Origin of the sequence: Paracoccus sp. S4493 (assembly GCF_000967735.1) — a bacterium.
Taxonomy (GTDB): Bacteria; Pseudomonadota; Alphaproteobacteria; order Rhodobacterales; family Rhodobacteraceae; genus Paracoccus; species Paracoccus marcusii.
The window spans coordinates 1-55,520 of the sequence record NZ_JXYF01000064.1 but is presented as its reverse complement, the minus strand read 5'-3'; the positions used below and the strand labels follow the sequence as shown (position 1 = coordinate 55,520).

The following is a 55,520-nucleotide window of genomic DNA, read 5'->3' as shown; positions in this document are numbered from 1 at the left end:
ACCGACAATCCGGTCGTGGCCAGCCTGACCGGCGGATCGGCGGTGCAGGCCTTGGGACCGACGCGCGGCGAGTGGGTGCAGGTGCAGACGGCCGAAGGTCAGCAGGGATTCGTCTCGGCCCAGTTCCTGACGTCCGACGCCCCATGAGGCGCGTGCTGATCACCGGCTGTTCGTCGGGCATCGGCCTGGACGCCGCGCGCCACCTGCAGGCGCAGGGCTGGCAGGTCGTGGCCACCTGCCGCACCCCGACGGACATCGCCGCCCGGCAGGCCGAAGGGATGGAGTGCCTGCCCCTGGACCTTGCGTCCGAGGACAGCGTCGCCGCCTGCGCCGAGGCCGCGCTGGCCGGCGGTCCGATCGACGCGCTGGTCAACAACGCGGCGTTCGCCCTGCCCGGCGCGGTCGAGGACATGCCCCGCGGCGCCCTGCGCGCCATCTTCGAGGTCAATTTGCTTGGCACGCATGACCTGACCACCCGGTTTATCCCGCATTTCCGCGACCGCGGTGCGGGGCGGATCGTCACCATCAGTTCGGTCCTGGGGCTGGTCGGCATCCCGTGGCGCGGCCCCTATGTGGCCACGAAATTCGCGCTGGAGGGGCTGACCGACGTGCTGCGCCTCGAGATGCACGGCACCGGCATCCACGTCACCCTGATCGAGCCGGGGCCCATCACCAGCCGCATCCGCGAAAACGCCATCCCGCATTTCGAGCGGTGGGTGAACTGGCAGGCCAGCCCGCGCGCCGACCAGTACCGCGCCAGCCTGCTCAAGCGGCTCTATGAGCCCTCGGGCAAGGACCGGTTCGAGCTGCCGCCGCGCGCGGTCAGCGCCCGCATCCTGACCGCACTGACGGCGGCGAATCCCGCCCCGCGCTACTATGTCACGGCGCCGACGCGCATTTCCGGGGTCGCGCGTCGGGTTCTGCCGACCCGCGCTCTGGACTGGTTTGCGCGGCGCAACTAGGTTGGCGGCCGAAAGGCGGTGTCCCCCATGCCCGATCAATCCCTGTTCCTTGTCACGATCCTGTCCGTCGGGGTCGTCATCGCGATCCTGCTGACGGGGATCGGCGGCTTTGCCAAAGGCGGCGATTTCAACCGCAAGCATGGCAACCGCATGATGCGCTGGCGGCTGTATGCCCAGGCCGCCGCGCTGGTCATCCTGATGCTGTTTCTGTGGCTGAGGTCTATTTGATGGTCGTTCTGAACAAGATCTATACCCGCACCGGCGACAAGGGCGACACCGCCCTGTCCGACGGCAGCCGCGTGGCCAAGCACGACCCCCGCGTCGAAGCGTACGGCACCGTCGACGAACTGAACGCGACCCTGGGCCTGTGCCGCCAGCATGCGACGGGCGATCTGGCCGAACGCATCGCCGTGATCCAGAACGACCTGTTCGACCTGGGCGCCGACCTGTCGCGCCCGAACATGGCCGCGGACGATCAGGCGGGCTATCCGGTCCTGCGCATCATCGACGCCCAGATCGACCGCCTCGAGGCCGAGATCGACGCGATGAACACCAACATCGCGCCGCTGCGCAGCTTCATCCTGCCCGGTGGCAGCGCGCTGGCCGCGCATCTGCACCTGTCGCGGACGGTCGCGCGCCGGGCGGAACGCCGCGCCACCGAACTGCTGGCGGGGGGCGACGTGAACGCCAGCGCCATCCGCTATCTGAACCGGCTGTCGGACTGGCTGTTCGTCGCGGGCCGCGTGGCCAACAACGACGGCACTGATGATATCCTGTGGGTGCCGGGCGCCAGCCGCTGACGGGGGCGTCGCCGCAAACGCTGCGTCCTGTGACGCTTTTGCCCTGTCCTTGCCGGATTTCCCTGTCTAACAATCCTGCGACAGATGACGCAAACAAAGGGAGAGAGGCCGATGAAAGTCCTCGTGCCAGTCAAGCGCGTGATCGACTATAACGTGAAGGCCCGCGTGAAGGCGGACGGATCGGGTGTCGATCTGGCAAACGTGAAGATGTCGATGAACCCCTTCGACGAGATCGCCGTCGAAGAAGCCATCCGCCTGAAGGAAAAGGGCGCGGCCACCGAGATCGTGGCCGTCAGCATCGGCGTCAAGCAGGCCGCCGAAACCCTGCGCACCGCGCTGGCCATGGGGGCGGACCGCGCCATCCTGGTCGTCGCCGCCGATGACGTGCATCAGGACATCGAACCGCTGGCCGTCGCCAAGATCCTCAAGGCGATCGTCGATGCCGAACAGCCGCAGCTGGTCATCGCCGGCAAGCAGGCGATCGACAACGACATGAACGCGACCGGCCAGATGCTGTCGGCCCTGCTGGGCTGGAGCCAGGCGACCTTTGCCAGCAAGCTGGAGACCGCGGGCGACGCGGCCCATGTCACCCGCGAGGTCGACGGCGGCCTGCAGACCATCGAGGTCAAGCTGCCCGCCATCGTGACCGCCGACCTGCGCCTGAACGAGCCGCGCTATGCGTCGCTGCCCAACATCATGAAGGCCAAGAAGAAGCCGCTGGAGGAGAAGACCGCCGCCGATTACGGCGTCGACGTCACCCCGCGCCTGACCGTGGTCAAGACCCGCGAACCCGAGGGCCGCAAGGCCGGGATCAAGGTCGGCTCGGTCGACGAGCTTGTGTCGAAACTCAAAGAAGCGGGGATCGTGTGATGGCTGTTCTTCTTCTGGCCGAAGTCACCGGCGGCGAACTGAACCGCGATGCGACCGCCAAGGCCGTCCATGCCGTCACCGCCCTGGGCGACGTGACCGTGCTGTGCGCAGGCGCGCAGGCGCGCGCGGCGGCCGATCAGGCCGCGACCATCGCCGGCGTCTCCAAGGTGCTGGTCGCCGAGGATGCGCGTTACGGCCACCGGCTGGCCGAACCGACCGCCGCGCTGATCGTGGCGCTGGCGGGCGATTACAGCCACATCGCGGCCCCCGCCACCACGGATGCCAAGAACGTCATGCCGCGTGTCGCGGCCCTGCTGGACGTGATGGTGATGTCCGACGTCTCCGCCGTGATCGACGCCGACACGTTCGAGCGTCCGGTCTATGCCGGCAACGCCATCCAGACGATCACCTCGGCCGACAGCAAGAAGGTCATGACCATCCGCGTGGCCAGCTTTGACGCGGCCGGCGAAGGTCCCGCGGCGCCGGTGTCCGACGCCGCGCTGGCGGACGATCCGGCCCTGTCGAAATGGCTGAACGACGAAGTCGCCCAGAACGACCGCCCCGAACTGACCTCGGCCGGACGTGTCGTGTCGGGCGGGCGCGCCCTGGGCTCCAAGGAGCAGTTCGTGATGATCGAACAGCTGGCCGACAAGCTGGGCGCCGCCGTCGGCGCATCGCGCGCGGCGGTCGATTCGGGCTATGCCCCGAACGACTGGCAGGTGGGCCAGACCGGCAAGGTCGTGGCGCCCGCGCTCTACGTCGCGGTCGGCATTTCCGGTGCGATCCAGCACCTGGCCGGCATGAAGGACAGCAAGGTCATCGTGGCCATCAACAAGGACGAGGAAGCGCCCATCTTCCAGGTCGCCGATTACGGCCTGGTGGGCGATCTGTTCACCATCGTCCCGGAACTGACCGAAAAGCTGTAATCCCGCACAAGGATTGCCACGGACCGCCCCCCGGCGACGGGGGGCGGTTTTGCATTGCAGCACGTCCCGCCCCGCCCTATCGTCCCGGCGTCGGAACAGGGGATGCAGGCATGACGGTTCAATCGGTTGGCGTGATCGGCGCAGGTCAGATGGGCAACGGCATCGCGCATGTCTTTGCGGTGGCGGGCTATGACGTGCTGCTGACCGACATCAGCCAGGATGCGCTGAACAAGGCCATCGCCCTGATCGACCGCAACCTGGAACGTCAGGTCGCCCGCGACAAGATCACCGCCGAGGTCAAGGCGACTGCCATGGGCCATATCCGCACGACGCTGAAGCTGTCGGACCTGGGCCAATGCGACCTGGTGATCGAGGCCGCGACCGAACGCGAGACGGTGAAGCAGGCGATCTTCGAGGATCTGGTCCCGCACCTGAAGCCCGAGACGATCCTGACGTCGAACACGTCGTCGATCTCGATCACGCGGCTGGCCTCGCGCACCGACCGGCCCGAAAAATTCATGGGGTTCCACTTCATGAACCCCGTTCCCGTCATGCAGCTGGTCGAGCTGATCCGCGGCATCGCCACGGACGAGGCGACCTATCGCGAACTGCACGCCGTCGTCGAGAAGCTGGGCAAGACATCGGCCACCGCCGAGGATTTCCCCGCCTTCATCGTGAACCGCATCCTGATGCCGATGATCAACGAGGCCGTCTATACGCTTTACGAAGGCGTGGGATCGGTCAGCAGCATCGACAGCGCGATGAAGCTGGGCACCAACCACCCGATGGGCCCGCTGGAGCTGGCCGATTTCATCGGCCTGGACACCTGCTTGGCCATCATGAACGTGCTGCATGACGGCTTGGCCGACACGAAATACCGCCCCTGCCCGCTGTTGACGAAATATGTCGAGGCCGGTTGGCTTGGCCGCAAGACGGGCCGCGGCTTTTATGATTATCGCGGCGATACACCAGTTCCGACGCGCTGACTGTCGCATTCAGGCGGGCGCGCCCTGAGAATCTGCCCAGCATGAGGGCAGATCTTCACACCGACAGGAGAGACCCATGACCAAGCCCATCCTTGCCGCCCTGCTTCTGGGCGTGGCCGCCCTGCCTGCCCATGCCGCCGATCCTGCCGAATGCGGCACCGTGCGCCTGTCCGATCCGGGCTGGACGGACATCACCGCGACGAACGGCGTCGCGGCGGTCGTGCTGGAGGCCCTGGGCTATGCCCCGAACATCGCCACCCTGTCCGTTCCCGTCGGCTATGAGGCGCTGAAGGGCGCGCAGACCGACGTGTTCCTGGGCAACTGGATGCCGGCGCAGGCCGCGTTCCGCGAGGATCTGGACGCCGATGGCGGCGTGACCGAGCTGGCGCAGAACCTGGAGGGCGCCAAGTTCACCCTGGCCGTGAACCCCGCCGCCGCGGCCCTCGGCGTCGCGGATTTCGCCGATCTGGACGCCCATCGCGACGCGTTCGAGGGCAAGATCTATGGCATCGAACCCGGCGCCCCCGCGAACCAGAACATCCAGGGCATGATCGATGCCGACCTGTTCGGCCTGGGCGATTGGGAGCTGGTCGAGAGCGGTGAACAGGCCATGCTGGCGCAGGTCACCCGCAATGCCGACACGCCCACCGTCTTCCTGGCCTGGGCGCCCCACCCGATGAACGAGGCGATCGAGATCACCTATCTGTCGGGCGGCGACGAACAGTTCGGCCCCGATTTCGGCGGTGCGACCGTCCACACCCTTGCCCGCAGCGAATGGGCCGAAATGTGCCCCAATGCCGCGCGGCTGTTCAGCCAGCTGGTCTTCGACGTGTCGATGGAGAACCAGCTGATGGGCGCGATCCTGGACGACGGCGCCGACGCGCAGGACGCGGCGCGCGAGTGGCTGGCCGCCAATCCCGATGCGATGGGTCCCTGGCTGGACGGCGTCACCACGCTGGACGGGCAGCCCGGCCTGGATGCCGTGCAGGCCGCCGTCGCCGGATAACAGCCCGTGAAACCGAATATCCTGATCCTCATGGCGGATCAGCTGTCGGGGGTTCTTTTCCCCGACGGCCCCGCCGGTTTCCTGCACACCCCGAACCTGCGGCGACTGGCCGAACGGTCGACCCGGTTCGCGAACACCTATACCGGCAGCCCGCTTTGCGCGCCGGGGCGGGCCAGCTTCATGTCGGGCCAGTTGCCAAGCCGCACGCGGGTCTATGACAACGCGGCGGAATTCGCGTCCGACATCCCGACCTATGCGCATCACCTGCGCCGGGCGGGGTACCACACCTGCCTGTCGGGCAAGATGCATTTCGTCGGCCCTGACCAGTTGCACGGCTTCGAGGAGCGTCTGACCACCGACATCTATCCCGCCGATTTCGGCTGGACCCCGGATTACCGCAAGCCGGGGGAACGGATCGACTGGTGGTACCACAATCTTGGATCCGTCACGGGCGCGGGCGTGGCCGAGATCACCAATCAGCTGGAATATGACGACGAGGTCGCCCATCACGCGACGCGCAAGCTGTACGATCTGGCACGCGGGGCCGACGATCGGCCGTGGTGCCTGACCGTCAGCTTTACCCACCCCCACGACCCGTTCGTGGCGCGGCGCAAGTACTGGGACCTGTACGACGGCATCCCGGAACTGGAGCCGCCGCGGCCGATCCCCTATGACCAGCAGGACCCGCATTCGCAGCGCCTGATGGATGCGTGCGATTGGCGCGGGCTGAAGATCACCGACGATCATATCCGCCGCGCGCGGCAGGGCTATTTCGCCAATATCAGCTATGTCGATGACAAGATCGGCCAGATCCTGGACGTGCTGGAGGCGACGCGCCAGCAGGACACGATCATCCTGTTCCTGTCCGACCACGGCGAGATGCTGGGCGAACGCGGGCTGTGGTTCAAGATGAACTTCTTTGAAGGCTCGGCCCGGGTGCCGCTGATGATCGCCGCGCCGGGCATGGCGCCGGGACGTGTCGACCAGCCGGTCAGCACCATCGACGTGCTGCCGACGCTGTGCGACCTGGCGGGCCTTCCGATGGACGAGATCGCGCCCTGGACCGATGGCCGGTCGCTGGCGCGAGGCGCGCCGCGCAGTCCGGTGCCGATGGAGTATGCCGCCGAAGGCAGCATTGCACCCATGGTCGCCCTGCGCGACGGGCGCTGGAAATACATCGCCTGCGACGCCGATCCGGAAATGCTGTTCGATCTGGACAACGACCCGGCAGAGCGCGTGAACCTGGCCGGCGATCCGGCCCATGCGGCGGTGCTGTCCGATCTTCGTGCACAGGCGGCGCAGCGGTGGGACCTGTCGGCCTATGACGCGCAGGTGCGTCATTCGCAGGCGCGCCGCTGGATCGTGTACGAGGCGTTGCGCAACGGGGCCTATTATCCATGGGACCACCAGCCGCTGCAGCGTGCGTCCGAACGCTACATGCGCAATCACATGGACCTGAACGTGCTGGAGGAAAACCAGCGGTTTCCCCGCGGCGAATAGGAACGGGGGCCGGTCACCCGGCCCCTGATCTGCTTACGCGTCGGTTTTGGCGTCGCGCTTTTCCATGAACTGATCGAATTCCGCCTTGTCCTTAGCCTCGCGCAGCTTGGCCAGGAAGTCGATGAATTCGCGATGCTCGTCCTCCAGCCGCTTCAACGTCTCGGCGCGATAGGCGTCGAAGGCGCTGTTGCCGGTCGACGGCGCGGAATAGCGGGGGGCGGCGGTGCGTTTGCTGCATCCGAACATGCGTTTGCTCCAGATCATGTAGCCCAGAAGGGCCAGGCCCACGGGCCAGACAAAGATGAAACCCAGCACCATGGCGACAAGCCAGGCGGGGCGACCGCGCGCATCCAGCCAGTCGCGACCACGGGCCAGCACATCGGTGATGCGCTGCTGGGTCGTCGCCGGGCGAAGCACGGGGGTTGCGATGGTCATCTGTGGTATCTCCCTATGTTAATGTAAATTACATTTACATAGATGGGCGGCGCGGAGGGTTCCGTCAAGATCGTCGTGCAACAATTCAGTCCTGGATCAGTCCAAGCCCGCGCAGATAGATCAGCGCCCCGCTTTCCAGCATTTCGGACGGCTCGACCGGACTGCGGCAACCGGGCTTGCCGCGGCCGAACAGCTCGACCACGCCGTGGCTCAGCGCCCAGATGTGGTTGGCCACCATGCGGGCAGGCGGGCGGCGGTCTTCGGGCAGGCGGGCGGCCATCGCCTCGGCCGCGGTCACAAGCACGCCCTGCGCCCGCGCAGAGGCGGCCGCCAGATCGACATTGCCCACGACAGAGATGCCGCTTTCGAACATCGCCATGTAGTAACCAGGCCGTTCGGCGGCAAAGTCCAGATAAGTCTGGCCCATGCGCAGGAACGCGGTCAGCGGCCGCGGACGGCCACCGTCGAATGCGGCCTCCAGCCGGGCGGCGAATTCGATGAAGCCCTGGCGCGCGACTTCCTCCAGCAGGTCGTCGCGGCCCTTGAAGTGGCGATAGGGGGCGGCAGGGGACACGCCGGCGCGGCGCGCGGCCTCGGTCAGGGTGAAGGCCTGCGGGCCCTGCTCCTGGACCAGATCGGCGGTCGCCTCGACCAGGGCCTGGCGCAGGTTGCCGTGGTGATAGGACTTGCGGTCGGGGGTGACGGGCGCGGGCACTACATGCCTTCGCCGAAGTAGTCCCCCACAAGCGCCTCCAGTGCGTCCGCCAGGGCCTGCGCCTCGGGGCCGGAGGTGGTCACGCGGATCTGGCTGCCGCGCGGGGCGGTCAGCATCAGCAGACCCATGATGCTGTCGCCAGAGACGGCCATGCCGTCCTTTTCGACCCTCGCCTGCGCGTCATGGCGTTCGACCACATCCACAAACTTGGCGCTGGCCCGGGCGTGCAGGCCCTTGACGTTGATGATCGACAGGTTGCGGGTGATCGCATCGGTCATCGCGGATACCGCCCGCTGTCCAGCGCGGCCTCGGGCGGGACGTTGTAGGAATTGATGTACTTGCGCCCCGCGTCCTTGGCAAAGCCCACCGCGACCGGCACGCTGAGATGCCGCGACTTGGCCAGCTTGACCAGCATCGGCAGGTTGGCGCCGTAGAGGATGGTGCGGTCCTGCACCGCGCAGGCCGGCAGGGACAGGTTCGAGGGAGACCCGCCGAACAGATCGGTCACCAAGACGACGCCGTCGCCCAGATCGACCGCATCCGCGGCCGCCTTGATCTCGGCGGTCTTGGCCGCGCGGTCGTGATCATCCTCGATCGCGACGGCGGCGATACCGACCTGCGGACCCACGACATGTTCGACGGCCGAGAGATACTCTCGGGCCAATCCCCCATGCGCCACTATGACAATACCGATCAACGCGCCTCACCAAGCCCAAAAGACTTCCAAAACACCCCAAACCTCATGACGCCTGCCTTTGCGACGCGCGAGCCTCGCCCGCAGGCGATGCGTCCGCACCAGACTGCAGCGTCATGCCCCGACGCTCCAGTTCCCTGTGCCTTATTGACACCGGCCAGCCCGCATCTGCAAGCGCCAGGGCCATCTTTTCCACCAAAGTGACGGAACGATGCTGTCCCCCGGTACAGCCGAAACCGACCGCCAGGTGCGATTTGCCCTCGTCCATATGGGCGGGCAGAAGAAATTCGACCAGATCCCGGGTCCGCTGAAAGAATTCGGCGAATCGCGGATCGGCGGCTACATGCGCCTGCACGCGGTCGTCGCGACCGTCCAGCGGCCGCAGGTCCGGGTTCCAGTGCGGATTGGCCAGGAACCGACAGTCGAACATCAGGTCCAGGCCCCGCGGCACCCCGCGTTTGTAGCTGAAGGAGTGCAGCGACACGCTGAGCCGCCGGTCGGGGCGCACGTCGAACCACCGCGTCAGCTCGGCCTTGAGGTCATGAGGCGACAGTTCGGTCGTATCGACCAGCACATCGGCCCGCACGCGGATCGGTGCAAGCAGGTCGATCTCAACCAGGACCCCGGCCATCGGCGCCTCATCGGGGGCCAAGGGATGGCGGCGGCGCGTCTCGCTGTAGCGGCGGACCAGGGTATCGGCGTCGCAGTCCAGATACAGCACCTCGGGCGCATAGCCGGGAAGGCGCGTCAGTCGGTCAATCAGCTCGATCACGTTGAAGGCGGAAAAGTCACGATTGCGCACGTCCAGCCCCAAGGCCAGCGGCGTCGGACGCGCGGGTCCGTCCAGCAGACGCGGGATCAGCGACAAGGGCAGGTTGTCGATCGCCTCGAAGCCAAGATCCTCCAGCACGTTGATGGCGGTCGATCGCCCTGCCCCGGACGGCCCGGTGACCAGCACCAGCCGTTGGGCCTCGGGTTCGATGGCGTCGTGGTCCATGCGTCCTTCCCTATGGCGCTGCGCGCGCGGTCATGCCAGCCGTCGGCCCAGCATCAGCTGCCGCAATGCAGCGTAAAGATGGGGGCGATAGGGCCCCAGCACAAGCGAAACCCGGACCCCCAGCCAATCTTGATGGCGCACCTGTGGCAACCGGTCCTCTTCGTCGCGTCCAAGGTCGCAGGCCACGGCCACCGGGACCGGCGCCGACGGCTCTGCCTGAAGGATGCCCACGCCCCGCGCCTCGATGCGTCCCAGCAGCGGCAGTGGCGCCTGCGCCATCAGCCGGCCTGCGGACAGGCGCAGGTCAGTGCGGTCATCGGCGACCAGTGTCGCGCCCACTGCCATCAGCTGCAGCGCCAAGGTGGACTTGCCGGATCCGGACGGTCCCAGGATGACAAGACCACCCCCGTCAAGCGCGACCGTGGTCGCGTGAACCTGCATCATGCGAATCACCTCCAGATCCGATCCTGCCCGAAAACAGGTTAATTTTCCGCCTGTGGCACGGAGTCGCGCCGGCTAAACGGTCCTGATGGCGATAACATTTCATGTTTCCGCTAACTGTTTGCGCTGACTTGTTTCGGGCCGAATCCGCCGTGCTATAGCCCGATGAAACGCCGCACCCCAAGCCACGGAGCCCCCGACATGACCACGCGCGTAAACCCGACCTGCCGACTGGAAGACCAAGGCATCACGGGGCTGGGCCAGGTGCACTACAACCTGCTGGAACCCGCCCTGATGACACAGGCCGTCGCCCGCGGAGAGGGCAAGCTGGGCCTGGGCGGGGCGTTCCTGGTCTCGACCGGCGCGCATACCGGCCGCTCGCCCAAGGACAAGTTCGTCGTCCGCACCTCGTCGGTCGAGAACAGCATCTGGTGGGACAACAACAAGCCGATGGACCCGGCGGCGTTCGATCTGCTGCATGCCGACATGCTTCAGCACATGAAGGGTCGCGACTATTTCGTGCAGGACCTGTTCGGCGGTGCGGATGCCGATAACCGCCTGGACGTGCGCGTGGTGACCGAGCTTGCCTGGCACGGGCTGTTCATCCGCCACCTTCTGCGCCGGCCCCAGGCCGACGAGCTGGCGACCTTCACGCCCGAATTCACCATCATCAACTGCCCCGGCTTCAAGGCCGATCCCGCGCGTCACGGCTGCCGGTCCGAGACGGTGATCGCGATGAACTTCGACAAGAAGCTGATCTTGATCGCCAACACCGCCTATGCGGGCGAGAACAAGAAATCGGTCTTCACGCTGCTGAACTACCTGCTGCCGGAAAAGGGCATCATGCCGATGCACTGCAGCGCCAACCACGCGCCGGGAAATCCCGATGACAGCGCGATCTTCTTTGGTCTGTCGGGCACCGGCAAGACCACCCTGTCGGCCGATCCGTCGCGCGTCCTGATCGGCGACGACGAACATGGCTGGTCCGACACCGGCATCTTCAACTTCGAGGGTGGCTGCTACGCCAAGACGATCAACCTTTCGGCCCAAGCCGAACCTGAGATCCACGCGACCACCAGCCGCTTCGCGACCGTGATCGAGAACATGGTCTTCGACCCCGAGACGCTAGAGCTTGACTACGAGGACAACTCGATCACCGACAACATGCGCTGCGCCTATCCGCTGGAGGCGATCAGCAACGCGTCCCAGACCAGCCTTGGCGGGCATCCCAAGAACGTCATCATGCTGACCTGCGACGCCTATGGCGTGCTGCCCCCGATCGCGCGGCTGACGCCTGCACAGGCGATGTATCACTTCCTGTCGGGCTTCACCTCCAAGACGCCGGGCACCGAGGTCGGCGTGACCGAGCCGATCCCAACCTTCTCGACCTGCTTCGGTGCGCCCTTCATGCCCCGCCGCCCCGAGGTCTATGGCAAGCTGCTGCAGGAAAAGATCGCCCAGCACGGCGCATCCTGCTGGCTGGTGAACACCGGCTGGACCGGGGGTGCCTTCGGCACGGGCAAGCGCATGCCCATCGCCGCCACCCGCGCCCTGCTGGCCGCCGCCCTGGACGGCAGCCTGAACACGGTGCAGTTCCGCCGCGATCCGAACTTTGGCTTCGACGTGCCGGTCAGCGTCCCCGGCGTCAGCCCTGTCCTTCTGGACCCGCGCCAGACCTGGGCCGACCCGGCCGCCTATGACGCCCAGGCCAAGAAGCTGGTGCAGATGTTCTGCGACAACTTCGCCCAGTATCTTGACGCGATCGACGATGAGATCCGCGCTGCAGCCATCGGCTGAACGACATGACGGCCCCCACGCGGGGCCGTCGCTCTATTCTATCGCAGCGATCGACAGGCTTCGGCTTCAGTACTCATATCCGGCAGAGCTTGTCCTTAACCTTATTGATACGACCGCTAGCCCAGAGACACCTCGTCCCTTGCAATCGTGCTGTTACCTTTGGTCTCAACCAAACTGGGTCCAACCCGACCCGATCAATTGACGCGGTGATTGTAACGGTAAGACAGCATGAGCTACGTCCGGTCCCAGCCACGTGACATGGCATCCATTTTGGCAGGCGCGCCTCCCACCTGCGCAGCAGAAGCGACATCTTTGACGTAGCAAGCACGCGGCCAGACTGGTCGTAGCTCCTACATCCTATTGATGGAACACGATACCGCGGAAAGCGGACAAGTGAATAGGCTTGCCTTACTCACTTTTGACAAATGGAATAGCCCGTACGCGGCATGCTTCGCTAATCGTCATTACAGCGGTTGAGGCACTGCCGACAGGTCCTTGCAGTTGAGAGCGAATTTGGGCGCCCTTCGCAATGAATAGCGGTTTCAAAGTTCGTCCCACTTACCCTAAGCAAAGAACTAGGTCTAAGGCGCAAAAGTTAGCATCCGCCTTCCTTTGCATTCGGATGCCGATGCAGAGCACCGGACCGAACCTGCCCCGCCCTCGTGGGGCAGGTTCAAGTGTCGCCGGGCGGCCCTTGGCCGCCCGTCAATCAGGTCACAGTCCCAGGCAGTGGCGCATGATCGCCTTCTGCGCGTGCAGGCGGTTTTCGGCCTCGTCCCAGATGACGGATGCGGGGCCGTCCATGACGGCACTGGTCACCTCGTCCTCGCGGTGCGCGGGCAGGCAATGCATGAACAGCGCATCCGGCCGCGCCTGCGCCATCAGGGCCTCGTTGATCTGATAGCCGCGCAGCTGATTGTGGCGCCGCTCCTTGGCCGATTGCGGGTCGTGCATGCTGACCCAGGTGTCCGTCACGACCAGGTCGGCACCGATGACGGCCCGCGCCGGATCGCGCTCGATGGTGACGGGACGCCCTTGGGATGCCGCATAGTCGAGGCAGGCCGCTTCGGGATCCAGCGGCGGCGGGCCGGTGAAGGTCAGATCGAAGCAGAACTGCCCCGCCGCGTGGGCAAAGCTTGCGAACACGTTGTTGCCGTCGCCCGACCAGACGACCTTCTTGTCAGCGATGGGGCCGCGATGTTCCTCGAAGGTCATCACGTCGGCCATGATCTGGCATGGATGCGTGCGGTTCGTCAGCCCGTTGATCACCGGAACGGTCGCATGCTCGGCCATCTCCAGCAGCGTCGCCTCCTCGAAGGTCCGGATCATGATCAGGTCGACATAGCGGGACAGCACGCGCGCGGTGTCGGCGATGGTTTCGCCATGACCCAGCTGCATCTCCGAGCCCGACAAGATCATCGTCTGCCCGCCCAGCTGGCGCACGCCGACATCGAAGCTGACCCGCGTGCGGGTCGAAGGCTTTTCGAAGATCAGCGCGACCATGCGGCCGGCCAGCGGCTGTTCGTCATCGGGACTGCCCTTGGGGCGGCCGTTGCGAGCGGCCTTCATCGCGTGGGCGCTGTCGATGATGCTGCGCAGGGCGGTGCGGTCGGTGGTGTGGATATCCAGGAAATGGGTCATCGTCTTGGTCTTTCGGCTTTTCTCCAGCAAGCCCCGCCGGGCAGGCCGGGTCAAGGGCGGATCGGGCTTTCCGCGCCCCCGCAGGGGTCGCGCCCGACCGGGCCGGAGAAGATGGGTATTTGGGCAAAGAAGAAGGGCTCGTTCGCCTCATCGGAGGCGGGTCATCACGCGGACGGGCCGACCTTGCGCGTCCAGGCGGTGATCGTCGCCCGCAAAGCCCGCCTTGCGGTAGGCGGCGATGGCGCGCTGATTTTCGGGGGCGGGATCGATCGCCAGGGTCGAACAGTCCAGCAGCAGCAAATCGCCCAGGGCGCGCAGCCATGCGCCGCCCTGCCCCACCCCGTCAGGCCCGGAAAATACGTCCAGCACCACGGCATCCACCGGAAGCCCCGCGAAATGCGGCGCGGGCCAGTGATGAGCCGGATAGGATTGCGCATAGGCCAGGGCAGCGCCGTTCCGCACCACGATCATCTGTCGCATCACCCGGTGCCCCAGATCGTCGCGGATCAGGGCGATCTGGCGATCGGGGCCGGGCCACCATGCAGCGACCTCCGGCTGGGCCAGCCATCTGGCCAGCACGGGCAGGTCGTCCCCGGTAACCGGCCTGAAGGCGTATTCAGCCATCCAGGCTGGCGGCTGCCCTGTCCAGGCGCGCCACGGCCTCGGCGATCTCATCTTCGGTGATGTTCAGCGGCGGCAGCAGGCGCAGCGTGTCATCTGCGGCGGGCACGGTCAGCAGATGCTGATCATAGGCCGCACGGACCAGATCGGTCGGCGCGACGCGGCATTTCAGGCCCAGCATCAGCCCCTGCCCCCGCACGCCCTCGAAGATCTGCGGATGGGCGGCGACCAGCCCCTCCAGCTTCTGGCGGAACAGGGCGGCCTTGCGGTTGACCTCGGCCAGGAAGGCCGGATCGGCCACGATCTGCATCACGCGCGCGCCGACCGCGCAGGCCAGCGGGTTGCCGCCATAGGTGGAGCCGTGCGTCCCTGCGACCATGCCCGCGGCCGCGCCTTCCGTCGCCAGCACCGCGCCCAGGGGAAAGCCCCCGCCAATGCCCTTGGCGACCATCATGATGTCGGGCGCGATCCCGGCATATTCATGCGCGAACAGACGACCTGTCCGGCCCATGCCGCATTGCACCTCGTCCAGGACCAGCAGCGCGCCGGTCCGGTCGCACAGCTCGCGCAGCCCCTGAAGGCAGGCGTCGGGCAGCGGACGGATGCCGCCCTCGCCCTGCACGGGCTCGACCATGATCGCGGCGGTGCGGTCGGTGACTGCGGCCTTAAGCGCCTCGTGATCGCCGAAGGGCAGCGTGCGGAACCCCGGCATCAGCGGGCCAAAGCCCTTGACCATCTTCTCGGACCCTGCCGCCGCGATGGCCCCGGTCGAGCGTCCGTGGAACGCGCCGGAAAAGGTCAGGGTCTCGATCCGGTCCGGGTCGCCCGCGTGGTCCCAATGCTTGCGCACCATCTTGATGGCCAGTTCGGCCGCCTCGGTGCCGGAATTGGTGAAGAACACCGTGTCCGCGAAGGTGTGTTCGACCAGCAGGTCGGCCAGACGCTCCTGCTCGGGGATCTGGTACAGGTTCGACACGTGCCAGATCCGGCCCGCCTGTTCGGTCAGCGCGGCGACCAGATCGGGATTGGCATGGCCCAGCACGTTCACCGCGATGCCCGCGCCCAGGTCCAGGTATCGCGTCCCGTCGGCGGTGACGGCCCAGGCGCCTTCGCCGCGTTCGAACGCCAGGGGGGCGCGATTATAGGTCGGCAGGACGTGCGGGATCATGGCAAGGCTCCGGCGATGGAAGGGGAATGGCGGAAACGGCAACAGGGACGCGGGCCCGCGAAGGGGCCGGCGTCAGCGTCGCGAACGGGTGGTGCGTCGTTTCGTCATGGCGCGAAGGATGCGCAGCTTTGCCTGTCAAGGCAAGCGCTAATCAGGCCTTCATGCGATAGCCCGACCGCAGCCACCGCCACGCCAGATACAGCACGCCCGCGACGACGCCCGCGCAGATCAGCGCGCCGCGCCAGACGGGCGCATCGCTGACTCCGGTCACGCCATAGCGCGCGCCGTCGATCAGGTAGAAGATCGGGTTCCAGTGCGACAGCGTGCTGAACGGCTGCGGCAGCGCCTGCACCGAATAGAAGGTGCCCGACAGGAACGACAGCGGCGTGATGATGAAATTGGTGATCGCCGCCATCTGGTCGAACTTCTGCGCCATGATCCCTGCCAGGATGCCCAGGCCGCCCAGCATCAGCGCGGCCAGCAGCACGAACAGCGCCGCCCAGCCCGGATGCGCGATGCCGCGCCCGGTGACCAGCACCATGCCGGTCCCGATGACCGTGGCCACCAGCCCGGCGCGCACCACCGACCCGGCCAGATAGCCGGCCAGCAGCTCTCCGGCGGACAGGGGCGGCATCAGCGTGTCGACGATGTTGCCCTGCACCTTGGCCGCGGTGATCGAGCTGGAAGTGTTCGCGAAGGCGTTCTGGATGACCGTCATCATCAGGATGCCCGGCCCCAGGAAGACCAGGTAGGGCAGGCCCATGATCTGCCCCCGCCCCTGCCCCAGGGCCATCGCGAACACCACCACGAACAGGCCCGCCGTCATCAGCGGCGCGAATATCGTCTGCTGCCAGACGGCCATGAAGCGCATGACCTCGCGCCGCGCCAGCGTACGCAGGCCCAGCCAGTTGACGCGGCCAAAGCGGCGCACGCCCATGGCGGGGCTGTCGGAAAGCGGGGGCAGGCCGGGCATTGTGGGCGGGGTCATCTGGCGGTCCTTGAATTTCTGCGCTTCGGCGGCTAAATCTCGGCATCCCGTATGTGACGGGACCAATCGCAGGTTACAAGATGGGGCGGCAGGTCAGACCCGCCCGGAAAGGCTGCCATGTCCTGGACGGATGATCGCGTCGAGACACTGAAACGCATGTGGTCCGAGGGCCAGTCGGCCAGCGCCATCGCCAAGGAACTGGGCGGCGTGACCCGCAACGCGGTGATCGGCAAGGTCCATCGCCTGGGGCTGTCGAACCGCACCGAGGAGCCCGAAGCCGCAGCCCCAGCCCCCGCCCCCGCCCCCGCACCGGAACCGGTCGCCCGCGAAAAGCCCGCGGCTCCCCGTGCGGTCCCGCAGCCAGCGACGGCCCCTCTGCGCCCCGAACCCGCGCCCGAGCCCGTGGCGGTCCAGCCCGAGCCGGAACCCGAACCCAGCACGCAACCGGCCTTCGTGCCCGTTCCCCGCCGCCCGATCGTGCCGGCGGGACAGCCTTTGCCGCCCCAGCCTTCGGCCAACGAGATCTCTCCCGAAGCCTTGGCCTCGGTCCGCGAGGTCGAGAAGCGCGCCAAGAAACTGACCCTGATGGAACTGACCGAGCGGACCTGCAAATGGCCCATCGGCGATCCGGCAACCGACAAGTTCTGGTTCTGCGGCCTGCCGTCGGTCGCGGGAAAACCCTATTGCGAGGCGCATGTCGGCGTCGCGTTCCAGCCGATGTCCTCGCGCCGCGACCGTCGCCGCTGATCGCTTTCGGGCGGGCCGCAAAGGTCCGCCCGGTCCCGACCCGCCCTTGCCATCCCCGTAAGCGCGCCTTACTGCGGTCCTGTTATGTGATGATATATCATTCCATGATTCGTCATGTCTATAGAAGGACCGCCCCATGCCCCTCCGCTCGCCCCTCCCCGCCAGTCTGCTGATCGCTGCGACGCTTGCCCTGACCGGGCCTGCGCTGGCCCAGGACAGTGCCGCCCCAGCCGCGCATGACAACTCCCACGACCATGACCATGACCATGATCACGCGCACGATCACGCCCATGCCCGCAGCTCCGAGGCACAGGCCATCTATGACGGCTATTTCGACGACGATCAGGTCAAGGACCGCCCCCTGTCCGACTATGCGGGCGACTGGCAGTCGGTCTATCCCCTGCTGCAGGACGGCACCCTGGCGCCGGTCATGGACCGCAAGGCCCAGAAGGGCGACCAGACCGCCGAGGAATACACCGCCTATTACCGGACCGGCTATGCCACCGATACGGACCGCATCACCATCGAGGGTGACGTTGTGACGTTCTACAGCGACGGCACGCAGGTGTCGGGCACCTATGCCGATGACGGGCACGAGATCCTGACCTATGCCCGCGGCAACCGCGGCGTCCGTTTCATCTTTGCCAAGACAGCCGGCGACGCGGGCGCACCCGCCTTCATCCAGTTCAGCGACCATGGGATCGCCCCGGCCCGCGCCGACCACTTCCACCTGTATTGGGGCGACGACCGCGCCGCCCTGCTGGAGGAGGTGACGAACTGGCCCACCTACTATCCCGCCGACATGACCCCCGCCCAGATCGTGGACGAGATGCTGGCCCATTGACGACCTGTGCACGCCCGGTGCGCCGGGCGTGCGCACCGCTTTTCATCACGGCGCAACAGGGCTAGAGATGCGCGACCCCGAAAGGACGCATGCCATGGCCCGCCACCTGATCACCTCTGCCCTGCCCTATATCAACGGCATCAAGCATCTGGGGAACCTCGTCGGTTCACAGCTGCCCGCCGACCTCTATGCCCGCTATCTGCGGGCGCGGGGCCACGAGGTCATGTTCATCTGCGCCACCGACGAACACGGCACCCCGGCCGAACTGGCCGCCGCCAAGACCGGAGAGGCCGTGGCCGACTATTGCGCCCGGATGCATGGCGTCCAGACCGCGCTGGCAGACGGGTTCGGGCTGTCCTTCGATCATTACGGCCGCTCCTCCAGCGACCGCAACCGCGCCCTGACCCAGCATTTCGCGGGCCGCCTGGCCGACCAGGGCTATATCCGCGAGGTCGTCGAGAAGCAGGTCTTCTCCCATGCCGACAACCGTTTCCTGCCGGACCGCTACATAGAGGGCACCTGCCCCAACTGCGGCTATGACAAGGCGCGCGGCGATCAGTGCGAAAACTGCACCAAGCAGCTGGACCCGACAGACCTGATCAACCCGCGCAGCGCGATCTCGGGCAGCACCGACCTGGAGGTACGCGAGACCAAGCACCTGTACCTGCGCCAGTCCGCGCTGAAGGGCGACATCGCCGCCTGGATCGACGCCAAGACCGACTGGCCGATCCTGACGACCTCGATCGCGCGCAAATGGCTGAACGACGGCGACGGGCTGCAGGACCGCGGCATCACCCGCGACCTGGACTGGGGCGTGCCGGTGAAGCGGGGCGACCAGGACTGGCCGGGGATGGAGGGCAAGGTCTTCTATGTCTGGTTCGACGCGCCCATCGAATATATCGGCGCGACCGCCGAATGGGCCGATGCGGCGGGCGCCGACGATGCCGCATGGCGCCGCTGGTGGCGCCTGGACCAGGGCGCCGAGGACGTGACCTATACCCAGTTCATGGGCAAGGACAACGTGCCCTTCCATACCCTGTCCTTCCCCGCGACCCTGATCGGTTCGGGCGAGCCGTGGAAGATGGTCGATTATATCAAGTCCTTCAATTACCTGACCTATCAGGGCGGACAGTTCAGCACATCGCAGGGGCGCGGTGTGTTCATGGATCACGCTCTGGAGATCCTGCCGGCGGACTACTGGCGCTGGTGGCTGCTGTCCCACGCCCCCGAATCCGGCGACAGCGAGTTCACCTGGGAGAATTTCCAGCAATCCGTGAACAAGGACCTGGCCGACGTGCTGGGCAACTTCGTCAGCCGCATCACCAAGTTCTGCCGCGCCAAGTTCGGCGAGGCCGTTCCCGAAGGCCCGGCCTGGGGCCCTTCCGAACTGGCGCTGATCGACACGCTGACCGCCCGCGTCCGTGCCTATGAGGCGAATATGGAGGCGATGGAGGTCCGCAAGGCCGCCGCCGAGCTGCGCGCCATCTGGGTGTCGGGCAATGAATACCTGCAATCGGCCGCGCCCTGGACGGTGTTCAAGACCGACCCCGACCAGGCGGCGATGCAGGTGCGCATGGGCCTGAACCTGATCCGCCTTTATGCGGTCCTGTCGCAGCCCTTCATCCCCTTTGCATCGGCCGCGATGCTGCAGGCGATAGACGCGCAGGATGCGGGCTGGCCCGACGACGTGGCGCAGGCCCTGCAGGCGCTGGCCCCCGGCCATGCCTTCACCGTCCCCGAGGTGATGTTCGCCAAGATCAGCGACGAGGACCGAGAGGCCTGGGCCGCCCGCTTCCAGGGCGTCCGCGCCTGACTGTCGCATTCGTGCCACAGGGGCGCAGGGGGTGGGCGCAGGCCTTGTCCCCCGCGCCCACCCGCCGTAAAGGCGACTGAATTACCCAGGTAATCGGCTTTTCCCTCTGGCCACGACCCCAGGCAGCATGTCCCCTCCGACCCCGAGGCCCATGATGCCCAAGACCCCCTCCCTTCGCGCGACATTCCTGATGCTGACCGCCCTGACCGCGCCGGCATTGGCCCAGGACACGGCCCCCATCCTGCTGGACGAGATCGTGATCACCGCGTCCGGGTTCGAACAGAACGTCGCCGACGCCCCTGCCAGCATCTCGGTCATTTCCGGAGAGGAGCTGGCGCGGCGCAACATCACCAGCCTGTCGGACGCGCTGCGCGGGGTGCAGGGCGTGGCCACAACGGGCGTCGCCAACGAACAGGACATCACCATCCGCGGCCTGTCGGGCCAGTACACGCTGATCCTGGTCGACGGCAAACGTCAGGGCACGCGCGAATCGCGCACCAACGGCAGCGCCGGGATCGAGCAGAACTGGATTCCTCCCGTCGCCGCCATCGACCGGATCGAGATCGTTCGCGGCCCTATGTCGTCGCTGTACGGATCGGACGCGATGGGCGGCGTGGTCAACGTCATCACTAAGCCAGTCGCCGACCGCTGGACCGGGTCGGTCACGGCCGAGGCCACCCTGCCCCAGGACGGCGACGACGCGTCCTCGCGCCAGCTGTCCTTCTATGGCAGCGGGCCGGTCGCTGCGGACCGGTTGGGCCTGCAGGTCTGGGGGCGCCGCCTCGACCGGTCCGAATCGCGGGTCGTCGACGGGCTGCGCGACCGCGAACTGACCGACCTGTCGGCACGGCTCAGCTGGACGCCCGACCCCGATCACACCGTCCACCTGGAGGGCGCGCGCACCCGGATCCAGGATCTGGGCCGCGCGAGCCGCACCATCGCGCCCGTCGATTTCCGCGGCACGCCGCAGAACGACAGCCTGCAGGACAACACCCGCGACCGCGCGGCCCTGTCCTATGCCGGGCAGTGGGGCAATGTGGCGGCCGACCTGTCGGTCCTGCGCGAAGTGGGCCAGCGCAAGACGGCATCTGGCAATGGCGCGCTGGTCGCAGGCGACCGCGCGCCGGAGGTCACGAACACCGTCTATGACGCGAAATTCACCGCGCCGCTGGAATGGCAGGGCAGCCATACGCTGGTCTTTGGCGGGCAGGTGAACCGCACGGGGCTGCGCGATCAGAACCCCGGCTTGGGCGACGGGCGGACCTATTCCTTTGCGACCTCGCAGCGCGCGGTGTTCCTGGAGGACGAATGGCGCCTGCGCGACGATCTTGCCCTGACCCTTGGGGCGCGGCTGAACGATCATGCCGAATACGGCAGCAACCTGACCCCGCGCGCCTATGCGGTGTGGAACGCGACGCAGGGCCTGACCCTCAAGGGGGGCGTGTCGACGGGGTTCCGCGCGCCGGATCTGCGCTCCGTCGTGCCGGGCTATTTCTACACCACCGAACGGGGCGCAGGCGCGATCGTCTCTAACCCCGGCCTGCAGCCAGAGGAAAGCACCAGCTATGAGCTGGCGGCACTTTACGATGCGCCGACGTGGCAGGTGGGTGCGACGCTGTTCCGCACCGATTTCGACGACAAGATCGAAAGCGCCCGCACCGACGACCAGGTCGTGATCGGCGGCACCAGCTTCAACCGATGGGAATGGTACAATGTCGGGCGCGCCCGCCTGCAGGGGGTAGAGTTGACCGCGGACTGGGACGCCACCCCCGACCTAACGCTGCGCGCCAGCTACAGCTTCACCGACAGCGAACAGCGGACCGGCGATTTCGCGGGCCTGCCGCTGGACCGTACGCCGCGCCATCAGGCCAGCGTGACCGCCGATTGGGTCACCCCCGTCGCGGGGTTGGGGGCCTGGGGGTCGGTGATCTATCACGGCCGGGAAACAGCCGCCGGAGCCCGCATCGGCACCAACGGCCGACCGGTGGCCTTCGACGCGGACGGGACAGCCATCGCCTATGAATACGGGTCCTACCTGACGGTGGACCTGGGGGCGGATTATCAGCTGACCGACCGGGTCAGCCTGAACGGCGCGATCTACAATCTGCTGGACCGCGACATCACCATGGCCGCCAACAACACCGAGGGCGAGGGCCGCCGCCTGTGGCTGGGCGTGACCTCGAACTTCTAGGGGGATGCGCCCGGCCGGTGGACTTTCCCCGGCCGGGCGTGTTCAAACGGGGCACCATCCAGCCGGAGAGCCCCATGACCCATTGCATCCTGATCGGAGCCCCCGTGGACGAGGGCCAGCGCCGCCCCGGCTGCCTGATGGGCCCCGCCGCGTATCGCACCGCGGGCCTGGCCGCGACCCTGTCCACCTTGGGCCACACGGTCGAGGATCGCGGCGACGTCACGCCGGACCCGTTGGGCGACCATCGCTGCGCCAACCCCGCCGTGCATCACCTGCCTGAAACGATCGCCTGGACCGGCGCCCTGCGAAAGGCCACCCAGGACGCCCTGCCGCATGGCATGCCGATCATCATGGGGGGCGATCATTCGCTGGCCCTGGGCACCGTCGCAGGGGTCGCTGCGCATGCCGCCGCGCAGGGCCGCGCGCAGTTCGTGATCTGGCTGGACGCGCACAGCGATTTTCACACCGTCGCCACCACCACATCTGGAAACCTGCATGGCACGCCGATGGCCTATGCCAACGGGCTGGACGGTTTCGACCCCTTCCCGCCCTTCCCCGCCCCCATCCCGGGCGAAAACATCTGCATGTTCGGCATCCGCAGCGTGGACCCCGCCGAACTGGCCCTGATGCAGCCCACGGACATCACCGTAAACGACATGAGGGTGCTGGACGAACAGGGCATCGTGGCCCCGCTGCGGGCCTTTCTGGACCGCGTGCGCGCGGCCGACGGCCTGTTGCATGTCAGCCTGGACGTGGATTTCCTGGACCCCTCGATCGCGCCCGCGGTCGGGACCACGGTGCCCGGCGGCGCGACCTTCCGCGAGGCGCATCTGGTGATGGAGCTGCTGCACGAATCGGGGCTGGTCACATCGCTGGACCTGGTCGAGTTGAACCCGTTCCTGGACGAACGCGGCCGGACCGCAAAATTGATGGTCGATCTGGTCGGCAGCCTGATGGGCCGCAAGGTCTTTGACCGCCCGACCCGCAGCTATGGATAAGGGGCGGACCACCGGCCCGCCCCCTTTCATTCCGATCCTGAACGGCTGAGGCCTACCAGACCTTGGCTTCGCGGTCATAGAACCGCTGCGCCGCCGCCTCGACGAACGCCGCCGGGTCCAGCTTGGTCACGCCCTTGTCGGGCTGCACCCCGGCCGCCGCCAGCAGCTTGGCGCTGGCATCGTCGGCGCCGATCGCCTTCAGATGCGCAAAGGCATCCGACACGAAGTCGACCGCGGGCTTGAACTTGGCCAGCTTGGCCGCGTCATCGGCGCCGATGACCAGCGCCACCGCATCGAACAGGACCGAAGGCGATCCCGCCAACTGCGCCTCGGCCTTGCCACGCTCCTTGGCGATCAGCATGACGGTGCCGCCCTGGGCCTCGACCGCGTCGCGCAGCGCATCGACCTTGGCTTGATCCCCACCGTCGCCGATCAGGATGCCGACCTTGCGACCCTTCAGGCTGTGCTTGGCCTGCTTCATGATCGACAGCGCATCCGAAGGTGCCATGTCGATCGGTTCGCGCATGGGCGTCGCGGCATCGGGCAGATCCTCGGCCAGACCCTCGGCCACGGTCTCGGCCAGATCCTCGTCGATGACCCGCAGGTGACCCAGAACACGCTGGATCACGTGGCCAAGGCCGACCTTGGACAGTTCGAACGTGATCGCATCGGCGATGTGGGTCTGCTCGACCTCGGTCTGGCTGCGATAGAACAGCCGTGCCTGGCTGTAATGGTCACCGAACAGGTCCGCCCTCACGCGTAGCTTTTCGTCCGGCTGGTTGCCCAGGTCGGTCATGTCCTTGTAGGTCGCGAAGCCTTGGTCGGTGGCGCGGGGGCCCGGCTCCTCTCCGGCCTGATCCAGGCTGTTCGGCTCATAGTTGGCGCGGCCTTTGGGCACCGCCATCTGCATCATGCCGTCGCGCTGAAAGTTGTGCATCGGGCATTTCGGCGCATTGACCGGGATCTGGTGGAAGTTCGTGGTGCCAAGTCGCGACTTCTGGGTGTCCATATAGCTGAACAGCCGTCCCTGCAGCAGCGGGTCGTCGGAAAAGTCGATGCCGGGCACGACGTTCGTCGGCAGGAAGGCCACCTGCTCTGTCTCGGCAAAGAAGTTGTCGGGGTTCCGGTCCAGCACCATGCGGCCGACGATGCGGACAGGAATGTCCTCCTCGGGGATCAGCTTGGTCGCGTCCAGGACGTCATAAGGCTGCTTGGCGGCCCATTCCGCGTCAAAGGTCTGGATGCCCAGTTCCCATTCCGGGAAGTCGCCCGAATCAATGGCCTCCCACAGGTCCTGGCGGTGATAGTCCTGGTTCGCGCCGGCGGTCTTGACGGCCTCGTTCCAGACCTGGCTCTGCAGGCCCAGCTTGGGCTTCCAGTGGAACTTGACGAAGGTCGACTTGCCCTGGGCGTTGACCAGGCGGAACGTGTGAACGCCGAACCCCTCGATCATGCGCAGGCTGCGCGGGATCGCTCGGTCGGACATCGCCCACATGATCATGTGCATGGATTCCGGCATCAGCGATACGAAATCCCAGAAGGTGTCGTGGGCGCTGGCGGCCTGCGGATAGCCCTTGTCTGCCTCCATCTTGACCGAATGGACCAAGTCGGGAAACTTGATGGCGTCCTGGATGAAGAACACCGGAATGTTGTTGCCGACCAGGTCCCAGTTGCCTTCTTGGGTGTAGAACTTGACAGCAAAGCCCCGCACGTCGCGCGGCGTGTCGACGCTGCCTGCGCCGCCGGCCACGGTCGAGAAGCGCACGAAGACCGGCGTCTTGCCCGGATTGGCCAGAACGCCCGCGCGAGTCAGTTCTGGGATCGGGTTGGTGCATTCGAAATAGCCGTGCGCACCCGAACCGCGGGCGTGGACGATCCGCTCCGGAATGCGTTCATGGTCGAAATGGAAGATCTTTTCGCGAAGGACAAAGTCCTCCAGCAGGGTGGGACCGCGGGCCCCGGCCTTCAGGCTGTTCTGGTTGTCGGAAATCGGGACCCCGTGATTGGTAGTCAGGGCCTCGCCGCCGGTCTGGTGGGTCTCTCCACCGTTGCCGCGTGTCTCGCTGATGCTGGACATGACGTCCTCCTGTGCTGGCGCGTTGCCTGTCCAACCAAGGCCGACGAAAACAGTTCCTGATTCGGGGGGCTATGTTTTGTTCACCCGCTTGCCCTGCGCCGCGCAGCCTGCGATACGCAGGAGTGATGATGATGCGGACGTGGCGAAATCGGTAGACGCAGCAGACTTTGACAATTGGAGTGCCCGGCCGGGAAACCGCTGGTGCAGAACCGCTCAAATTCGGGGAAAGCTGTGGGGCCCCGGCCCCGTGCCAATCCCGAGCCAAGCCCCGGACACGGGGAAGGTGTAGAGACTAGACGGGCGGCGCCTAACGTCCTTGCGGACCATGGCGAAGGGATAGTCCAGACCACGAACGGGGCATCGCACCCCCGGCGGCGAAAGTCGAAGTGGTACGAAAATCTGTTTTCCGAACGGAAGTGCGGGTTCAAGTCCCGCCGTCCGCACCATCATCGCGTCATGCGGCACCGGCGCTGTCAGGCCCCGGTGCACGCGGGATCACGTCTCGACTTGGGCCGGCTCGCGCGGTGGGCGGCCGATGATGTCGCGCAGCGCGTCCAACTCTATGAAGTTGTCGGCCTGGCGGCGCAGGTCGTCGGCGATCATCGGTGGCTGGCTGCGGATCGTGGACACGACCGACACCCGGACCCCCTGACGCTGAAGCGATTCGACCAGCGGCCGGAAATCGCCGTCGCCGGAAAACAGGACCGCGTGATCCATCCGCGGGGCCAGTTCCATCGCATCGACGGTCAGTTCGATGTCCATGTTGCCCTTGACCTTGCGGCGGCCCAGGGCGTCGATGTATTCGCGCGCCGGCTTGGTCACGACGCAGAAACCGTTGTAATGCAGCCAGTCCACCAGCGGACGGATCGGGGAATATTCCTCGCCCTCGATCAGGGCGGTATAGTAATAGGCACGCATCAGCTTGCCGCGGCGATCGAATTCCTGGCGCAGCAGCTTGTAGTCGATATCAAAGCCCAGTGCCTTCGCGGCAGCATAAAGATTGGCCCCGTCTATGAAGATTGCCAATCGGTCGTCTTTGTAAAACATGGATGTTGCCTTTGATGAACCCGGTCCTTCACGGCACAAGCGCGGGCCAGGGTGAGGGACCTGAGATGCGCGGGCCCATGCCATGGACCTGTAAGGAAAGAGGAAAGCGTGGTTAACCTGTCTTTTGGTATCGTTGCTTTTGGGGCCAACCTTCCCCTGTCGGATCAGGACCCCGTAACGACCCTGTGCACGACGATGGGCATTCTGCACAGCGCCCCGGGCATTTCAATCACCGCGATCAGTCGCATCTGGCGGACTCCCGCCATGCCTGCGGGATCGGGGCCCGATTTCGCCAATACGGTGGCGCTGATCGCCACGTCCCTGGACGCACCGCAGGTCCTTGAGACGCTGCACGCGATCGAGGCAGAGCATGGCCGCGACCGCAGTACGGGCCGGTGGTCGGCACGCGTCCTGGACCTGGACCTGATCGCGCTGGACGACCGGATCGAACCTGATGCGGGCCATCTGCGCGACTGGATGGATCTGTCCCCCGACCGCCAGGGGGTGCAGGTGCCCGACCGGCTGATCCTGCCCCATCCGCGGATGCAGGACCGCGCGTTCGTCCTGGCCCCCCTGGCCGAGATCGCGCCGGACTGGCGTCATCCGCTGACCGGGCTCAGCGTCGCGGCGATGCTGGAGGCGCTTGGACCCCGCGCGCTGGACGGAATGACGCCGGTCGAATCCCCAGGTTTTCCTTGACAATCGGCACTGTGGCGACCATCAGTCCGGTTCGCCCCGAATGTCCGATTCGCAACTGCACAGGTGATCCATGGCCCGCGTAACGGTCGAAGACTGCGTCGACAAGGTTCCCAACCGCTTTGATCTGGTGATGCTCGCCTCGCATCGCGCCCGAGAGATCGCGGCTGGCAGCGCCCCCACCGTCGATCGTGACAACGACAAGAACCCGGTGGTCGCCCTGCGCGAAATCGCCGAAGAGACCCAGCCCGTCGACGATCTGCGCGAGCGGATGATCGAATCGACCCAGACCCAGATCGAGGTCGACGAGCCCGAGGAGGACGCCATGGCCCTGCTGCTGGGCGCCGAGGTCGATCGCCCCAAGCCGTCCGACGAGGAATCCGAGGAACGGATGCTGCGCATGATGCTGGAAGCCAACCAGCGCGCCTGACACGGTCACACTGCAGAGGTCTTCGACACCATCATGATCGACGTCGAAGACCTGCTGGCCCTTGTCCGCAACTACAACCCGCGCAGCAACTGCACCTTGATCCGCGATGCCTATGAATACGGCATGCGCATGCACGAGGGCCAGTTCCGCCATTCCGGCGAACCCTATTTCACCCATCCCATCGCCGTCGCCGCCATCCTGACCGAGATGCGGCTGGACGACGCGACCATCGTGACCGCGCTGCTGCACGACACGATCGAGGACACGCGATCGACCAAGGACGAGGTCGTCGGCATGTTCGGCGCGGAAATCGCCGAACTGGTCGACGGGGTCACCAAGCTGACCAACCTGGAACTGTCCAGCACCCAGTCCAAGCAGGCCGAGAACTTTCGCAAGCTGTTCATGGCCATGTCCCGCGACATGCGGGTGATCCTGGTCAAGCTGGCCGACCGGCTGCACAACATGCGCACCATCCGGTCGATGCGCCCCGACAAGCAGGTCAAGAAGGCGCGCGAGACGATGGACATCTATGCCCCCCTCGCGGGCCGGATGGGCATGCAGTGGATGCGCGAGGAGCTGGAGGACCTGGCCTTCAAGGTCATCAACCCCGAGGCGCGCAGTTCGATCATCCGCCGCTTTGTCAGCCTGCAGCGCGACAGCGGCGACATCATCGGCCAGATCACCGCCGACATCCGCACCGAGATGGAGAAGGAGGGCATCGAGGCCGACGTGTTCGGCCGCGCCAAGAAGCCCTTCAGCGTCTGGCGCAAGATGCAGGAAAAGCAGCTGGCCTTTTCGCGCCTGTCCGACATCTACGGCTTTCGGATCATCACGCGGACCGAGATGGACTGCTATCGCGCGCTTGGCGTGATCCACCATCGCTGGCGCGCGGTTCCGGGGCGGTTCAAGGATTACATCAGCCAGCCGAAATCGAACGGCTACCGCTCGATCCACACCACGGTATCGGGTCGCGACGGCAAGCGGGTCGAGGTTCAGATCCGCACCCGCCAGATGCACGAGGTCGCCGAGGCCGGCGTCGCGGCGCATTGGGCCTATCGCGACGGCGTGCGCACCCGGAACCCCTTTGCGGTCGATCCGGCCGAATGGATCGCCCAGCTGACCGACCGGTTCGACACCGAGGACCACAACGAGTTCCTGGAACACGTCAAGATGGAGATGTACCAGGACCAGGTGTTCTGCTTCACCCCCAAGGGCGACGTGATGCAGCTGCCGCGGGGCGCGACGCCGATCGACTTCGCCTACGCGATCCATACGCGGTTGGGCAATTCCTGCGTCGGCGCCAAGATCGACGGCATCCGCGTGCCCCTGTGGACGCGGCTGAAGAACGGCCAGTCGGTCGACATCATCTCTGCCTCGGGGCAGCGGCCGCAGGCGACCTGGCTGGACATCGTGGTGACCGGCCGCGCCAAGGCCGCGATCCGGCGCAGCTTGCGCGAGGAGGACCGCGACCGCTTCATGCGCCTGGGGCGCGAACTGGTGCGCGTCAGCTTCGAGCATGTGGGCCGCAAGGTCACCGACAAGGCGCTGCGGACCGCGGCCAAGCAGATGGGTCTGCCCTCGGCCGAGGATCTGCTGGCCCGCATCGGCAGCGCCGAGAACTCCGCCAAGGAGGTCCTGGGCGTCCTCTATCCGGAACTGGCCGACCACCAGGACGAGATCGACGGCAAGCGCCCCTTCGCGGGGCTGGAGGCCGACGCGAACTTCAAGCGCGCGCCCTGCTGCGCCCCCCTGCCCGGCGAGCGGATCGTGGGCATCACCTATCGCGGCGCCGGCGTGGTCATCCATGCCATCGACTGTCCCGTGCTGGCCGAGTTCGAGGACAGCCCCGACCGATGGGTCGACCTGCAATGGCGCGAGGGGCGCCACCCCGCCGCCTATTCGACCGTGCTCAATTTGACGATCCGCCACGACGCAGGCGTGCTGGGACGCATCTGCACCTTGATCGGGGCGCAGGGGGCGAATATCTCGAACCTGGAGTTCATCGCCCGCAAGCCCGACTTCTACCGCATCGAGGTCGAGGTCGAGCTGCGCGACCATGAACATCTGCACAACCTGCTGACCGCCCTCGAGGCGGAAAGCGATGTCGCGCAGGTCTCGCGCGTGCGGGACCCGGCGCTGAAACCCTGAGGCAGGCGCCCCCTGCCCGTCACGGATCGGGTTCGCCTTGTTCAAACGCCGCAAACCGCGCAGCTACGGCCAACTGGCCAGCCAGATGATCTATCCGCCGGGCGGCTGGCGGCGGGCCAGCGCCTACGTGGCCCACAGGCTGCGCCGCCTGCCCGACCAGCCGCATCGCATCGCGCGCGGGGTCGCGGCGGGGATCATGGTGAATTTCACGCCGCTGTTCGGGTTCCACTTCCTGTCGGCGGCGGCGGTGGCCTGGATCATCCGCGGCAACGTGCTGGCCGCGCTGTTGGCGACCTTCGTGGGCAATCCGGTGACCCTGCCCTTCATCGCGCTGATGTCGGTCAAGCTGGGCCGCGAGATCCTGGGCCAGGAGGGCGAGCTGACGCCCCAGTTCATCTTCCACGAATTCTCGAAGGCCACCGGAGAGCTGTGGCACAACCTCAGCGCCCTGTTCGGCCCGTCCGAGATGCACTGGTACAACCTCAGCGACTTTCTGGCGCAGGTATTCTGGCCCTACATGGTTGGCGGCGTCATCCTGGGGTCCGTCGCGGGGGTCATCACGCATTATCTGACCGTGCCGATCTTCATCGCCTATCAGCGCCGCCGCGAGAAGAAGATGGCAGAGCGCATCGCCCGCGCCTCGGCCCGCGCGGCACAGCTGAAGGCGGATCGGGCCAAGGGCGGTCCGGGTCAGTAACCGCGGTCGCGGTCCACTAGATGCAGCAGCGGCCGTCCCGCCATCGCGCGACGCAGGTTCTGGGCGACGACGGGGGCGGCGGTCGCAGGGCGGGTCTCGGCGGCGATATGGGGCGTGACGGTGACCGCGGGATGGGCCCAGAACGGGTGATCCTGGGGCAGCGGTTCGGTGCGGAACACGTCCAGCACCGCGTGCCCCGGCCGCCCCCGGTCCAGCCCCCGCAACAGCGCCTCGTCATCGATCAGCGTGCCACGTCCCGGATTGATCAGCCAGGCGCCGTCAAGCAGGCGCGACAGGCGGTCCGCATCCAGCAGCCCGCGGGTGGCGGGCGTGTCGGGCAGCAGGCAGACCAGAATCTGCGCGCGGGCTAGGGCCTGGTCCAGCTGCGCGATGGGCAGCACCGAAACCCCCGGCACCGCCCGCCCCGAGGCGCTGACGCCGGTGACCGGAAAGCCCAGGCCGGTCAGCATGGCTGCGGCGGCCTGTCCCAGTTCGCCCATGCCCAGGACGGCCACCGGGCGTTCGGCGGCCAGCGGCGGGATCTGCCCGTTGCGCCAGATACCGTCCTGGGCATAGCGGTCCATCCCCAGATGGGCGCGCATGGCCCATCCGGCGCAATATTCCGCCATTCCCTGGCGCAGCCCCGGATCGACCATCCGGGCCAAGGGCTGGGTCAGCGTGGCGTTGCCCACGATGCGTTCGACCCCGGCCCACAGGCTCTGCACCAGCCGGACATTGGCGTAGGGCGCGAAATCGGTGATGTCGCCGCCCGGGGCGTAGATGATCGCATCGAACGTGGCCGGATCGCCGTCGCGGTCCAGATGCATCTCGGGGCAGGCCGCGCGCAGGGCCGGGGCCCATTCGGACCACGCATCGTCGCGGGCAGAGAACCGGACCCTCATCGGGGCCTGTGGACATGGGCGGATTGCACCAGACCAAATCCCAGCATCAGGATCATCAGCGACGTCCCCCCATAGCTGACCAGCGGCAGCGGCGACCCCTTGGCGGGCAGCAGGCCCATCACCGTCGCCATGTTGATCGAGAAGTACAGAAAGAAGGTCGCGCTGATGCCGATGGTGATCAGGCTGGCAAAGCGGTCGCGGTTGCTGAGTGCGGAATACAGGCAGAAGCCCAGGATCAGCATGTACAGCACCAGCAGCGACGACGCGCCGATGAAGCCGAACTCTTCGGACAGGACGGTGAAGATGAAGTCGGTGTGCTTTTCGGGCAGGAAGTTCAGCCGCGACTGCGTACCTTGCATGAAGCCGCGCCCCGATAACCCGCCCGAACCAAGCGCGATCTGGCTCTGGATGATGTTGTAGCCGGCCCCCAACGGGTCGGAGGTCGGGTCCAGGAAGGTGTCGATCCGGCGGAACTGATAGTCGCGAAGCAGCTGCCAGTCTGTCCCGCGGCTGCGCATGACGGCCACGACCAGGCCCACCGCGGCGCCGATCACCGCCCCGAAATACCACAGCGACACACCCGCCGCGAACATCACGATCCCGCCCCCCGCGATCAGCATGATTGACGTGCCAAGATCCGGCTGCATCAGGACCAGCGCGGTCGGCGCCAGGATCAGCACCACCGGCACGATCACCCACAAGGGACGCGACACGCGGTTCAGCGGCAGCCAGTCGTAATAGGCCGCCAGCAGCAGGACCAGCGCGATCTTCATCAGTTCGGACGGCTGGATTCGGATCGGGCCGATGTCGATCCATCGCTGTGCGCCCATGCCGATGACCCCGAACAGGTCGACCGCGACCAGCATCAGGAAGCACATCACATAGGCGGCGACAGAGATGCCGCGCCAGAACCACATCGGCACGAAGGCCAGCCCCAGCATGATCACCATGCCCACGGCAAAGCGGATCATCTGCGGTTCCGCCCAGGTGTCCATGCGGCCGCCCGCGACCGAATACAGCATCAGGAACCCGATGCAGCACACGGCGGTGATCAGCAGGACCAGCGGCCAGTTGATGTAGAGGACCTTGCGGAACCCCGTCGGAACCTGCGCCACCTGATAGTCGAGATAGGACATCGCCTTACGCCCTGCTGCGGCCGGGGCGCGGGGCCTCGGGCTGGTAAAGGTGCATGGCGTTGTGACGCTCCTCCAGCGCGGCGCGCTGATCCGAGGGCACGGCGTCCACGGGCGGCAGCCCGCCGTTCAGCGCGAACAGCAGGATGTCGCGCGCGATGGGCGCGGCCACGGCCGATCCGCCGCCGCCATGTTCGACCACCACCGAGATCGCGTATTTCGGCGCGTCATAGGGGGCATAGGCCACGAACAGCGCATGGTCGCGCCGCGCCCAGGGCAGCTGATCGTTCGAGATGACGCCGCGGGCGCGTTCGGCGGCGGTGATGTTGCGGACCTGGCTGGTGCCGGTCTTGCCGGCCATGCGCCATTCCTCGCGCGTGATGCGGGCGCCGCGGGCGGTGCCGCGGGCGCTGTTCATCACCGCGTCCATGCCAAGCCGCGCGACGCGCAGCGATTCCGGGCTGATGTCCAGCGGCGGGTATTCGGGCGGCGCCTGCCGCACGCCGTCGACGGACCGGATCAGCTGGGGCCGAACCTCGCGGCCCGACGCGATGCGGGCGGTCATCACCGCCAGCTGCAGCGGCGACGCCAGCACGAAGCCCTGCCCGATCGAGGCGTTCAGGCTGTCGCCGATCTGCCAGGCCTGGCCGTGGCGGGCCATCTTCCATTCGCGGTCGGGGGCGATCCCTTCGGCCACCGCCGACATGGGCAGGTCGTGGCGCTGGCCCAAGCCAAGCTTGCGCGCCATGATCGCGATCCGGTCGATGCCCACCCGCTGCGCCAGTTCGTAGTAGTAGACGTCGCAGCTTTCCTCGAGGCTCTTGATCGCATCGACGGTGCCATGCCCGCCGCGCCGCCAGCAGTGGAACCGCCGGCCGCCCAGTTCGGTGTAGCCCGGACAATAGAACCGGGTGCCCGCATCGATCACCCCGGCCTCCAGCCCGGCCATCAGGGTGACCATCTTGAAGGTCGATCCGGGCGGATAGACGCCCTGCACCGTCTTGTCGGCCAGGGGGCGGTGGTCGTGATCCATCAGCGCGCGGTATTCGGGGCTGCTGATGCCGCGCACGAACTTGTTGGGATCGAAGCTGGGCGACGAACAGATCGTCAGCAGCTCTCCGGTCTGGCAGTCGGTGATGACGGCGGCGGCGCTTTCGGTGCCCATCCGCTGCGCGGCATAGTTCTGCAAGGCGGCATCCAGCGTCAGCTGCAGCGTGGCCCCCTGTTCGCCCTGCTGGCGCGACAGCTGGCGCATCTCGCGGCCCTGGGCGTTGACCTCGACGCGGCGGGCGCCCGCCTTGCCGCGCAGGATCTCCTCCATGCGGCCCTCGACGCCGATCTTGCCCAGCTGAAAGTCCGGCAGCAGCAGGACCGGGTCAGGGTCCTCGATCCGCGACAGGTCGTAATCGCTGACGGGGCCGACATAGCCCATGACATGCGCGAAATCGCCCGCCCGCGGATAGGCGCGCGACAGCGCCGATTCGGGCGTGACGCCGGGCAGCGACGGGGCGTTGACCGCGATGGCGCTGAACTGCTCCCAGGTCAGGCGGTCGGCCAGCACGATGGGGGTGATGGCGCTGCGGCGGGAAAACTCCTCCATCAGCTCGGCCATGCGGGCGTCGGTCATTGGCACCAGCCGCGACAGGCGGCGCAGCACGGCCTGGACGTCGCCGCCCGCCTCCTCGCGCGTCAGGGTGACGCGATAGTTCTGTTCGTTCCCCGCGATGATGATCCCGTTGCGGTCCAGGATCAGCCCGCGCGACGGCGGCAGCAGCCGGATTTTGATCGAGTTGCCGTCCGCCAGCGTGCGGTATTCCTCGGCATGGTCCAGCTGCATCGACCGCATCTTCAGCGCCAGCGTGGTGACGGTGGCCACCTGGATGCCGGCCAGCATCAGCCCGCGCCGGGTGATCTGGCGGGAGCTGTCCAGGATCTCGCGTTGGGACTTCTTCATGCCCTTGTCCTCATGTCGGATCGCCGCGGCCGAGGCGGCGCAGCCCGATCAGCCAGCGTGCCCCGAAGACGACCAGCGGATAGGCCGCCACCGTCGCCAGAAACTGCAGGATCACCTGCCCCAGGGCCGGCACCTGCAGCACGAACACGACCTGCACCAGGCGATAGCCAAGCATCATCAGCCCGATCAGCACGCCCACGCGAAACCATTCAACCATGAATGGCTGATCGCGCCAACGGGGCTCTCGCAGACGTGCGGCCTCGGATCCCAGCAGCACGATCGCGGTCCACAGGCCCAGGGGGCGCATCAGCAGCACGTCCTCGACCAGGATGGCCAGCACGATGACCGGCGCGGCCAGCTGGTCGGGGCGGCGCAGCACCCAGGCCAGGATCAGCGCCAGCGCCAGGTCGGGACCGGGCCAGCCCATGATGCCCGCCGACAGGGGCAGCAGCCGCACGAACAGCAGCGCCCAGACCGAGGCCAGAAACACCAGCGTTCCCAGGACAAAGCTGCGGCTGGGCAGCTGGATCATGGCGTGGAACCCGGGTCCAGCGGATCGCTGGCCGCCGCCGCGTCGACCGGAGAGGCCGGCAGCTGCGGCCCGATCAGCCCGCTGTCCTGGCCCAGGATGATGGCGGCGCTGTCGACCACCGCCTCGGCCGGATGCGACCGCAGCACGCGCAGGAACTCCAGGCGTTCGTAATCGGCCGCCATGCGCAGGCGCAGCCGCCCGTCGCTGCCCTGCGCGACCTGGCCCACCAGCACCCCGGCGGGAAAGACGCCCCCGTCGCCCGAGGTCACGACCCGGTCGCCAGGACGGACGTTGTCGGCCTGCTCGACGAATTCCAGCAGCGGCAGCGGCGTGTTGTCGCCCGTCAGCAGCGCCCGTTCGCCGGTCGGCTGGACCGTCACCGGCAACCGCGACGACGGGTCCGTCAACAGCACGACGCGGCTGGTCCGGTTCCCGACGCCGGAAATGCGCCCGACCAGCCCCAGCCCGTCCATGGTGGCCCATCCCTCGATGATGCCGTCCTGGGCGCCGACGTTCAGTAGCACCGACTGGCGGAAGGCCGAACCGCTGTCGACCATCACCACGCCCGTGACGCTGGTCAGGGCCGGGTCGATGCGGACGTTGTTCTGCGCCATCAGCTTGGAGTTCTCCTGCTCCAGCTGGACGGCGGCCTCGCGCCAGGCGGACATGCGCTGCAATTCGCGGCGCAGTTCCTGGTTCTGCTCATAGATGCGCGCATAGCTTTGAAAGCCCGCGACCATCTGGGTGACCTTGGTCACCGGGGCCACGGCCCATTCGAACCGCGGCACGATGCGGTCAATCATCGCCGTGCGCATCATCTCGGCCCGCGGGCTGTCGATGCGCCAGAACAGGAACACCGCCAGCAGCGCAAGCGCCAGCACCGCGATCAGGACGCGGCGCACGGGTGTGGCGAAATCGGTGCTCTTCTGCGCCATTCAGGCGCTCCCTGCCTGCGCGATCAGCTGTCGTAGTCGATGACGTGACGCAGCTGCTTTTCGAACTCCAGCGCCTTGCCGGTGCCCAGGGCCACGCAGCTCATCGGCTGGTCGGCCAAGCTGATCGACAGGCCGGTCTGCTCGCGCAGCGCCAGGTCCAGCTCGCCCAGCATGGCGCCGCCGCCGGTCAGCATCACGCCGCGGTCGACGATGTCGGCGGCCAGATCCGGGGGCGTCGCCTCCAGCGCGACCATCACGGCCTCGCAGATGGCCTGGACGGGCTCGGACAGCGCCTCGGCGACCATGGCCTGGCTGATCTCGATCTCCTTGGGGATGCCGTTCAGCAGGTCGCGGCCGCGCACCATCAGGGTCGCGCCGCGCCCGTCATCGGGCATGCGGGCGGTGCCGATGCTGGTCTTGATGCGTTCGGCGGTCGATTCCCCGATCAGCATGTTCTGGTTGCGGCGCAGATAGTTGATGATCGCCTCGTCCATGCGGTCGCCGCCGATGCGCACCGAGCGCGCATAGACCACGTCGCCCAGGGACAGGACCGCGACCTCGGTCGTGCCGCCGCCGATGTCCACGACCATGCTGCCGGTGGGTTCGGTGATGGGCATGCCCGCGCCGATGGCCGCCGCGATGGGTTCGGCGATCAGGCCCGCCTTGCGCGCGCCCGCGGACAGGACCGACTGGCGGATGGCGCGTTTCTCGACCGGGGTCGCGCCGTGCGGGACGCAGACGATGATCTTGGGCTTGGAGAAGGTCGTGCGCTTGAACACCTTCTTGATGAAATGCTTGATCATCTGCTCGGCGCTGTCAAAATCGGCGATGACGCCCTCGCGCATCGGGCGGATGGCCTCGATACTTCCCGGCGTGCGGCCCAGCATCAGCTTGGCGTCCTCTCCGACCGCCAGGACGACGCGCTTGCCGTCCTTGACGTGATAGGCCACGACCGAGGGTTCGTTCAGGATGATGCCCTTGCCCTTGACATAGATCAGCGTGTTCGCCGTCCCCAGGTCGATTGCGATGTCGGTCGAAAACAAACCGCCGAATGCCATGCCCGTATCCTTTTCCCGCCGGTTGGCCCGGCCTGCCCTGTTTTGATGGTGCGTGATCGCCCTGACGGACGTGGCCCCGTATAGAGCCGCGCGCCGCACCGGAAAAGCCCCGATGCGCGCATTGGGCCGACCGCGGCATTTCTCGCGGGGGTGGTGCAGGGGGGACACGATGCCCCCCGTGCGCCTCAGTGCGAATACATGCTGATCTGCTTGGCGTCAGTGTCGCGGCCGGTCATCGCGCGGCGCAGGATCAACCGGTTCAGCGCCCCCACATAGGCCTTGACCGAGGCCAGGATCGTGTCCGTATCGGCGGCCTGGCCGGTGACGATGCGGCCCTCCTCCTCCATGCGGACGCTGACGGTGGCCTGCGCATCGGTGCCCTCGGTCACGGCATGGACCTGATACAGCTGCAGCCGCGCGTCGTGCGGAAAGATTTCCCGCACCGCATTGAAGCACGCATCGACCGGACCGTCGCCGGTCGTCTCGGCCCGCTTCTCGACCCCGTCCACGATCATGGTCAGGGCGGCGGACTGGCCGTCGCTGCCGCAGACGACGCGCAGGTGCTTGACCTGCAGGTGATCCTCGGCCGTGTTGGCAGCGGCGTCCAGGACCAGGGCCACGATGTCGTCGTCATAGACCTCCTTCTTGCGGTCGGCCAAGGCCTTGAACCGCACGAAGATGTCCTTCAACTGGTTGTCCCCGACCTCGTATCCCAGATCGGCCAGCTTGGCGCGCAGCGCGGCGCGGCCCGAATGCTTGCCCATGGCGATGTTGTTCTCGGTCAGGCCGATATCGGCAGGGCGCATGATCTCGAAGGTCTCGACGTTCTTCAGCACGCCGTCCTGATGAATGCCGGATTCGTGCAGGAAAGCGTTCTTGCCGACGATGGCCTTGTTGAACTGCACCGGAAAGCCCGACACGGCCGCCACGCGACGCGAGATGCCCATGATCTTGGTCGTGTCGATGCCCGTGCGGAACGGCATGATGTCGTTGCGGACCCGCATCGCCATCACCACCTCCTCCAGCGCGGTGTTGCCCGCGCGTTCGCCCAGACCGTTGATGGTGCATTCGATCTGGCGCGCGCCCGCCTCGACCGCAGCCAGGGCGTTGGCGGTCGCCATGCCCAGGTCGTTGTGGCAATGCGTGGCAAAGATGATCTGGTCCGCGCCCGGCACGCGTTCCAGCAGCATGGCGATCAGGGCGGCGCTTTCGCGCGGTGCGGTATAGCCCACCGTATCGGGGATGTTGATCGTGGTGGCGCCGGCCTTGATGGCGATTTCCACCACCCGGCACAGATAGTCATGCTCTGTCCGGGTGGCGTCCATGGGAGACCATTGCACGTTGTCGCACAGGTTGCGCGCATGGGTCACCGTCTGGTGGATGCGGTCCGCCATCTGGTCCATGTCCAGGTTCGGGATCGCCCGATGCAGCGGCGAGGTGCCGATGAAGGTGTGGATCCTCGGCTGGCGGGCATGCTTCACGGCCTCCCAGCAGCGGTCGATATCGGGCAGCTGGGCGCGGGCCAGGCCGCAGATCACGCTGTTTTTCGACTGTTTCGCGATCTCGGACACGGCGGCAAAGTCGCCTTCCGAGGCGATGGGAAATCCGGCCTCGATCACGTCCACGCCCATCTCGTCCAGCATAGCAGCGATTTCCAGCTTTTCGGCGTGGGACATGGTGGCGCCGGGCGACTGTTCGCCGTCGCGCAGCGTGGTGTCAAAGATCACGACGCGGTTCTGTTCGGTCATTGGCTTGGTCCTTCTTACGTGGTCCTGTGGGGTTTCCCGGGCGCTGACCTGTCTGAGCGGCGGCCCGGAAGACCCGCTCAGCGCAGCGTAAGAAGCAGCAGACCGCGAAGCTGCACGGCCAGACGCGCGCCGTGGGGCGCGGTGCGGGCGGTGGCGATGTGGCGCATCCGGGTCATGGCCGCGAATATGCCCCCCCGCGCGCATCTTGAAAACCCCTGATCGACAGCGCCCGTCCGCAAGGCAGTTCCGACCTTTGCCATTGTAGCGACACATTTATGTCTGGCCCCGCCCGGCAAGCCTGCCTATCCTTTGATCACGACAACGAAAAACGACAACCAACAGATGAGGGCAACGAATGTCACGCAAGATCGTCGTCGGTTTCGACGGCAGCGATGCCTCGATCCGCGCCTTGGACTTTGCCATCTCGCGCGCGCAGGCGCAGGGCGACCACATCCTGATCGCGCATGTTCTGGAATGGTCGCCCTACAGCTTCCTGACGCCAAGCGAGGTCGAGGAACGACACCGCCGCCGCAAGGAGGAGCTGCAGCGCGCCGAAGCCGCCATCCTGACCCCCATGGTCAAGCGGGTCGAGGACGCGGGCATCCCCTGCGCGACCACGCTGCGATACGGCCACATCGCCGAAACGCTGTGCCGCATCGCCAAGGATGAGGGCGCGGCGATGATCTTCATCGGCCGGATGGGCGATTCGGGCTTTGCCTCGCGCATCTTCGGATCGGTCGCGGCGACGCTGGCGCAGGTCGCGCCGGTGCCCGTGGTCATCGTGCCGTGACCGGCCAACCAACAGGGACAAGAGCAATGAGAACACGCATCACAGCCGCGGCCCTCGCGGCACTGGCCGCAGGCCCCGCCGCGGCCCAGGGCATCGACGAGACCGTGAACCAGGTCTTTGCCAATTCCACGGGCTGGTTCGTCAGCCTGATCTTTTCCAACTTTCCCGGCACCAGCTTTCCCTGGATCGTCGCCTGGCTGGTGATCGCGGCCACAACCTTCACCATCTATTTCGGCGTGATCCAGCTGCGCGCCTTCGGCCATGCCATTGCGCTGGTCAGGGGCGACTATTCGGATCCCAACGACGCCGGAGAGGTCAGCCACTTCCAGGCGCTGACCACCGCCCTGTCGGGCACCGTGGGCCTGGGCAACATCGCGGGCGTCGCGGTGGCCGTCAGCATCGGCGGGCCGGGCGCCACGTTCTGGATGATCCTGGCGGGTCTTCTGGGCATGGCGGCCAAGTTCACCGAATGCACGCTTGGCGTCAAATACCGCAACGAATATGCGGACGGCACCGTGTCGGGCGGACCGATGTACTACATGGTCAAGGGGTTTGCCGAACGTGGCCTGCCGGGAGGGCGCATCCTGGCCGTGCTGTTCGCGATCTTCTGCATCCTGGGCAGTTTTGGCGGCGGGAACATGTTCCAGGCCAACCAGGCCCATGCCCAGCTGATCAACGTGGTGGGCGACTATCCCGGCTGGATCACCGGCGTGGTGATGGCGATCATCGTGTTCCTGGTCATCGTCGGCGGCCTGAAATCCATCGCCAGCGTGACCGAGAAGATCGTGCCCTTCATGGCCGCGCTCTACGTCGGGACGGCGCTGATCATCATCGTCATGAACTATGACATGATCGGCCAAGCGTTCTACCAGATCTTCGCGGGCGCCTTCACCAATGACGGCGTCGTGGGCGGGGCCATCGGGGCCTTGATCCAGGGCTTCCGCCGGGCCGCCTTCTCGAACGAGGCCGGCATCGGTTCCGCCGCGATCGCCCACAGCGCCGTGCGTACCAAGGAGCCGGTGACCGAGGGCTTCGTGTCGCTGCTGGAGCCGTTCATCGACACCGTCGTCATCTGCACCATGACCGCGCTGGTGATCATCATCACCGGGCAGCTGATCGCCGACCCCACGACCGGGATGTTCGTCCTGAACGAGGCGGGCGATCAGATCCGCACCGTGACCGGCAACACGGGCGTTGCCCTGACGTCGGATGCCTTCAGCAGCGCGTTCGGCTGGTTCCGCTATGTGCTGGTGCTGGCGGTGGTGCTGTTCGCCTTCTCGACCATGATCTCGTGGAGCTATTACGGGCTGAAGGCCTGGACCTTCCTCTTCGGAGAGGGCCAGACCAAGGAGCTGATCTTCAAGATCATCTTCTGCCTGTTCGTGGTCATCGGCGCCTCGGCCAGCCTGGGCCCGGTCATCGACTTCTCGGACGCGATGATCTTTGCGATGGCGATCCCCAACATCATCGCGCTGTACCTGCTGATGCCCGTCGTCAAGGCCGAGATGAACCGCTATCTGGTCCGTCTGAAATCCGGCGACATCCGCAAGTACGAATAACGCCCGCGACAGCGACGCGACCAGGGGGGCGGGGAACCGCCCCCCTTTTCATTCGCGGTGGTCCGCGCGGACGATCTGTGCCAAACGGCGCCGGTCCGCGCAGGAGAACCCCGATGCCAAAGCCCCCCTTCGTCCATCCCGGAATGCGGTTGCCCTTCGCGCTGCTGGTGACCTGCTTCGCGGCCTGGGGGATCGCGGCGAACATGACCGACCCGCTGGTCCAGGTCTTCTCGCGCATCTTCTCGATGTCGACGCTGCAGGCGTCCTTCGTCCAGTTCGCCTATTACGGGGCCTATTTCCTGCTGGCCCTGCCCGCGGCCTTCATCAACCGGCGCTTCTCCTACAAGACCGGCATCCTGACGGGCCTGGGCTGCGCGGTGGCGGGCGCCTTCCTGTTCTATCCGGCGGCGCAGGCCATGACCTTCGGGTACTTCCTGGCCGCGCTGTTCCTGCTGGCGGGGGGGCTGTCGATCCTGGAGACCTCGGCCAACCCCTTCGTCATCGCGATGGGCCCCGAGGGGAATGCCACGCGCCGCCTGAACCTGGCCCAGGCCTTCAACTCGGTCGGCACGAACATCGGCGTGTTCCTGGCCGCGACGCTGATCCTGCCGCGTCTGAACGCGGCAACCGACGCCGAACGCGCCGCCATGCCCGCCGCGACGCTGGAGCAGATCCAGCGCGCCGAACTGTCCGCGGTCATGACGCCCTATGTGGGGCTGGCCTTCGTGCTGCTGGTCATCTGGATCGCCATCGCCTTCCTGCGCATCCCGACCGACCGCGAATCCATCGCCCCCGACGCCGCCCGCGTTCAGTTCGCACCGACGCTGCGGCGGCTGCTGTCGAACCGGCATTACGTGTTCGGGGTGGTGGCCCAGTTCTTCAACGTGGCTGCCCAGACCTGCGTCTGGACCTTCACCATCCAGTACGTGATCGCCGCCATTGGCGGGACCGAGGCGCAGGCCGGATGGTACCTGCAGGCCAGCCTGATCGTGTTCCTGATCGCCCGTTTCGTGATGGTCGGCGTGATGGGCGTGATCCGCCCCGCGGCGCTGCTGACGGTGATGGCCGTGGCGGGGACGGGCCTGTGCCTGTTCGCAGCCACCGGGCCGGGGCTGGCGGGTGTCTGGGCGGTGGTCGCCGTATCGGCCTGCCTGTCGCTGATGTTTCCCACCATCTACGGCATCGCGCTGCACGGCCTGGGCGACGACACCAAGTTCGGCGCGGCGGGCCTGGTCATGGCGATCCTGGGCGGCGCGACCGTGCCGCTGATCCATGGCGCGGTCATGGATTCCCACGGCGCGGCGCTGTCCTATGTGGTGCCGGGACTGTGCTTCCTGGTCGTCGCGGCCTTCGGGCTGTTCGACCTGCGCTCGACCCGCCATGCGGATGCTGCAACGCAGCATTGACCAGCCAAGCGGTTGCCTGCCGGGCTGATAGCGCCAACATAGGGGTTAGGATCTGCGAAAGGACCACCCCCATGCTTGCCTATTACGGACTGTATCTTGACGACGCCGGCCGGGCGATGGCGCGCCGTGCGCCGCGGCCCACCGCGGGGCTGTTCCTGCTGCCCCATCAGATCGGCGCATTGAACGCCACGCGCCACGGCGGAACCCTGCGTGCGCTGCTGCGGCGGCTGACCGGACGGCTGCGCGCGACCTAAGGGCGGCGGCGGCGACGTACCGGGATCATCTGCTGCGCGCCACCGGCCACCAGCAGCCATGCCGAGGTCAGGACAAGACCCCAGTTCGCCCAGCTTTCCGGGTGAAAGTCGACCACCGCGGCCCAGCCCGCGAACAGCACCCAAGCCAACGCCACCGGCAACGAGATCGCCTGCCAGCGCTTGGTCCGGACGGGGTGAATGAACTTGATGTTGGTGAACATCGCGGCGCTCAACGCCGTGACGATCAGCAGGATGATGGTCCAATGCGGCTTGACCGCGAACAGGACCAGGATGACCATGTTCCAGCAGCCGGGAAAGCCCGCAAAGGAATTGTCCCGCGTCTTCATCCGCGTGTCCGCGAAATAGACGACGCTGGTGAACACGATCACGATGATCGCGAACCAGCCCGTCCAGCCCGACAGCAGCCCCGACTGGAACAGCGCAAAGGCCGGGATGAACACATAGGTCAGATAGTCGATGATCAGGTCCATCAGCACGCCGTCATAGGCGGGCCAGTTCTTCTTGACGTCGTAACGTCGCGCCAGCGGGCCGTCGATGCCGTCGACGACGAAGGCCACCACCAGCCACAGGAACATCAGCGCCCAGTCCGCCTGAACGGCGGCCAGCATGGCCAGCATGGCCAGAACGGCTCCGGTTGCGGTCAAAAGATGGACGGAAAGGGCTTTGTGACGCATCTGCATGCGGTTTAATCGCAGGTTGAACCCCCCAACGCAACCGCACTTGCCCGGTCAGCGCAGGATCGGGGGGCCTTTCGGGCGCGGTGCCGGTTCCTCGGGCGCGGGGGGCGTCAGGTCGAACAGCAGCGCACCGGCCGGGGGCGGCGCGTCCGAAAAGCTGATGTCGACGCCGCCGGGCTGGGCGGGAAGGAACGCCAGCGCCTCGGCCAGGGCCTTGGCGATGGCCGGCTGGCGGTCGACGGGCGCGCCGGTGATGACCAAGAGATGCCCGGCACCGTCCCCCGACGCACCGACCAGCGCCGCGCCTGCGACCAGTCCGCGCAGGTCGGCCAGCCGTTCGGCCAGCGGATCGGCCAAGACCTGCGCCACCTGCGGGTCGGGCGCGGTCAGGCGCAGCCGGGCCTGGCCCTCCTGAGGGGCGGCATCCAGCGCACCGGTCAGCCACTCCAGCATGCCGCTGTCCAGCAGCATCTCGGACGGGTGGCCGGGATTGACCAGCAACCCCGCGCCGTCCGCATTCAGCAGTCCCGCCAGCACCCGCCCCGGCAGCGCCGCGTAAGCCACGGGATGGCCAAAGAAATCCGCCAGCCGATCCTCGGCATCGCAGGCCAGAGCGACGCGCGCGCCGTCCAGATCGAAGATCTGCAACTCGACCTGGTCATGCACCGGCTCGCGCATCAGGGCCACGGTCAGTTCGGTATCCGCCAGCCGCGACAGCATCCGCGCCCGCTGCGGCGCATCCGCGTCGTGGAACGGGACGGGGGCAAGATCATCCAGCGCGCTCATGGTCGGGCCTTTCCGAATTGGCTGGCCAAGCGGTAAAGCCCGCGCCGTGCCCACGCAAGCGTGATTGCCCATGCCCGGCCCCCCGCCCCATATTGTGCGCATGAAAAGACGCGCCCTGATCCTGACCGCCGCCGCCCTGCCCCTGCTGGCAGCCCCCCGCATCGCCCGCGCTAGCCTGGCCCCCCTGCTGTCGCAGGCCGGATCGATGCCGCCCCTGCGCGCCATCGCCCTGTGGCAGGACGACGGCGCACAGGGGGTGGAAGTGGCGGCCCAGGGCTATCACGGCTTTACGCCGGACAGCCCGACGAACATCAAGTCGGCGTCGAAATCGGTAGTGTCGGCGCTGGCGGGCATCGCCATCGGCCGCGGCCTGCTGGAGAGCGCGGATCAGCCCATCGCACCGCTGCTGCGCAGCGACCTGCCCGCATCGGCCGACCCGCGGCTGGCACGCGTCACCCTGGGCAACCTGCTGTCGATGCAGGCCGGGCTGGAACGCCAGTCGGGACAGAATTACGGCCGATGGGTCAGCAGCCCGAACTGGGTGCGCAGCGCGCTGGCCGCGCCCTTCGTCCAGGATCCCGGCACGCGGATGCAGTATTCGACCGCATCGACGCATCTGGTTGCGGCGATCCTGACCCGCGTCACCGGCCGCCCGCTGCTGGACGTCGCACGCGACTGGCTGTCGCCCATTACCGGATTTCGCATCACCGGATGGGACCGCGATCCGCAGGGCATCTATCTGGGCGGCAACCAGATGGCGATGAGCACCCGGTCGCTGCTGGCCTTCGGTGCGACATACGCGCGGGGCGGTCGGGCGGGCGGGCAACAGGTCGTCCCCGCGGCCTGGATCGACGAAAGCTGGCGGCGCCGCACCTCCAGCATCTTCAGCGGCCATGGATACGGCTATGGCTGGTTCCTGGGGCGGATGGCCGGGCGGGACGTGCGCTATGGCTGGGGCTATGGCGGGCAGATGGTCTATGTGTTCCCCGCGACGCGGCGCCAGTCGGCGCTGTCCATCGCGATGACGTCGGACCCGGACCTGCCGTCGGGGCGCACCGGGCACCGCGATGACCTGCACCGCTTGGCGGAACAGCTGGCCGGCGCGGTCTAGGCGACCGCGCGCGGCCTGCGCCGTCAGTCGACGAAGTCGCCGGCCTGGAAGTTGCCCAGGTTGCCCAGAAGCTGTCCGATGAACGAGATGTCGGTCACGCTGCCGTCGGTCACGCGGCGCGACAGGCTGACCACGCGGCCGCGTTCCAGGCCAAAGGTCTCGACATTGCTGACCACGCCGGTGGGCGCGAACGAGATGGCGACGACCTTGCGGTCGATCTCGCGCGGGGCGGCTGGGCCGAGGCGGCGCCAGCGCGATCCGACATAGTACCAGCCGGACCCGGTCAGCAGGCCCTGGGCCGACGGGCGACCGATCAGGCCGGGCAGTTCCTCCATCGTGGTCTGCCCCGGCACGACCTGCGCCAGCTCCAGATCGGGGGGGACGTATCCGTGGTTCCGTTCGATGGGTGCACAGGCGGCAAGCCCGAGGACAGCCAGAAACGCCAGTGTCATCAGGCTTCTGATGGCGGACATGGGCGGGTTCCCTCCTTGGGGCGGTTGACGCGGCCCGCCCTGCCTAGCAAACTCGGCCACCCTGCTCAAGAATATCAATCCTCGGGGTCACGCGCCCCGCGCCGCATCGACAAAGGCCCGACATGATCACCCCCGAATCGCATCCGCAGCGGCTGCGCGTCGCGCATCTGAACCCGAACGCGCCGACGACCTTTCATCTGCGCCCCGACGAAGGCGTGCGGGAGGCCTTGGCGGCCGAGCTGGGACTGGACGCGCTGACGCGCCTGGACTTTCGCGGCACGCTGCGCGCGCATGGCACCGACAGCTGGCTGCTGACGGCGACGCTGGCCGCGCGGGTAACGCAACCCTGCGTCATCACGCTGAAGCCCGTGCGCACCGACATCTCGGAACCGGTCCGCATCCAGTTCTCTCCGCATGTGGCCGCCCCCGAGGGCGACGAGATCGAGATGCCGGACGAGACGCTGGAACCCCTTGGCAACTTCATCGACCTGACCGCGATCATGGTCGAGGCCCTGTCGCTGGCCCTGCCCGCCTATCCGCGGGCCGAGGGGGCAAGCCTGCCGCAGGCCGCGGCGGCCGACGACGATGCCGCCGGCGACACACGACGTCCCTTTGCCGGGCTGGACAAGCTGCTGGGCGGCAAGGACGGCGAATCCTGACCCGGGCTGCGTGGCCATCGGGCCACAGGCGGGCGCGAAATGCGCCCGAACCCGCCGCCGGGGGGCGCAATCGTGGCCCGTTCGCGGCAAAGGGGGGCCATGTGCGGTGCGTTTGCGGCCGTCCCCTGGCCTTCGGGGCTTGCGGGCGCGGTCGTCATGGCGTATCTGCGCGGTTCATTTACGAATTCAAATCTGGTGTGATCGCGTTCTGGCGCCGCACCCTGACAACCGAGGTGGTGACATGGCTGTCCCTCAGAATCGCGTAACCCGGTCCAAGCGCAACATGCGCCGTGCGCATGATGCGCTGGTCGCGGGCAACCCGAACGAATGCTCCAACTGCGGCGAGCTGAAGCGCCCGCATCACGTCTGCCCGTCCTGCGGCCACTACGCCGACCGCGAAGTGATCGCGAAGGCGAACGAGATCGACCTGGACGACGACGCGGCCTGATTCCGGCGCGCCCGTCCTGATGTCCGTCCCCTCCGCGAGCACGCCGACACCGCGCGTCCCCGAATCCGGGGGCAGCGTGGTGATATCGGTTGACGCCATGGGTGGCGACCGCGGCCCCGCCGTCGTCGTCGCAGGCATGGCCGAAAGCGCCGAGAAGAACCCCGAGATCCGCTTCATCGTCCATGGCGACGAGGCAGAGCTTGCGGGTCTGATCGCGCGCCGCAAAGTGCTGGCGGGTCGCTGCGACATCCGCCATGCCGCGGGCGTGGTGACGATGCATGACAAGCCCAGCCAGGTCCTGCGCAAGGGCGAGGGCACGTCGATGTGGTCCACGCTGGAATCGGTCAAGGCTGGAGAGGCGCAGGTCGCCGTGTCCTGCGGGAACACCGGCGCGCTGATGGCGCTGTCGATGATGCGCCTGCGCAAGCTGCCGGGCGTGAACCGGCCGGCCATCGCCTGCCTGTGGCCGTCGCGCAACCCCCAAGGGTTCAACATCATGCTGGACGTGGGCGCGGACATCCGCGCCGATGCGCATGACCTGCTGCAATATGCCCTGATGGGGGCATCCTATGCGCGCAACGGCCTGGGCCTGCCCATGCCGCGCGTCGGCCTGCTGAACGTGGGCACCGAGGAACACAAGGGCCGCGCCGAACTGAAGCAGGCCCACGAGATGATCGAGCAGGCCGCCGCCGGCAGCTATACCTATGTCGGCTTCGTCGAGGGTGGCGATCTGCCGTCCGACCGCGTGGATGTGATCGTCACCGACGGATTCACCGGCAATGTCGCCTTGAAGACCGGGGAAGGCACCGCCAAGCTGGTCGGCGACTTCCTCAAGGACGCCTTCTCGAATTCGATCATGTCAAAATTTGCGGCCGTCCTGGCCATGAGCTCGCTCAAGCGCCTGCAGAAGCGGATAGACCCGCGCCGCGTGAACGGCGGCATCTTCCTGGGCCTGAACGGCACGGTCGTGAAATCGCACGGCTCCGCCGATGCGACCGGCGTGTCCGCGGCCATCAAGCTGGCCTTCACCCTGGCCAAGTCGGGCTTCCAGGACCGCCTGGCCGCCCGTGTGGCCCAAGGTGCCGCGGCATCCGCCAGCGCCACCGATACAGGAGCATCGTCGTGACGCGTCGTTCGGTCATCTGCGGCACCGGGCATTACCTGCCCGAACGCATCGTCGAGAATAGCTGGTTCGAGGACAAGCTGGACACCACCGACGAATGGATCCGCTCTCGCACCGGGATCGAGCGTCGCCACTTCGCGGCCGAGGGCCAGACCACCAGCGACCTGGCCATCCGCGCCGCCAAGGCCGCGCTGGACCGCGCAGGCATGACCGCAGACGACATCGACGGTGTCGTGCTGGCGACCTCGACCCCTGACTTCACGTTTCCGGCCGTCGCGACCATGGTCCAGGCCGGTCTGGGGATGAAGCGCGGCTTTGCCTATGACGTGCAGGCCGTCTGCGCGGGCTTCGTCTTTGCGCTGGCCAATGCGGATGCGATGATTCGCGCGGGCCAGGCCGACCGCATCCTGGTGATCGGGGCCGAGACCTTCTCGCGGATCATGGACTGGACCGACCGCGGCACCTGCGTGCTGTTCGGCGACGGCGCCGGCGCGGTCGTCCTGCAGGCTGAGGACGGTGCGGGCACCAGCGATGACCGGGGCATCCTGGCCAGCGACCTGAACAGCGACGGCACCTATCGCGAGCTTCTGTATGTCGATGGCGGCGTGTCCTCCACCGGAACGGCAGGCCAGCTGCGGATGCAGGGCAACCTGGTCTTCCGCCACGCGGTCGAAAAGCTGGCCAAGACGGCGCATACCGCGCTGGACCGTGCCGGGCTGACGCCTGCCGATGTGGACTGGCTGGTCCCGCACCAAGCGAACATGCGCATCATCACCGCCACCGCGCAGAAGATGCAGCTGCCGCTGGACAAGGTCGTGCTGACCGTGGCCGATCACGGCAACACCTCGGCCGCGTCGATCCCGCTGGCCCTGTCCGTCGCCGATGGCCAGGGTCGGTTCGCGCCGGGCCAGGTTCTGGTGACCGAGGCGATCGGCGGCGGTCTCAGCTGGGGCGCCGTCGTCCTGCGCTGGTAGGCTATTTCAGCAACGCATCCTTGCTGGCGCGGCGGTTCATCCCGCCCGCGGGCCGTTTTGCGCGATCATGGCCCGACTGACAGGCCACGCACAGTTGCACCCCGGGCTGCGCGGCGCGGCGCGCCTCGGGGATCGGTTCATCGCATTCCGCGCAGACCCGTGCGCTGTCGCCGGCCTGACGGCGCGACGCGGCCAGCCGGGCGCGGGCGATCGCCTCGGCCGTGCTGACATCGATCTGGTCGTTCACCGCGTCGTCGCGGGCCCATCCGCCTGCCATCCTGTCCTCCATCGCTATCCTGCGTCCTCAACAGATGGGAAGCATCGCGCCGGAATCAATCGCCATGCCCTGTCCAAGGGCGCGCCGGCGCATGACAAGTATCGGGCGGGGAACGATTTCCCCGCGCGCCTCGTTGACAGCCATGGGAATTCAAACCATCCTTCCCGCATTCAAGAGGATCAATCATGGGCGACAAGACCTTGACCCGGATGGACTTGGCCGAAGCGGTATTCCGTGACGTCGGCCTGTCCCGTCACGAATCGGCACAGCTGGTCGAAAGCGTGCTGGACCACATCTCGGACGCGCTGGTGCAGGGAGAGCAGGTCAAGATCTCGTCCTTCGGCACCTTTTCGGTGCGCGACAAAAACGAGCGGATCGGCCGCAATCCCAAGACCGGCGAAGAGGTGCCCATCACGCCCCGCCGCGTGCTGTCCTTCCGGCCCTCGCACCTGATGAAGGATCGCGTGGCAGCCGGAAACAAGCGATAGCCCCGGCCCGACCCCATGGCGAAAGGCGCAGAGGCATTCCGGTCGATCGGAGAGGTGGCGACCCTGATCGGCGTCGCCCCTCATGTCCTGCGCTATTGGGAAACCCAGTTCTCGGCGCTGAAGCCGATGAAGCGCCCCGACGGCAGACGCTACTATCGCCCCGCCGATGTCGAGATGGCAGCGGGCATCTGTGCCCTGCTGCGCGACGACGGGCTGACGATTCGCGGAGCGATTCGCCAGATCGCCATCGACCGCGGACAATCCGTCCGCAAGCGGGGCGCGCAGCAGCTCTCTCCGCAATCGGACACGGCACCCCGTGCACCCGCACCTGCCCCCGCACCCGCGCGCATCGCCCCTGTCAGCCCTCCGTCGCAACCGCCCGTCTGGCTGGCACGCCTCAGCGATATGGCGCGCCATCTGCAGCAGATTTCACCCGCCGATCGCCGCTGGCCGCGCGCCAAGCCTGCCGTCATGCGGCTGGCGCAGGCCATGTTGAGCCTGTCCTGATCCCCGCATGCGATTTGTCAAAGTTTTCCGCGCCCAGGCCCTTGTGCTGGCCTGCCGGATCGCTTTATAGCATGCGCGTCGGGCCGTGGCGCAGCCTGGTTAGCGCGTCCGTCTGGGGGGCGGAAGGCCGAGAGTTCGAATCTCTCCGGCCCGACCATTCCGAAAACGCCCATCCTTTCACAAGGGTGGGCGTTTCCCTTATCCCCCACCCGCATCAGGGGCCTGCGACATGAATGGCGTTCTGCCCGACAGCGATATCCGCGATCTGATCGACCAAGGCGTCATCCGCGCCGATGCCCCCGTCACGTCCGAACAGATCCAGCCCGCCAGCCTGGACCTGCGGCTTGGCAGCACCGCCTATCGCCTGCGTGCCAGCTTTCTGGCCGGGCGCGGGCGGCGCATCGCGGACCGGCTGGCCGATTTCCAGATGCACCAGATGGACCTGTCCGACGGCGCCGTGCTGGAACGCGGCTGCGTCTACCTGATCCCGCTGCAGGAGCGGATCGCCCTGCCCGCGGGCATGTCGGCGGTCGCCAACGCCAAGTCATCGACCGGGCGGCTAGACCTGCTGACGCGGTTGGTGACCGATGACGGCACCGAATTCGACCGCCTGCCCGAGGGTTACGACGGACCGCTTTACGCCGAGATCTGCCCGCGCAGCTTTTCGGTGCTGGTGCGGCCCGGCATGCGCCTGAACCAGCTGCGCCTGCGCCGGGGACAGGCCGTCCTGTCGGACGCCGATCTGAGCGCGCTGCATGCGGATCAGCCGCTGGTGGGCGGCGCGCCGGTGCTGATCGATCACGGTCTGGGCTTCTCGGTCGATCTGCGTCCTGCGCAGGGCGATCTGGTCGGCTATCGCGCCCGCCCGCATAGCGGGGTGATCGATCTGGACCGCATCGGCGCCTATCCCGTGGCCGAGTTCTGGGACGAGCTGCGCACGACCGAAGGCCGCCTGATCCTGGACCCCGGCGCCTTCTATATCCTGGTCAGCCGCGAATCGGTGGCGATCCCCGCCGAGTACGCGGCCGAGATGGCGCCCTATCTGGCGATGGTGGGGGAATTCCGGGTCCATTACGCGGGCTTCTTCGATCCCGGCTTTGGTATCGGGGATGAGGGGCACGGGGCACGCGGCGTCCTCGAGGTACGCTGCCACGAGGCGCCCTTCGTGCTGGAACACGGCCAGACCGTCGGCCGCCTGGTCTATGAACGCATGGGCGCCCGCCCGCAGCGCCTGTACGGCGAGGGGATCCGGTCGAACTATCAGGGTCAGGGCCTGAAGCTGGCCAAGCAGTTCCGCTAAAGCGGCCCGGTCTGCCACAGGCGGACCTTCAGCCCGCCATGGGCCACGATCGGACCCGGTGCCTTCCACGGCAGGGCGGTAGCCTTGGCCAGTCCGGCCTCGGACGTGACGATGCCGATGCGCCACCCCTGGAACCGATCGCGGAACACCGTGCCCATCTGGCCGTGCAGGCCGAACAGCGGACCCTTGTTGCCGATCCGGGTGCCATAGGGCGGGTTCACGATCACGATGCCCGGCGGGCCGTCGGGGCGCTGCAGGTCGGTCACCTGCCCGGCCTGGAACCGCGTCACCGCGGACACGCCCGCACGGGCGGCATTCGCCTCGCTCATCCGGATCGCGCCGGGGTCACGGTCGAAACCCAGGAACCGGGCAGGCAGGTCACGTGGCGCGGGTGCAGCGTTCATCGTGGCGAATGCAGCTGCGTCGTAATTCGCAAATCGCTGAAACGCGAAGCCGCGGCTGCGGCCGGGCAGCAGGCCCAGGGCGATCTCGGCAGCCTCCAGCACAAATGTGCCTGATCCGCACATCGGGTCCAGCACCGGCTGGCTGCCGTCAAAGCCCATCTCGCCCAGGAACATCGCGGCCATGGTCTCGCGCAGGGGGGCCTTGGCGACGGCCTCCTTGTGGCCTCGCTTGTGCAGCGATTCGCCGGTCGTATCCAGGCTGAAGGTCACCAGGTCGTCCTCGATCCGCGCCTTGACGGTGATCGACGGGCCGCGATTCTCCGGCGTGGCCAGGGGGGCGCCCAGTTCTTCGGTGATGGCGCGTTCGATGCGCTGCGTCGCGGCGCCGGCATGATAGATCCGGGAGGCGCGGCAGATGCTCTCGACCCGCACGGGCAGGTCGCGGGGCAGCAGGTCCGCCCAGGGGAACTTGCGGGCGCGCTTGTCCAGCTGGGCCAGGTGCATGGCGCGGAACCCGCCGATGCGGGCCAGCACGCGCGTAGCACCGCGCAGCATCAGGTTCGCGCGCCAGACATCGGTCCAGCCGCCCGTGATGGCGACACCGCCGGGCTGGATCACGCCGGTCCAGCCAAGGGCCTTGGCCTCGGCCGCCAGCGGCGCCTCGAGGCCGGGGGTGGCCACCAGAAAGATCTCGAAAGGGGTGTTGTCCATCGCGCAGCCCTAGCGCGCGTCGCGGGGAAAGCCCAGCCTCAGCGACGCGTCAGCCGCGACAGGGTCCGCATCTTGCGCGCCAGGTCCTGCATCTGCGCATCGCTGCGGCGCTTGCCCAACCCCGCCTTGCCGAACCCTGCCTTGCCGAAACCCGTCTTGCCGGACCCGGTCTTGCCACGCGACAGGGTGCCCAGCCCCTTGTTGATGCCCCAGGTCACCGCACGGCGCGCGACAAGGCGGGTGAACATGCTGATCAGCTGGTTGGCGTTCATCGCTTACTCATCCTCGAACAACTCTTCGGGGTCGATATCGGGGTCCGCATCCCCGCCGACAAGGGGCAGGCCCAGACCATCGGCGGGCGGGCGCGATTCCAGCAACCCCGCCGCGCGCAGTTCCGCAAGCCCGGGCAGATCGCGCGCCGATTCCAGGCCGAAATGGTCCAGAAACGCCTCGGTCACGATATAGGTCGCGGGACGGCCGGGCGTCATGCGGCGGCGGCCGACACGCACCCATTCCATCTCGATCAGCTGGTCCAGCGTGCCACGGCTGAGGGCGACGCCGCGCACCTCCTCGATCTCGGTCCGGGTGACCGGCTGATGATAGGCGATGATCGCCAAGGTCTCGATGGCGGCGCGCGACAGGCGGCGGGTGTCCACCGTCTCGGTCTGCATCAGGAACGACAGGTCGGGCGCGGTCCGAAAGGCATAGGCGTCGCCGATGCGTTCCAAGACCACGCCGCGCCCCTGATAGGTGGCGCGCAGCCGGGCCACCGCCGCGGCCGGGTCGCAGCCCTGCGGCATCCGCGCGGTCAGATCGCGCAGGCTCATCGGCTGCACGGCCGCGAACAGGATCGCCTCGACCATGCGGGCCTGTTCGTCCAGCGCCAGAGAGGTGGGGTCAGCTGTGGTCGTCATGGGACTTTTGCCGGTAATGGATGGGCGCGAAGGTCTGTGCCTGCCGTATCTCCAGCCGGCCCTGGCGCGCAAGCTCCAGCGAGGCGGCAAAGGTCGCGGCGGTGGCGCTGCGCCGCCGCTTTGGGTCGTCCGACCAGCCGTCGGGCAGGAACACCGACAGGTCGGTCCACTGGCCGGTGAACCCGATCATCCGCCGCAACCGGTCCAGCGCCTGTTCCATCGTGAAGATGTCATGCCGGTCGAACGCATAGGGGCGGAACTCGTCGCGCGTCTTGAGCCGGGCATAGGCGCGCATCAGGTCGATCAGCCCCGCCTGCCATTGGGTGCGGCGGGTGCGCGCGACGGTTTCGGGGGCGCCGCGGGCGAAGCGCGACAGGCCAAGCCGGTCGCGGCCCATCAGCTGCGCCGCCGCCTGCCGCATCGCGGCCAGACGCTCCAGCTGGAAGGCCAGATGGGCGGCCATGTCCTGGGCCGAGGGGCCTTCGGCCTCGGGATCGGGGGGCAGCAGCAGGCGGGATTTCAGGAAGGCCAGCCAGGCGGCCATGACCAGATAGTCGGCCGCAAGCTCGATCCGCAGGGCGCGGGCCTTCTCGACAAAGGCCAGGTACTGTTCGGCCAGGTCCAGCACCCGAATCTTGAGCAGATCCACCTTTTGCGTGCGCGCCAGCGTCAGCAGCAGGTCCAGCGGCCCCTCATAGCCGTCGACATCGACGATCAGCGCCTCGTCCGCGCGCCGCTGCGCGACATCGGCATCGGCGACCGGCTGAAGATAAGGAACCTGGCTGGCCACGAAGCCTCCTTGGCACGGGCGCAAAGGGTCATGCCCCCGCGCCTGCCTGTCAAGCGCTCAGCACCCGCCACTGATCGGTCAGGGCGGCGATGTCGGCCTGTGCCGGGGTCTGTCTGCGGGTCAGGGCGGCGTCGGCGCGGCGCATGGCGTCCCGCGTCATCGGACCGGCGGCCTCGACCACAGGCGCCATCTGGTCGATCGTGCCGTTGCAATGCAGCACCAGATCGCAGCCCGCCGCGATGGATGCGGCCGCGCGTTCGGCCTGCGTCCCCGACAGCGCGTTCATCGTGATGTCGTCGGTCATCAGCAGGCCGTCGAACCCGATCCGGTCACGGATCAGCCCGATCATCCGGCGCGAGGCCGTGGCGGGCCTATCATCCAGCGCCGGAAAGCGGATATGCGCGGTCATGCCCATCGGCAGATCGTTCAGTGCCCGGAACGGCGCGAAATCGACCGCGTCCAGTTCGGCCTCGGTCGCGTCGACCACGGGCAGGCCGTGATGGCTGTCGACCTGTGCGCGGCCATGGCCCGGCATGTGCTTGACCACCGGCAGAACGCCCGCGGCCAACAACCCGTCCGCCGCCGCGCGGCCCAGTTCGGCCACGCGGTCAGGGTCGGTGCCCAGGCAGCGTTTGCGCAGGAAGGGATGCGTCCTGTCCTGCGCCACGTCCAGCGTGGGGGCGCAGTTCGAATCGATTCCCACGGCCCGCAGCTCCTGCCCGATCAGGTGATAGTACAGCCACATCGCCTGCGGTCCCGCCCGCGCCTGGTCCAGCGGCGCCGGCCAGTCGGTCCAATGGGGCGCGCGCATGCGCTGCACACGCCCGCCCTCCTGGTCGATGGTGATCACGCAGTCGCGGCCCACGGCCTCGCGCAGCTGCGCGGTCAGGCGGCGCAGCTGATCGGGCGCGTCGACATTGCGTCCGAACAGGATGAAGCCCCAGGGGTCGGCCTCGCGAAAGAACGCGGCCTCGTCCGGCGTCAGGGACAGGCCACCGACGCCGCCCAGAATGGTTGCGTTCTGCACGGCCTCAGCCGCCAAGCGCCAGGCAGTCGGTCCCCGAGGATTGCAGCGCGGAACAGAACTGCCGCGCCTCGGACAGCGAATCAAAGCCCGCGACCCGCAGCCGCCAGAAGGTGCGGCCGTTCGACTGATGTTCCTGGATGACCGGCGACTTGCCCGAGAACAGGCCGCCATTGCGTCCCGCCAGCCGCTGCCACTCGCCATTGGCGATGGAGTCGCTGTCGAACGCGCCGACCTGCACGACGGGACCGCTGGCGCTGCGCGCTGCGGCGGGTGCCGAGGCCGGCGTGGGTGCTGCCGCGGGACGGTCGGGGGCCGGCGCCGGGG

At 67.2% G+C, this 55,520-nt stretch carries 60 protein-coding genes and 2 tRNA genes (1 of these 62 running past the window's edge); 33 read left to right on the top strand and 29 right to left on the bottom strand.

Translation table 11 applies throughout. The features are described 5' to 3' along the window. The 9 genes from TW83_RS10740 to betC all read left to right on the top strand — a co-directional run. Positions 1-147 carry the 3' portion of an SH3 domain-containing protein gene (locus TW83_RS10740; protein ID WP_045982764.1) on the top strand. Its footprint begins 369 nt before the window's first position, so only the last 147 of its 516 coding nucleotides appear in the window; the start codon falls outside the window, past its left edge; the stop codon is at positions 145-147. Next, the gene (locus TW83_RS10735) at positions 144-962 is read left to right on the top strand and encodes an SDR family NAD(P)-dependent oxidoreductase (RefSeq protein WP_045982763.1); all 819 of its coding nucleotides are present in this window, start codon (positions 144-146) and stop codon (positions 960-962) included. The genes TW83_RS10740 and TW83_RS10735 overlap by 4 nt, the downstream gene beginning before the upstream one ends. A 27-nt stretch (positions 963-989) precedes the next feature. Next, positions 990-1,190, top strand: a complete 201-nt coding sequence (locus TW83_RS10730; protein WP_045982762.1) for a twin transmembrane helix small protein — start codon at positions 990-992, stop codon at positions 1,188-1,190. Then, a complete protein-coding gene (locus TW83_RS10725) occupies positions 1,190-1,762 on the top strand; it encodes a cob(I)yrinic acid a,c-diamide adenosyltransferase (protein WP_045982761.1) in 573 nt (190 codons plus the stop codon). The genes TW83_RS10730 and TW83_RS10725 overlap by 1 nt, the downstream gene beginning before the upstream one ends. Positions 1,763-1,873: 111 nt before the next feature. Beyond that, a complete protein-coding gene (locus TW83_RS10720; protein WP_045982760.1) occupies positions 1,874-2,632 on the top strand; it encodes an electron transfer flavoprotein subunit beta/FixA family protein in 759 nt (252 codons plus the stop codon). Beyond that, the gene (locus TW83_RS10715; RefSeq protein ID WP_045982759.1) at positions 2,632-3,558 is read left to right on the top strand and encodes an FAD-binding protein; all 927 of its coding nucleotides are present in this window, start codon (positions 2,632-2,634) and stop codon (positions 3,556-3,558) included. Before TW83_RS10720 ends, TW83_RS10715 begins: the two co-directional genes overlap by 1 nt. Before the next feature lie 110 nt (positions 3,559-3,668). Continuing rightward, positions 3,669-4,544 carry a 3-hydroxybutyryl-CoA dehydrogenase gene (locus tag TW83_RS10710; RefSeq protein ID WP_045982758.1) on the top strand — a complete coding sequence of 292 codons (876 nt, stop codon included), beginning with the start codon at positions 3,669-3,671 and terminating at the stop codon, positions 4,542-4,544. Positions 4,545-4,620: 76 nt separating this feature from the next. After that, complete coding sequence (gene choX, locus TW83_RS10705) at positions 4,621-5,550, top strand: choline ABC transporter substrate-binding protein (protein WP_045982757.1); 930 nt, start codon at positions 4,621-4,623, stop codon at positions 5,548-5,550. A gap of 6 nt (positions 5,551-5,556) precedes the next feature. After that, positions 5,557-7,050, top strand: coding sequence for a choline-sulfatase (gene betC, locus TW83_RS10700; RefSeq protein ID WP_255352782.1), 1,494 nt, complete (start codon positions 5,557-5,559; stop codon positions 7,048-7,050). Positions 7,051-7,083: 33 nt separating this feature from the next. On the opposite strand, the gene TW83_RS10695 is transcribed toward betC, so the two are convergent. The 6 genes from TW83_RS10695 to TW83_RS10670 all read right to left on the bottom strand — a co-directional run bounded on the left by TW83_RS10695 (position 7,084) and on the right by TW83_RS10670 (position 10,335). Continuing rightward, positions 7,084-7,485 carry a DUF2852 domain-containing protein gene (locus TW83_RS10695; RefSeq protein ID WP_052714837.1) on the bottom strand — a complete coding sequence of 134 codons (402 nt, stop codon included), beginning with the start codon at positions 7,483-7,485 and terminating at the stop codon, positions 7,084-7,086. An 85-nt stretch (positions 7,486-7,570) separates the two neighbouring features. After that, positions 7,571-8,200 (bottom strand): TetR/AcrR family transcriptional regulator, encoded by a 630-nt coding sequence (locus tag TW83_RS10690; RefSeq protein WP_045982756.1) that lies wholly within the window; start codon positions 8,198-8,200, stop codon positions 7,571-7,573. Beyond that, positions 8,200-8,478: an HPr family phosphocarrier protein gene (locus TW83_RS10685; RefSeq protein WP_045982755.1), complete on the bottom strand. Its 279-nt coding sequence runs from the start codon at positions 8,476-8,478 to the stop codon at positions 8,200-8,202. Before TW83_RS10685 ends, TW83_RS10690 begins: the two co-directional genes overlap by 1 nt. Continuing rightward, on the bottom strand, positions 8,475-8,897 hold the full coding sequence (locus tag TW83_RS10680; protein ID WP_045982754.1) for a PTS fructose transporter subunit IIA: 423 nt from the start codon (positions 8,895-8,897) through the stop codon (positions 8,475-8,477). The genes TW83_RS10685 and TW83_RS10680 overlap by 4 nt, the downstream gene beginning before the upstream one ends. Positions 8,898-8,940: 43 nt before the next feature. After that, positions 8,941-9,891 carry an RNase adapter RapZ gene (gene rapZ / locus TW83_RS10675; RefSeq protein WP_045982753.1) on the bottom strand — a complete coding sequence of 317 codons (951 nt, stop codon included), beginning with the start codon at positions 9,889-9,891 and terminating at the stop codon, positions 8,941-8,943. A 30-nt stretch (positions 9,892-9,921) separates the two neighbouring features. Next, on the bottom strand, positions 9,922-10,335 hold the full coding sequence (locus TW83_RS10670) for a serine kinase (RefSeq protein WP_239441324.1): 414 nt from the start codon (positions 10,333-10,335) through the stop codon (positions 9,922-9,924). A gap of 198 nt (positions 10,336-10,533) precedes the next feature. Between TW83_RS10670 and TW83_RS10665 the strand changes: the two genes are divergently transcribed. After that, positions 10,534-12,129, top strand: coding sequence for a phosphoenolpyruvate carboxykinase (locus tag TW83_RS10665; protein WP_045982752.1), 1,596 nt, complete (start codon positions 10,534-10,536; stop codon positions 12,127-12,129). A 714-nt stretch (positions 12,130-12,843) separates the two neighbouring features. On the opposite strand, the gene argF is transcribed toward TW83_RS10665, so the two are convergent. The 4 genes from argF to TW83_RS10645 all read right to left on the bottom strand — a co-directional run bounded on the left by argF (position 12,844) and on the right by TW83_RS10645 (position 16,547). Beyond that, on the bottom strand, positions 12,844-13,770 hold the full coding sequence (argF, locus tag TW83_RS10660; protein WP_045982751.1) for an ornithine carbamoyltransferase: 927 nt from the start codon (positions 13,768-13,770) through the stop codon (positions 12,844-12,846). Between the two features lie 147 nt (positions 13,771-13,917). Next, the gene (locus tag TW83_RS10655) at positions 13,918-14,394 is read right to left on the bottom strand and encodes a GNAT family N-acetyltransferase (protein WP_045982750.1); all 477 of its coding nucleotides are present in this window, start codon (positions 14,392-14,394) and stop codon (positions 13,918-13,920) included. After that, positions 14,387-15,559, bottom strand: a complete 1,173-nt coding sequence (locus TW83_RS10650; RefSeq protein ID WP_045982749.1) for an aspartate aminotransferase family protein — start codon at positions 15,557-15,559, stop codon at positions 14,387-14,389. Before TW83_RS10650 ends, TW83_RS10655 begins: the two co-directional genes overlap by 8 nt. Positions 15,560-15,710: 151 nt before the next feature. Beyond that, entirely contained in the window at positions 15,711-16,547 is an 837-nt protein-coding gene (locus TW83_RS10645) for an ABC transporter permease (protein ID WP_045982748.1), read from the bottom strand. Positions 16,548-16,664: 117 nt separating this feature from the next. Between TW83_RS10645 and TW83_RS10640 the strand changes: the two genes are divergently transcribed. From TW83_RS10640 to rocF, 5 genes are all read left to right on the top strand, one after another. Next, positions 16,665-17,294: a GcrA family cell cycle regulator gene (locus TW83_RS10640; RefSeq protein ID WP_045982747.1), complete on the top strand. Its 630-nt coding sequence runs from the start codon at positions 16,665-16,667 to the stop codon at positions 17,292-17,294. Positions 17,295-17,430: 136 nt separating this feature from the next. Further along, positions 17,431-18,138: a metal-binding protein ZinT gene (locus tag TW83_RS10635; protein WP_045982746.1), complete on the top strand. Its 708-nt coding sequence runs from the start codon at positions 17,431-17,433 to the stop codon at positions 18,136-18,138. A gap of 94 nt (positions 18,139-18,232) precedes the next feature. Continuing rightward, entirely contained in the window at positions 18,233-19,951 is a 1,719-nt protein-coding gene (metG, locus tag TW83_RS10630; protein ID WP_045982745.1) for a methionine--tRNA ligase, read from the top strand. A gap of 154 nt (positions 19,952-20,105) precedes the next feature. After that, positions 20,106-22,142: a TonB-dependent receptor gene (locus tag TW83_RS10625; RefSeq protein WP_239441323.1), complete on the top strand. Its 2,037-nt coding sequence runs from the start codon at positions 20,106-20,108 to the stop codon at positions 22,140-22,142. A 74-nt stretch (positions 22,143-22,216) separates the two neighbouring features. Further along, positions 22,217-23,140 carry an arginase gene (gene rocF, locus TW83_RS10620; protein ID WP_045982743.1) on the top strand — a complete coding sequence of 308 codons (924 nt, stop codon included), beginning with the start codon at positions 22,217-22,219 and terminating at the stop codon, positions 23,138-23,140. Between the two features lie 52 nt (positions 23,141-23,192). Here the strand turns inward: rocF and TW83_RS10615 are convergent, their stop codons facing one another. Further along, positions 23,193-25,217, bottom strand: coding sequence for a catalase (locus TW83_RS10615; protein ID WP_045982742.1), 2,025 nt, complete (start codon positions 25,215-25,217; stop codon positions 23,193-23,195). Between the two features lie 374 nt (positions 25,218-25,591). Here TW83_RS10615 and TW83_RS20555 point away from each other — a divergent pair. Beyond that, positions 25,592-25,663 (top strand) — tRNA-Leu (locus tag TW83_RS20555). Between the two features lie 49 nt (positions 25,664-25,712). Here TW83_RS20555 and TW83_RS10610 read toward each other — a convergent pair. Next, positions 25,713-26,264, bottom strand: a complete 552-nt coding sequence (locus TW83_RS10610; RefSeq protein ID WP_045982741.1) for an NYN domain-containing protein — start codon at positions 26,262-26,264, stop codon at positions 25,713-25,715. 51 nt (positions 26,265-26,315) lie between these two features. On the opposite strand from TW83_RS10610, the gene folK reads away from it, so the two are divergent. From folK to TW83_RS10590, 4 genes are all read left to right on the top strand, one after another. After that, positions 26,316-26,963, top strand: a complete 648-nt coding sequence (gene folK, locus TW83_RS10605) for a 2-amino-4-hydroxy-6-hydroxymethyldihydropteridine diphosphokinase (RefSeq protein WP_343251966.1) — start codon at positions 26,316-26,318, stop codon at positions 26,961-26,963. Positions 26,964-27,033: 70 nt separating this feature from the next. After that, on the top strand, positions 27,034-27,390 hold the full coding sequence (rpoZ, locus tag TW83_RS10600; RefSeq protein WP_042245492.1) for a DNA-directed RNA polymerase subunit omega: 357 nt from the start codon (positions 27,034-27,036) through the stop codon (positions 27,388-27,390). 33 nt (positions 27,391-27,423) lie between these two features. After that, on the top strand, positions 27,424-29,538 hold the full coding sequence (locus TW83_RS10595; protein WP_045982739.1) for a bifunctional (p)ppGpp synthetase/guanosine-3',5'-bis(diphosphate) 3'-pyrophosphohydrolase: 2,115 nt from the start codon (positions 27,424-27,426) through the stop codon (positions 29,536-29,538). 37 nt (positions 29,539-29,575) lie between these two features. Continuing rightward, positions 29,576-30,235, top strand: a complete 660-nt coding sequence (locus TW83_RS10590; RefSeq protein ID WP_052714835.1) for a DUF2062 domain-containing protein — start codon at positions 29,576-29,578, stop codon at positions 30,233-30,235. Here TW83_RS10590 and TW83_RS10585 read toward each other — a convergent pair. The 7 genes from TW83_RS10585 to TW83_RS10555 all read right to left on the bottom strand — a co-directional run bounded on the left by TW83_RS10585 (position 30,229) and on the right by TW83_RS10555 (position 38,497). Then, positions 30,229-31,137: a glyoxylate/hydroxypyruvate reductase A gene (locus TW83_RS10585; RefSeq protein ID WP_045982738.1), complete on the bottom strand. Its 909-nt coding sequence runs from the start codon at positions 31,135-31,137 to the stop codon at positions 30,229-30,231. The genes TW83_RS10590 and TW83_RS10585 overlap by 7 nt on opposite strands. Then, the gene (gene rodA, locus TW83_RS10580; protein WP_045982737.1) at positions 31,134-32,273 is read right to left on the bottom strand and encodes a rod shape-determining protein RodA; all 1,140 of its coding nucleotides are present in this window, start codon (positions 32,271-32,273) and stop codon (positions 31,134-31,136) included. The genes TW83_RS10585 and rodA overlap by 4 nt, the downstream gene beginning before the upstream one ends. A 4-nt stretch (positions 32,274-32,277) precedes the next feature. After that, entirely contained in the window at positions 32,278-34,224 is a 1,947-nt protein-coding gene (gene mrdA, locus TW83_RS10575; protein WP_045982736.1) for a penicillin-binding protein 2, read from the bottom strand. Between the two features lie 10 nt (positions 34,225-34,234). After that, positions 34,235-34,756 carry a hypothetical protein gene (locus TW83_RS10570; protein WP_052714834.1) on the bottom strand — a complete coding sequence of 174 codons (522 nt, stop codon included), beginning with the start codon at positions 34,754-34,756 and terminating at the stop codon, positions 34,235-34,237. Further along, entirely contained in the window at positions 34,753-35,691 is a 939-nt protein-coding gene (gene mreC / locus TW83_RS10565) for a rod shape-determining protein MreC (protein WP_045982735.1), read from the bottom strand. Before mreC ends, TW83_RS10570 begins: the two co-directional genes overlap by 4 nt. Positions 35,692-35,714: 23 nt before the next feature. Then, positions 35,715-36,749: a rod shape-determining protein gene (locus TW83_RS10560; RefSeq protein WP_045982734.1), complete on the bottom strand. Its 1,035-nt coding sequence runs from the start codon at positions 36,747-36,749 to the stop codon at positions 35,715-35,717. A 185-nt stretch (positions 36,750-36,934) separates the two neighbouring features. Next, the gene (locus TW83_RS10555) at positions 36,935-38,497 is read right to left on the bottom strand and encodes a 2-isopropylmalate synthase (protein ID WP_045982733.1); all 1,563 of its coding nucleotides are present in this window, start codon (positions 38,495-38,497) and stop codon (positions 36,935-36,937) included. 355 nt (positions 38,498-38,852) lie between these two features. Here TW83_RS10555 and TW83_RS10550 point away from each other — a divergent pair, with 355 nt between their 5' ends. The 4 genes from TW83_RS10550 (at position 38,853) to TW83_RS10535 (ending at position 42,506) form a co-directional block, all read left to right on the top strand. Further along, positions 38,853-39,287, top strand: coding sequence for a universal stress protein (locus tag TW83_RS10550; protein ID WP_045982732.1), 435 nt, complete (start codon positions 38,853-38,855; stop codon positions 39,285-39,287). Positions 39,288-39,313: 26 nt separating this feature from the next. Then, positions 39,314-40,846: an alanine/glycine:cation symporter family protein gene (locus tag TW83_RS10545; RefSeq protein WP_045982731.1), complete on the top strand. Its 1,533-nt coding sequence runs from the start codon at positions 39,314-39,316 to the stop codon at positions 40,844-40,846. Positions 40,847-40,959: 113 nt separating this feature from the next. Beyond that, a complete protein-coding gene (fucP, locus tag TW83_RS10540; RefSeq protein ID WP_045982730.1) occupies positions 40,960-42,252 on the top strand; it encodes an L-fucose:H+ symporter permease in 1,293 nt (430 codons plus the stop codon). Positions 42,253-42,323: 71 nt separating this feature from the next. Beyond that, on the top strand, positions 42,324-42,506 hold the full coding sequence (locus tag TW83_RS10535) for a hypothetical protein (protein WP_045982729.1): 183 nt from the start codon (positions 42,324-42,326) through the stop codon (positions 42,504-42,506). Here the strand turns inward: TW83_RS10535 and TW83_RS10530 are convergent. Then, positions 42,503-43,207, bottom strand: a complete 705-nt coding sequence (locus TW83_RS10530; protein ID WP_045982728.1) for a CDP-alcohol phosphatidyltransferase family protein — start codon at positions 43,205-43,207, stop codon at positions 42,503-42,505. The genes TW83_RS10535 and TW83_RS10530 overlap by 4 nt on opposite strands. A 48-nt stretch (positions 43,208-43,255) precedes the next feature. Then, positions 43,256-43,990 (bottom strand): SseB family protein, encoded by a 735-nt coding sequence (locus TW83_RS10525; protein WP_045982727.1) that lies wholly within the window; start codon positions 43,988-43,990, stop codon positions 43,256-43,258. A 100-nt stretch (positions 43,991-44,090) separates the two neighbouring features. On the opposite strand from TW83_RS10525, the gene TW83_RS10520 reads away from it, so the two are divergent. Beyond that, positions 44,091-45,101 (top strand): serine hydrolase, encoded by a 1,011-nt coding sequence (locus TW83_RS10520; protein WP_045982770.1) that lies wholly within the window; start codon positions 44,091-44,093, stop codon positions 45,099-45,101. Positions 45,102-45,124: 23 nt separating this feature from the next. Here TW83_RS10520 and bamE read toward each other — a convergent pair whose 3' ends face one another. Then, the gene (gene bamE, locus TW83_RS10515; RefSeq protein WP_045982726.1) at positions 45,125-45,574 is read right to left on the bottom strand and encodes an outer membrane protein assembly factor BamE; all 450 of its coding nucleotides are present in this window, start codon (positions 45,572-45,574) and stop codon (positions 45,125-45,127) included. Between the two features lie 122 nt (positions 45,575-45,696). Here bamE and TW83_RS10510 point away from each other — a divergent pair, with 122 nt between their 5' ends. The 4 genes from TW83_RS10510 to TW83_RS10495 all read left to right on the top strand — a co-directional run bounded on the left by TW83_RS10510 (position 45,697) and on the right by TW83_RS10495 (position 48,778). Further along, positions 45,697-46,233, top strand: a complete 537-nt coding sequence (locus tag TW83_RS10510; RefSeq protein WP_045982725.1) for a DUF177 domain-containing protein — start codon at positions 45,697-45,699, stop codon at positions 46,231-46,233. A 241-nt stretch (positions 46,234-46,474) separates the two neighbouring features. Further along, on the top strand, positions 46,475-46,681 hold the full coding sequence (rpmF, locus tag TW83_RS10505) for a 50S ribosomal protein L32 (RefSeq protein WP_042251337.1): 207 nt from the start codon (positions 46,475-46,477) through the stop codon (positions 46,679-46,681). A 19-nt stretch (positions 46,682-46,700) separates the two neighbouring features. Then, positions 46,701-47,807: a phosphate acyltransferase PlsX gene (gene plsX, locus TW83_RS10500; RefSeq protein WP_045982724.1), complete on the top strand. Its 1,107-nt coding sequence runs from the start codon at positions 46,701-46,703 to the stop codon at positions 47,805-47,807. Further along, complete coding sequence (locus TW83_RS10495; RefSeq protein WP_045982723.1) at positions 47,804-48,778, top strand: beta-ketoacyl-ACP synthase III; 975 nt, start codon at positions 47,804-47,806, stop codon at positions 48,776-48,778. Before plsX ends, TW83_RS10495 begins: the two co-directional genes overlap by 4 nt. 1 nt (position 48,779) lies before the next feature. Here the strand turns inward: TW83_RS10495 and TW83_RS10490 are convergent, their stop codons facing one another. Then, the gene (locus tag TW83_RS10490; RefSeq protein WP_045982769.1) at positions 48,780-49,055 is read right to left on the bottom strand and encodes a DksA/TraR family C4-type zinc finger protein; all 276 of its coding nucleotides are present in this window, start codon (positions 49,053-49,055) and stop codon (positions 48,780-48,782) included. A 185-nt stretch (positions 49,056-49,240) separates the two neighbouring features. Here TW83_RS10490 and ihfA point away from each other — a divergent pair, with 185 nt between their 5' ends. From ihfA to TW83_RS10470, 4 genes are all read left to right on the top strand, one after another. After that, positions 49,241-49,543, top strand: coding sequence for an integration host factor subunit alpha (gene ihfA, locus TW83_RS10485; protein WP_042251331.1), 303 nt, complete (start codon positions 49,241-49,243; stop codon positions 49,541-49,543). A 15-nt stretch (positions 49,544-49,558) separates the two neighbouring features. Further along, the gene (locus TW83_RS19385) at positions 49,559-50,050 is read left to right on the top strand and encodes a MerR family transcriptional regulator (RefSeq protein WP_052714833.1); all 492 of its coding nucleotides are present in this window, start codon (positions 49,559-49,561) and stop codon (positions 50,048-50,050) included. 79 nt (positions 50,051-50,129) lie between these two features. Then, positions 50,130-50,207, top strand: a tRNA-Pro gene (locus tag TW83_RS10475). A gap of 72 nt (positions 50,208-50,279) precedes the next feature. Next, complete coding sequence (locus TW83_RS10470; RefSeq protein WP_045982722.1) at positions 50,280-51,350, top strand: 2'-deoxycytidine 5'-triphosphate deaminase; 1,071 nt, start codon at positions 50,280-50,282, stop codon at positions 51,348-51,350. On the opposite strand, the gene TW83_RS10465 is transcribed toward TW83_RS10470, so the two are convergent. From TW83_RS10465 to TW83_RS10440, 6 genes are all read right to left on the bottom strand, one after another. Next, positions 51,347-52,465: an RNA methyltransferase gene (locus TW83_RS10465; protein WP_045982721.1), complete on the bottom strand. Its 1,119-nt coding sequence runs from the start codon at positions 52,463-52,465 to the stop codon at positions 51,347-51,349. The genes TW83_RS10470 and TW83_RS10465 overlap by 4 nt on opposite strands. A gap of 38 nt (positions 52,466-52,503) precedes the next feature. Next, on the bottom strand, positions 52,504-52,737 hold the full coding sequence (locus TW83_RS10460; RefSeq protein WP_045982720.1) for a hypothetical protein: 234 nt from the start codon (positions 52,735-52,737) through the stop codon (positions 52,504-52,506). Between the two features lie 3 nt (positions 52,738-52,740). Further along, on the bottom strand, positions 52,741-53,379 hold the full coding sequence (gene scpB / locus TW83_RS10455; protein WP_045982719.1) for an SMC-Scp complex subunit ScpB: 639 nt from the start codon (positions 53,377-53,379) through the stop codon (positions 52,741-52,743). Then, complete coding sequence (locus TW83_RS10450; protein WP_045982718.1) at positions 53,363-54,169, bottom strand: ScpA family protein; 807 nt, start codon at positions 54,167-54,169, stop codon at positions 53,363-53,365. The genes scpB and TW83_RS10450 overlap by 17 nt, the downstream gene beginning before the upstream one ends. A gap of 49 nt (positions 54,170-54,218) precedes the next feature. Then, positions 54,219-55,196: a glycoside hydrolase family 3 N-terminal domain-containing protein gene (locus TW83_RS10445; RefSeq protein WP_045982767.1), complete on the bottom strand. Its 978-nt coding sequence runs from the start codon at positions 55,194-55,196 to the stop codon at positions 54,219-54,221. Between the two features lie 4 nt (positions 55,197-55,200). Further along, positions 55,201-55,520, bottom strand: a 320-nt coding sequence (locus TW83_RS10440; RefSeq protein ID WP_045982717.1) for an SPOR domain-containing protein, incomplete at its 5' end; no start/stop codon positions are given.

Coding starts and splice junctions, on each gene's coding strand:
- TW83_RS10730 (WP_045982762.1), top strand. CDS start 990: ATGCCCGATCAATCCCTGTTCCTTGTCACGATCCTGTCCGTCGGGGTC.
- TW83_RS10490 (WP_045982769.1), bottom strand. CDS start 49,055: ATGGCAGGCGGATGGGCCCGCGACGACGCGGTGAACGACCAGATCGAT.
- TW83_RS10460 (WP_045982720.1), bottom strand. CDS start 52,737: ATGAACGCCAACCAGCTGATCAGCATGTTCACCCGCCTTGTCGCGCGC.
- TW83_RS10715 (WP_045982759.1), top strand. CDS start 2,632: ATGGCTGTTCTTCTTCTGGCCGAAGTCACCGGCGGCGAACTGAACCGC.
- TW83_RS10530 (WP_045982728.1), bottom strand. CDS start 43,207: ATGCAGATGCGTCACAAAGCCCTTTCCGTCCATCTTTTGACCGCAACC.
- mreC (WP_045982735.1), bottom strand. CDS start 35,691: ATGGCGCAGAAGAGCACCGATTTCGCCACACCCGTGCGCCGCGTCCTG.
- TW83_RS10665 (WP_045982752.1), top strand. CDS start 10,534: ATGACCACGCGCGTAAACCCGACCTGCCGACTGGAAGACCAAGGCATC.
- bamE (WP_045982726.1), bottom strand. CDS start 45,574: ATGTCCGCCATCAGAAGCCTGATGACACTGGCGTTTCTGGCTGTCCTC.
- TW83_RS10695 (WP_052714837.1), bottom strand. CDS start 7,485: ATGACCATCGCAACCCCCGTGCTTCGCCCGGCGACGACCCAGCAGCGC.
- ihfA (WP_042251331.1), top strand. CDS start 49,241: ATGGGCGACAAGACCTTGACCCGGATGGACTTGGCCGAAGCGGTATTC.
- TW83_RS10710 (WP_045982758.1), top strand. CDS start 3,669: ATGACGGTTCAATCGGTTGGCGTGATCGGCGCAGGTCAGATGGGCAAC.
- TW83_RS10645 (WP_045982748.1), bottom strand. CDS start 16,547: ATGACCCCGCCCACAATGCCCGGCCTGCCCCCGCTTTCCGACAGCCCC.
- rodA (WP_045982737.1), bottom strand. CDS start 32,273: ATGTCCTATCTCGACTATCAGGTGGCGCAGGTTCCGACGGGGTTCCGC.
- TW83_RS10725 (WP_045982761.1), top strand. CDS start 1,190: ATGGTCGTTCTGAACAAGATCTATACCCGCACCGGCGACAAGGGCGAC.
- TW83_RS10685 (WP_045982755.1), bottom strand. CDS start 8,478: ATGACCGATGCGATCACCCGCAACCTGTCGATCATCAACGTCAAGGGC.
- argF (WP_045982751.1), bottom strand. CDS start 13,770: ATGACCCATTTCCTGGATATCCACACCACCGACCGCACCGCCCTGCGC.
- TW83_RS10610 (WP_045982741.1), bottom strand. CDS start 26,264: ATGTTTTACAAAGACGACCGATTGGCAATCTTCATAGACGGGGCCAAT.
- TW83_RS10650 (WP_045982749.1), bottom strand. CDS start 15,559: ATGATCCCGCACGTCCTGCCGACCTATAATCGCGCCCCCCTGGCGTTC.
- TW83_RS10735 (WP_045982763.1), top strand. CDS start 144: ATGAGGCGCGTGCTGATCACCGGCTGTTCGTCGGGCATCGGCCTGGAC.
- TW83_RS10545 (WP_045982731.1), top strand. CDS start 39,314: ATGAGAACACGCATCACAGCCGCGGCCCTCGCGGCACTGGCCGCAGGC.
- TW83_RS10520 (WP_045982770.1), top strand. CDS start 44,091: ATGAAAAGACGCGCCCTGATCCTGACCGCCGCCGCCCTGCCCCTGCTG.
- TW83_RS10560 (WP_045982734.1), bottom strand. CDS start 36,749: ATGGCATTCGGCGGTTTGTTTTCGACCGACATCGCAATCGACCTGGGG.
- TW83_RS10720 (WP_045982760.1), top strand. CDS start 1,874: ATGAAAGTCCTCGTGCCAGTCAAGCGCGTGATCGACTATAACGTGAAG.
- TW83_RS10640 (WP_045982747.1), top strand. CDS start 16,665: ATGTCCTGGACGGATGATCGCGTCGAGACACTGAAACGCATGTGGTCC.
- TW83_RS10625 (WP_239441323.1), top strand. CDS start 20,106: ATGCCCAAGACCCCCTCCCTTCGCGCGACATTCCTGATGCTGACCGCC.
- TW83_RS10535 (WP_045982729.1), top strand. CDS start 42,324: ATGCTTGCCTATTACGGACTGTATCTTGACGACGCCGGCCGGGCGATG.
- TW83_RS10525 (WP_045982727.1), bottom strand. CDS start 43,990: ATGAGCGCGCTGGATGATCTTGCCCCCGTCCCGTTCCACGACGCGGAT.
- TW83_RS19385 (WP_052714833.1), top strand. CDS start 49,559: ATGGCGAAAGGCGCAGAGGCATTCCGGTCGATCGGAGAGGTGGCGACC.
- mrdA (WP_045982736.1), bottom strand. CDS start 34,224: ATGAAGAAGTCCCAACGCGAGATCCTGGACAGCTCCCGCCAGATCACC.
- TW83_RS10510 (WP_045982725.1), top strand. CDS start 45,697: ATGATCACCCCCGAATCGCATCCGCAGCGGCTGCGCGTCGCGCATCTG.
- TW83_RS10585 (WP_045982738.1), bottom strand. CDS start 31,137: ATGAGGGTCCGGTTCTCTGCCCGCGACGATGCGTGGTCCGAATGGGCC.
- rpoZ (WP_042245492.1), top strand. CDS start 27,034: ATGGCCCGCGTAACGGTCGAAGACTGCGTCGACAAGGTTCCCAACCGC.
- rocF (WP_045982743.1), top strand. CDS start 22,217: ATGACCCATTGCATCCTGATCGGAGCCCCCGTGGACGAGGGCCAGCGC.
- choX (WP_045982757.1), top strand. CDS start 4,621: ATGACCAAGCCCATCCTTGCCGCCCTGCTTCTGGGCGTGGCCGCCCTG.
- TW83_RS10555 (WP_045982733.1), bottom strand. CDS start 38,497: ATGACCGAACAGAACCGCGTCGTGATCTTTGACACCACGCTGCGCGAC.
- TW83_RS10470 (WP_045982722.1), top strand. CDS start 50,280: ATGAATGGCGTTCTGCCCGACAGCGATATCCGCGATCTGATCGACCAA.
- TW83_RS10550 (WP_045982732.1), top strand. CDS start 38,853: ATGTCACGCAAGATCGTCGTCGGTTTCGACGGCAGCGATGCCTCGATC.
- TW83_RS10595 (WP_045982739.1), top strand. CDS start 27,424: ATGATCGACGTCGAAGACCTGCTGGCCCTTGTCCGCAACTACAACCCG.
- rpmF (WP_042251337.1), top strand. CDS start 46,475: ATGGCTGTCCCTCAGAATCGCGTAACCCGGTCCAAGCGCAACATGCGC.
- metG (WP_045982745.1), top strand. CDS start 18,233: ATGGCCCGCCACCTGATCACCTCTGCCCTGCCCTATATCAACGGCATC.
- rapZ (WP_045982753.1), bottom strand. CDS start 9,891: ATGGACCACGACGCCATCGAACCCGAGGCCCAACGGCTGGTGCTGGTC.
- TW83_RS10670 (WP_239441324.1), bottom strand. CDS start 10,335: ATGATGCAGGTTCACGCGACCACGGTCGCGCTTGACGGGGGTGGTCTT.
- TW83_RS10615 (WP_045982742.1), bottom strand. CDS start 25,217: ATGTCCAGCATCAGCGAGACACGCGGCAACGGTGGAGAGACCCACCAG.
- TW83_RS10465 (WP_045982721.1), bottom strand. CDS start 52,465: ATGGACAACACCCCTTTCGAGATCTTTCTGGTGGCCACCCCCGGCCTC.
- TW83_RS10570 (WP_052714834.1), bottom strand. CDS start 34,756: ATGATCCAGCTGCCCAGCCGCAGCTTTGTCCTGGGAACGCTGGTGTTT.
- TW83_RS10635 (WP_045982746.1), top strand. CDS start 17,431: ATGCCCCTCCGCTCGCCCCTCCCCGCCAGTCTGCTGATCGCTGCGACG.
- fucP (WP_045982730.1), top strand. CDS start 40,960: ATGCCAAAGCCCCCCTTCGTCCATCCCGGAATGCGGTTGCCCTTCGCG.
- scpB (WP_045982719.1), bottom strand. CDS start 53,379: ATGACGACCACAGCTGACCCCACCTCTCTGGCGCTGGACGAACAGGCC.
- TW83_RS10655 (WP_045982750.1), bottom strand. CDS start 14,394: ATGGCTGAATACGCCTTCAGGCCGGTTACCGGGGACGACCTGCCCGTG.
- plsX (WP_045982724.1), top strand. CDS start 46,701: ATGTCCGTCCCCTCCGCGAGCACGCCGACACCGCGCGTCCCCGAATCC.